This is a genomic window from Rhodococcus rhodochrous, from assembly GCF_014854695.1.
Taxonomy (GTDB): domain Bacteria; phylum Actinomycetota; class Actinomycetes; order Mycobacteriales; family Mycobacteriaceae; genus Rhodococcus.
Map to the genome: position 1 here is coordinate 2917905 of NZ_CP027557.1, position 57671 is coordinate 2975575.

Consider the following 57671-nt stretch of genomic DNA (forward strand, 5'->3'; position numbering starts at 1 on the left):
ACTGGCCGGTGCGCATGTAGGTCAGTGCGGTCGTGACGCCGCCCTGCGCGCTGGCCCGGGACTCCGTGTGGGTGTCCTCGGAGAGCGGGTTGTAGATGCCCCAGTGCTGATGGGCGTCGACGACACCGGGGAACACCAGCTTGTCGGTCGCGTCCACGATCTCGGCACCGTCGGCCTGGAGGTCGGGGCCGATGGCGGCGATCTTGCCGTCGACGACGAGGACGTCGGCGATGTCGCCTTCCGCGGCCGCGGTGTCCTCGGTGCGGACGACGGTGCCGTTCTTGATGAGGTAGCTGGTCATGTCATCTCCTGGGGAGTATCGGGACAGGTGGTGCGTTTTCAAACGGTTACGGTGCTGCTCACGTGCTCGGCGGCGAGATAGGCCAGACCGAGCGCGGTGATCAGACCATTGCCGGCGAGGTAGCCGCCGGCTCCGTGGCCGGAGATTCCGACGGCGGCGCCGCCGGATGCGTACAGGCCGGGAATGGGGGCTCCGTGGGCGAGTACGCGGGCGTGTTCGTCGACGACGAGTCCGCCCTGGGTGTGGAACAGTGCCGGTTTGACAGCGATCGCGATGTAGGGCGCGGTCAGGGGGTGTCGGGTATCGGTGCGTCCTTGTCGATCGGGCTCGAGTCCGGCCGCGGCGCTGTGGGCGGCAGTGAGCTCGTCCTCGAGTGCTGATGCGGGCACCCCGATGGCGTCGGCGAGGTCGGTGGACGTGACGGCCCGCACCAGCGACCCGCTCTCGGCGACGGTGCGGAAATCGTCGAACACCGAGCACAGTTCTTCGATGTGCTCGTCGATGATGATCCAGCCGGCAGATCCGGGTCGGGCGGCGAGCAGGGCGGCGAATTCCGAGTAACCGGTGGTCTCGGGGGCGAATCGCCGGCCGGTGCTGTCGACGACGATACCGCCGTGGACCACAGTCGCCCAGCCGACGAGCGTCTGACTGCGCGACGAAAGCGCAGCGTGGCCCTGGTAGGCGTCGAGGAAACCGGTGTCGGCTCCGAGTCGCCCGCCGATGCGGAGCGCGTCGCCACGGCTGAACTGACCACCGTGGTAGTGGGCGTCCGCGATCTCGGGCATGTGGGTCCGGACCAGGTCGCGGTCGGCACCGAAGCCGTTCGTCGCCAGAAGCACGGCCCCGGTCGTGAGCCGTTCGGTGTTTCCGTCGGGGGTGGCGATCTCTACTCCGGTCACGCGGCCGTCGACGGTGTAGACCTCGCGCAGACTCATCGGGGCGATCAGTTCGATCCGAGGATGTGCCTGGGCGCGGTGCACCAGGTGACGCAGCAGGTGGGAGCCGTGGCGGCCGGGAATGCTGTGGCAGCGGTCGGCGGTGTGTCCCGGATAGCGGAAGTCGGTGACGAGCTCGAGGTCGAGGCCCTGAATGTCGGCCAACCAGGTCACGAGTGCGCCGCTGACCTCGGTCAGTGCCCGAGCGACCCGCTGATCTGCCGTACCTGCGGTCTTGCGGGTGATGTCGTCGAGGAAACGGTGCGGATCGTCCTCGACGCCGGCCGCATCCTGCCAGCGTGTCCCCGCCGCGGGGATCATCGCCGTGCACATCGAGGTGTTGTTGCCGCGCTGGAAGTGTTCGTCGGCGTCGATGACCAGAACGTTCGCGCCCAGTTCCGCGGCACGCAGGGCCGCGACGAGTCCTCCGCCCGCGCCGGCGACGACGAGGTCGAATTCCGGACTTGTCACACTGCCTCCTAGATGGTGTTTCGCTCAGCGGAACACTGGAAAGTGATCTCCTGCACTATGCGCCTCCTCGAATCGATGCGCAAGTGGGAATTGGGCGAATTGCGCTGGGAAACTTCGATGTAACGCGAGTGGTCATGTCTGGACAATCGTTTCGCTAAGCGGTACAAAGTGTCCAAGGCCTTGAACGGTCGTGCCGCTCCCGCAGCATGTCCAGCAGACCTGACAAGGTGTTCACCATCCGAACCGACCGGCGAACGGAGCCACAATGGAGTCCTCAACTGGCGGCACCACCTCCGCCGCGCGAGCCGCGGAAGTGCTGCTCGAATTCGGTCGCCGGTCGAGCGCGCTCGGCGTCTCGGAGATCGCCCGCTCCACGGGGATCTCCAAGGCGGTCACTCACCGCATCCTCACGACCTTCGTCGAATGCGGTCTACTGCTCTATGAGCCCTCGACCCGCCGCTACCTGCTCGGTCCCGCCGCTGCCACGCTCGGGGCTCGTGCACTGGATGTGTCTCCGTTGCGTCGTGTCGCCCGCAGTGCCCTGGAAGACCTCCAACGTGCCACCGGTGAGACCGCGACGGTGACCGGCCGGCTGCCGGGCGGACGCGTCTACCTCGACCAGGTCGAGAGCACCCAGGAAATCAAGATGACGGTGGAGTTGGGGCGTCGCTTCGAGCTGTACAGCGGGTCCTCGGGACGCATCATCCTCGCGTACCTGTCGGAGTCCGAGCAGGAGGACGTGCTGTCCCGGCAATTGACGCGCCTGACCGGGAAGACCATCACCGATCCGGCCGCGCTGCGTGCAGTGCTGCAGGAGGCGCGTGAGCGCGGTGTGTGCCGATCGACCGGCGAACGCCAGGAAGGCGCGGCCTCGATCGCCGCGCCCGTTTTCGGTGCAGACGGCACAGTGGTCGGCTCGCTGTCGGTCTGCGGGCCGAGCTACCGCATGACCGACGAAGCATTCGACCGCTACGAGGACGCGCTCGTCGAAGCGGCACAAAGGGTTTCGCGCGCTCTCGGGTACCGTCAGGTTCACGCCCCGGTGGGAGAACCGGTATGACGCCCCGCAGTTGGTTGTACGTTCCGGGGCATCGCGCGGACCGCATCGACAAGGCGCTCGCCAGTGCCGCTGATGCCGTCGTCATCGACCTCGAGGACGCAGTACCCGTCGATGCGAAGAAACGTGCACTCGACAACGCCATCGCGGCCGTGCACAGCGCACCCTCCGACCGCGTGGTCTGGTTGCGGCTCAACGCCATCGGATCGCAGTGGCTCGACGACGAGATCGCCGCGTTGTCGGCCGCCGATCGAACCCCGGCCGGCGTTCGACTGCCGAAGGCCGACGATCCCGATACGGTTGCGGCGACCGCGGATCGGCTCGACTGTCCGGTCCACGCGATCATCGAATCCGCTGCGGGTCTGCTCGCCGCACCGCAGATCGCGCGATGTCACCACCGCGTCACCGGAATCGCGCTCGGTGAAGCCGACCTCGCCGCGGACCTGCGTACCGAACCCGACGGACTGACCTGGGCGCGCGGCTGGATCGTCACAGCCGCACGCGCGGCGGGACTGTCGTCGCCGATCCAGAGTGTCTGGACCGCAGTGAACGACCTGGACGGGCTCGCGGAATCGTCCCGAGCCGGCCGCATCCAAGGATTCTTCGGACGCTCCGTCGTCCACCCGAAGCAGATCGACATTGTCAACGAGGCCTACACGCCCTCGGCCGAAGAACGAGAGCGGGCGCAGCGAATAGTCGACGACGCGTCCGCGTCCTCGGCAGCGGGGGAGTCCGCAGTTCTCGACGAGAACGGCAGATTCATCGACCCGGCGGTCGTTGCGAACGCTCGCGTCGTTCTCGACCGAGCCCAGGCCATCACAGTACGAGGAGCCACATCATGACCGAACAAACCATCGCCGGTCCCGACGCACTGCTGAGTGCGGTCGTCGACACCGACGTCGACATCGTCGAGCTCGGACATCCCCACACGACCGGTATGCCCTGCTCACCGAACCATCCCGGCTTCCGGATGACGCTCATCCGCCGGCACGGCGACATGGTGCGACCCGACGGCGGATCGGCATCGAACGAGATCATCGTGACCGGCGGACACGTCGGCACTCACGTCGACGCGCTCTCCCACGTCAGCCACGAGGGGAAGCTGCACGGTGGTATCGACGCCGAGGAAGCCCAGCGCGGTGGAAAGTTCTCCCAGCTCGGCGCCGAGTCCATTCCCTTCATGCTTCGTCGCGGACTGCTCCTCGACGTCGCCCGGGTCCGCGGCGTCGACTCCCTCGATGCGGGGCAGGCGGTCACCGAGCAGGACCTGCGCGACGCGGCCGACGCCGCCGGTGTGACACCGCGCCGCGGTGATGTCGTGCTGATCCGTACCGGATGGGCCCGGTACTTCGACGATCCGCAGCGCTATCTCGGCCAGCAGGACGGTGTTCCGGGTGCCGATGTCGGTGCGGGCCGGTGGCTCGCGGCGAGCGGCATCGCAGCCGCCGGCGCAGACACGACGGCCTTCGAACACATCCCGGCGGGCAAGGGGCACAGCGTTCTTCCGGTTCACCGAGTACTGCTGGTGGAAAACGGAATCCATATCATCGAGCACCTCAACCTCGAGGATGCCAGTGCCCGCGGCCTGACCGAATTCACGTTCGTCATGGCACCGCTGCGCATCACCGGCGGTACCGGTTCGCCCGTGCGCCCCGTCGCGGTGGTGGCCTCGTGACCAGTACCGAGACTCGACACGACCTGACCGGAACGGTCGTCGGCCGGCTCGCCGCTCTCGCCGCGGACATCCGCACCACGGGACTGCCTGCAGAACTGCGCAAGGACGTCGCGCGCCGGGTACTCGACCTGCTCGGAAACTCCCTCGCGGCGCACGACCAGCCGTCCGCTCGCGCCGTCACCGAGGTGGCACGCAACTGGTCCGGCGCAACCGCGGCCACCGGCATCGGCACCGGAGAACGATTCCCGGCGGCCACTGCCGCGCTGGTCAACGGCACACTCGCCCACTCGATGGACTCCGATGACACCCACCTGCCGTCGGTGCTGCACCCTTCGGCCTCGGTGATCCCGGCGGCGCTCGCTGTGGGTGAAGCCGTGGGAGCCTCCGGTGCAGCCGTTCTCGACGCCGCGGGTGTGGGTATCGAGATCGTGGTTCGCCTCGGTATGGGCGGCTACGACGAGGAACTCGGCAACTCCGAGTTCTTCGAACGTGGCCAGCACGCGACCTCCATCTGCGGTGCCGTCGGTTCGGCTGCCGCCGCAGCGATGCTGTACGGACTCGACGCCGAAGGTATCGCGGATGCCATGGGCATCGCCGCGAGCTTCGGTGCCGGATTGCTCGAAGCGAACCGCACCGGCGGCACGGTCAAGCGGACGCACTGCGGATGGGCGGCGCATTCCGGTGTCACCTCGGCAGAATTCGCTCGGGCCGGACTGACGGGACCGCCGACCGTGATCGAAGGACGCTTCGGGTTCCTGCACGCCTTCTGCGGCGATCGGGCCGACACCGCGAAGGTCCTGGACGGACTGGGCGAGCACTGGGAACTGCCGGGCATCTTCTTCAAGCCCTATCCGTGCAATCACTTCACTCACGCCGGTATCGACGCCGCACGAGCGCTCGTCCGCGACGGCCTGGACCCGGCCGATATCGTGGAGATCCAGCTCGGCGTGCCGAAGCCGGTACTACGCACGATCGCCGAGCCCCCGGCATCGAAGGCTGCTCCCGAATCCGGTTACCACGCGGCCTTCTCGGGCCCGTTCACCGTCGCACGGGCACTGCTCGGTGGCTCGGGACTCGGTGTGGGACATGCCGATTTCACCGACGCTGCCGCGAAGGATCCGCGCACACTCGAACTCGCGCGGCTGGTCACGAGTTACAGCGACGACCGCTGCGACGAGATCTACCCCCACCAGTTCCCGGCGGTTCTCCGGGTACGTACCCGGGACGGTTCCTGGCACGAAGCTCGCGTCGACCACAACCGAGGTGGTCCGGCGAACCCGCTCTCCGACGACGAACTCACGATGAAGTTCGATCTCAACGTCGAAGGACGGTTGTCGCCGGAGAGTGCCGTAGAGGTCGCGGGAACCGCGCTCGCACTTCCTGCTGCCGAGTCACTCGATGCCCTGATGGCGACCGTGCGCGGTTGATCCGCGCAATGTGCGGGTCGTGATGGTGTGCCGTCCGGTCGCAAGCGAGAAGGCGGGTCTTCTCCGGTAGCTCTGTACCGAAGAAGACCCGCCTTCGTCGCAGCGCCTACGGAATGCGCATGCGGGCGAGGAACTCTGCGACCATCGTCAGGACGGTGTCGTCGTTCGTAGCTCGCGGCGCAGCAGTTTGCCCGTCGCCGTCTTGGGAATGTCGGAGATGATCTCGACGAAGCGTGGGCACTTGTAGGCCGCCAGTCGCTTCTTCGTGAATGCGATCAGCTCATCGGGCGTGACCGTGGCTCCGGGGCGGAGGCTGACGAAAGCTTTGACAGTCTCCCCGCGGTACTCGTCGGGTACACCCACCACCGCTGCTTCGCGAACGGCGTCGTGTTCGTAGAGCACGTCCTCGACCTCGCGAGGCCAGACCTTGTAGCCACTGGCGTTGATCTGGTCCTTCTTGCGGTCGATGATGTAGAACCAGCCGTCGCTGTCCATGTAGCCGACGTCGCCGGTGTGCAGCACGCCGTTCGGGATCGAGTTCGCCGTGGCCTCGGGCTTGTTCCAGTACCCGGCCACCACCTGCGGTCCGGCCGTCACGAGTTCCCCGACCTCGCCCGGGGGAAGGTCGTTGCCGTTGTCGTCGACGATCCGCACGATGGTGTCGTAGACCGGCACGCCCACGGAGGTCGCTCCGGTCAGCTCGTCGACCGGAGCCCGCCTGCCGAGTGGCACCCCGTGCGACGGGGAGGTCGTCTCGGTGAGGCCGTAGATGTTGTGGATGTAGTGGCCGAGTCCCTCCTCGAACGCCGCGATGGTGCTCGGTGGAATCGGTGCCCCACCCGAATAGATCTTGGTCAGGCTCGCCAGGGCCTCCTTGCTCGCGTTCGGGGCGTTCATCAACGCGATGAACACCGTGATCGACCCGACCGTGAACGTGGCGTGTTGCTTCTCGATCGTCTCGATGGTGTCGGCCGGATCCATGCGGTACATCAGCACCAGCGGTGCGCCGGTCAGCAGCGACAGGGCGATGTGGCCGACGAGTCCGGTGATATGGAACAGCGGTGCGACGCCGAGGATGACGTCGTCGGGACCGATGTCGATCCAGTCCCGGTAGGTCTGCGCATTGAACGCCACGTTGCGGTGGGTGGTCATCGCGCCCTTCGGCGGACCGGTGGTCCCGGAGGTGTACGTCAGGAAAGCGACCGTGCCGGGGCCGATCTCGGCAGGAGGGACGGTCCGGCCCCGGAAGGCCGCGAGCATCTCCGCCATGTCCGTGGTGCCCGCGCACGAGATGCGTTCGACGCCGGCGAGGGTGCCGCTGTTGGCACTCTGGTACTCCAGTTCCGACGTCGTGATCACGGTGCGCACGTCGGTCGACTCGACGACCTTCGCTGCCACCTCGGTGTAGAGGGATTGCAGCGCCACGAGGACCGTGGCCCCGGAGTCGCGCAGGATCTCCTCGAGTTCGCGTTCGCGGTACATCGGATTGGCGGACACGGCGATGCCGCCGGCCTTCCACGTTCCGAGTTGGGCGATGACGAACTGGGGCACGTTCTGTGCATAGATCGCGACCCGCTCACCCGGCCGGAACCCGGCGTCGAGGATTCCGGCGGCGAACGCGTCGCTCAGTTCGTCGAGTTCGCCTGCGGTGATCCGGCCGTCGAAGTAGCGGATGATGTCGGCGTCCGGATCGCGTTCGACGGTCGCCCGGAACATCGCCAGGGCGTCGTCGAATTCGATCGTGCGTGGTTGCCGCTGCGCAGCGTCGTACTGCGACAACCACACCTTGTCGTCGTAGATGGTCATGGTTCGCCTCAGCGGATGACGATGGGATTCACCGGGGCGCCGGTGCCGTTGACGATCTTCAGCGGGGCGGCGGTGTAGAGGAAACTCCAGCGGCCGTCCGCGGCGCAGGCGTCGGCGAGGTCGTCGAGCCAGGCGATCTCCGTCAGCGTGACACCGAGATTGCGCATCAGGGCGCAGTGCAGTGGCAGCGCGACGCCGCTCTGCGGGTCGTAGGTCACCTCGTTGGCGATCGTGTCGGTCACCAGGTTCGGAATCTCCTTGTCCTGGAACCACTCGACGAGCTCGGGCGAATAGGTGAGGCCGGGCTCGCAGAATCCGTCGTAGAACTGTTCGGGGTTGTTCAGCTCGTACCAGTACTTGAGCCACCCGGTGCGGATGATCAGGATGTCGTGCGGCTCGATGGTCACGCCTTGGGCGGTCGCAGCTTCCTCGAGATCGCGGTGGTCGAACGTTTCACCCTTGTCGAGATAGGGCTTCCCGCGATGGCGGGCCATGTCGATGAGGACGCCGCGGCCGACGATGCCCTTCTCTGCGATCGGGAGGACGGAGGCCTTGTCCATTCCTCCGACGGTGCTGCGGGCGTCGTATCCGTTCCAGAGTTTGCCGTCGTACCAGACGTGTCCGAGCGCGTCGTACTGGGTCGATCCCTGGAGAAAGACCAAGGCGGTGTCGTCGGCGTAGTGCAGGCCACCCGGGAAGGCCGGCGCCCCGTCGCCGTCCCAGGAACTCTCGTCGAGCACGTTCTGCCGCTTGATCCCCTCACGACCCGGCCACAGCGGGTCGCCGGGGCTCTCGGCGCGTCCCATGTGGATCTGGAGCGTGAAGGTCTCGCCCGACTTGACGTGCTGGACGCCGCGCAGAACCTCCCCTGCGTCGAGGTAGTTCAGTGCACCCAGCTCGTCGTCGGGTCCCCACTTGCCCCAATTGCTCGGCGCGTTCTCTCCGAGCAGTTCGCGCATTGCGGGAGCGTCGACCTCGGTCATGTTGTCCTCCATCGGGTAAACAGCGGGAGCGAGCACACGCTCGGTGCCGACTATGGTGCACGTCACACCTGTCGACGTCAACGATTCGATATTTTCGCGAAAATCCCTGCGAGACAGCCGTGCAAGTGGATACGCTGCCCGGAACGGTCGCGGGCCGGATGGTCAGTGTTCAGCTATTCTAAACACAGGAGTTGTCGGTGAGTGCGGTTTCGGTCGACAGGTCGGCGTCGGTCGGGGCCGGTTTGCGCCAGGTACGGATCGCGCGCGGCATGACGCTGCGGGGCCTGGCCCAGCGCATCGAGGTCAGCCCGGCCACGCTGAGTCAGATCGAGAACGACAAGACCGGACTGACCGTCGATCGCTTGAATCGCATCGCCGACGTACTCGGGGTGAGGCCGGCGGACATCCTCGAAGCCGGTCGGGGGGCACTCGCGGCACCAGTAGTGGAACCCGAAACCCTCGTTGCGGCCCGGCCAGACCCCCTCGGACAGACCGAGGCTCGCCGGCAGTGGCGTGAGTACGAGCCGTTGCCGCTCACGCCCGTGGTCCAGGCCGCGCTCGAGGAGATTCTCGCCGTGGGTTACCACGGCACGAGCATGCGCGAGATCTCCAAGCGCTGCGGCCTGTCGGTTCCCGGCATCTACAACTACTTCACCAGCAAGCAGGACATCCTGATGTCGATCTATCAGGTGACGATGGGCGATCTGGAGCAGCGCACGCGCGGCGCACTCGCCGAGGGCGCCGGCCGAGATCCCGTCACGGTCTTCACGTTGCTGGTCGAGAACCTGGCGCTGTACCACACGCACCGGCGCGAACTCGGCTTCATCGGTGCCAGTGAGATGCGTTCTCTCACAACGGAGAACCGACGGATCATCGCCAGCAAGAGGAACTGGCAGCAAGCGGTCGTCGACGAGAAGGTGTTGGCCGCTGTGCGCGCCGGATCGTTCCGGGTCCGGAACCCCGAGGACGCCGCTCGCGCCGTGGTTTCGATGTGTACCGCTCTCCCCACCTGGTGGCGACCGGGCGGGCGGATGAGTCCGGAGGAAGTCGCGAACCTCTACGTGGAGTACGCCCTCGATCTCATGCAGTACCGAGGCGCAGACCTCGACCGCGGTCCTTGACCGAACCTCGACCTCATTCCACGACGTCCCGACCGAACCTTCGAGGGAGAAACCGTATGACCGACGTAGCGAACAGCATGCTCACCGCGCAGACGAACACCGGATCACTGGATCTTCGACCGTCTCCCAGAGCGCTCGAACTCGAACAGGCGCTGGTGGAGTTCATGCACAACCACGTGTTCCCCGCCGAACACGAATACGAGGCCTACCGCCACAACGTCGGCCCCGACGACCACACCGTCCCGCCCGTCATCGAGACCCTCAAGCAGGAGGCCCGCAAGCGCGGTCTGTGGAATCTGTTCCTGCCCTCCGAATCCGGTATCGGGCAGCTCGACTACGCCGGGCTCGCCGAGATCACCGGTTGGAGCCTGCATCTCGCACCGGAAGCCACCAACGGGCAGGCTCCCGATACCGGCAACATGGAACTGCTCCACCTGTTCGGCACCGATGATCAGAAGAAGCGGTGGCTCGATCCTCTGCTGAACGGGGAGATCCGGTCCGCCTTCTCGATGACCGAGATCGCCGTGGCCAGCTCCGACGCCACCAACATCGAGACCAGGATCGAGCGCGACGGCGACAGCTACATCATCAACGGTCGCAAGTGGTGGACCAGCGGCGCCGCGGATCCTCGCTGCAAGTTGCTGATCGTCATGGGCAAGACCGACCCCGCCGCCGACACCCACCGTCAGCAGTCCATGATCCTGGTGCCGATCGACACTCCGGGTGTCACGATCGTCCGCGACCTGCCGGTGTTCGGACGACACGACCAGCACGGTCACTGCGAAGTCGTCTACGACGACGTCCGCGTGCCCGCCGAGAACCTCCTCGGGGAGGAAGGTGGTGGATTTGCCATGGCGCAGGCACGTCTCGGCCCCGGCCGCATCCACCACTGCATGCGCGCACTCGGTGCCGCCGAACGGGCCCTGGCGCTGATGACCACGCGCGCGCAAGGGCGTGTCGCCTTCGGCAAGACACTGGCCGAGCAGGGTGTCGTGCAGCATCAGATCGCCGAATCGCGCGTCGCGATCGAACAGGCCCGGCTGCTGTGTCGTCTTGCGGCCAAGACCATCGACGAACACGGGAACAAGGCCGCCGCCCCGTACGTGTCCGCCGCGAAGGTCGCAGTGCCGCGCATGACCCTCGAGGTGATCGACCGGGCGATCCAGGTGCACGGAGGTGCGGGTATGAGCGACGACGTACCCTTGGCTGCGATGTACGGCTGGCACCGAGCCATGCGCATCTACGACGGGCCCGACGAAGTACACCTGCGCACGATCGCCAAGAACGAACTACGCAAGTACCCGAAGTGACCGCGCTCCTCATGCGAGGGATGACTCGACCGAACGTAGGAAACGCCGCAGCTCGCGGGTGACGTCGTTCGGGGCCTCGACCGTGCTGACGTGACCGGGTCCGGTCAGAACGACAAGTTCCGACCCGGGCACTGCGCGGTGGATGTCCTCACCGAGGGAGACGGGAGCGCGTACATCGTGGCTGGAGTACAGCAGGAGCGTCGGAACATCGATCTCGGCCAGCACATGCCGCTGGTCGGCGTAGCTGGCGCGCGCCATCGCCCGGAAGCCGTCGGGATGGAACGCGCGGACGCTGTCGAGGAACGGCGCCACGAGTCGACTGTCTGCGGAGTCGGAGAACATCGACGGCGCCATCGTGGCAACGAACTCGTCGGGATGCAACCGTGATGCCTCCAGCGATCGGGTCAGCCTCTGCTCCGAGTCCTCGACGCCGAGCGATCCGAGCCATCCGGCATATCCGCTCACCAGGGTGAGCGACGAGATGAGCCTGCGGTGCCGGTGGAACACCGCGAGCGCCAGAGCCGCACCGAACGAGAGCCCGACGAGGTGTGCTCGCTCGATCCGCAATGCCCGGAGGAGTTCTGCCAGGCAATCGGCGTAGGCGTTCATGTCGAAGCCGGCCGGAGGTTCGGATGACCCACCTGCTCCGGGTGCGTCCCAGGCGATCACGGTGTACTCGCTCGAGAGGGCTTCGATCTGGTGACCCCACGTCGAGCGGGCATCACCGACGAAGCCGTGCGCCAGGACGACGGCAGGCCCGGTCCCGGTGCGTTCGAAAGCGATGTCGAGCCCACACACGTCGACGTGCACGGTCCGATCGTAGGCCTGGCACCGTAGGCCGATCACGACCGTGCGTCGGACTTTCTCTCCACTCACATACTGTCTGCCTATGGCCACCGGTTTCGATTTCTCCTGGGCTCAATTCCTGTGGATCGTGCTCATCCTCGTGGGCGTGCCGACCCTGATCGGCGTGAGCATGGTGTGGGTTGCCTGGCAGCGGGAGCGTGCCGGTGGCCGGAGTCCGTCGAGCGACTACGAGCAGACCGGTGATCGACCCGTGGGTCTCGGCCGGCGCGGCCTGTGGGCGACCGGTGCAACCGCATTCACACTCGGATTCTTGTCCTGCGCGGGATGGTTGAGTTGGTCGGCCGAGTACGACGGCGAGTTCCGAGGCCCCGGCCTGCCCGCACCGAACGAGTTCCCCACCTGGCAGGTGATCGCCTGCGGAGTGACCGTCGTGCTGGCATGCTTCCTTTCCGCTCGTCGATCCCGCTGGGTGGTGAGCGGCGGACTGGCCGCCGCAATCGGCACGGCGGCAGGGTTCACCACCGCATTCAGCGTGGTTGCCAGTACCGACGAAACCGGTCAGGCGGGAGTGGGTGTGATGCTGTCGGAGATCGGATGGGGCACCGGGCTGTGCCTGCTGATGCTTGTCAGGGCTGCTCGGATCAGAGGGGTGCGTCGCAGAGCGGTGGGCGCGTCGTAGCTCATCGATGCGGTGGTGGGGAACGATCCGGTGTCCCGGCGAGTCCGCGGAATGTCGAGATCCGAGCACCGGCTCCGTCCCAGAGGTAAACGGACGAGACGATATCGAAGGATGGATCCCATGGCACACGTACGGCGTTTCGATCATGTCGGCCTGACCGTCTCCGACCTCGACGTCGCGACGGCGTTCTTCGTCGGCCTCGGCTTCGAGGTCGAAGGCACCGGCTCTGTGCAGGGCGACTTTCCCGCGACCGTCTGCGGCCTTCCCGGCACGCACTGCGACATCGTGATGCTCCGCCCCCCGGACGGAGGAGCCCGGCTCGAACTCTCGAGGTTCATCACACCCGACCACTTTCCCGGCTCGCCGACGGCGATGCCCAACGAGCTCGGGATCCGCAATGTGTCCTTCGAGGTCGGCGACCTCCACGCTGCCGTCGATGCTGTCGCCGAGCAGGGATACGGCCTCGTCGGGGGCATCGGTGAGTACGAGAACAGTGTGCGAATGGCCTACGTACGGGGACCCGACGGGATTATCGTGTCGCTGTTCGAACAGCTCGGTTGACGCTGGTCCCCACCGCGGAGATCGGCACCGAAAGTCTGAGTACATGCGTGCGCAGACTGCTAGGGTGCCGGGGTGCAGATCGCCATCGTCGTCTTCCCGGGTCTGACCGCACTGGATGTCGTCGGACCGTACGAAGTGCTCCGATATCTCCCCGACGCGGACGTGCGCTTCGTCTGGCACGAGACCGGACCGGTCGTCACCGACAGCGAAATGCTCGCCCTCGGCGCGACACACACTTTGGACGAGACACCGTCCCCGGACATCGTGCTCGTACCCGGATCGGGGACAGCCATCGCCGTCGCCGCCGAGGACAAGCGTCTCCGCGAATGGCTGCGCAGCGCACACCGGACATCGACGTGGACCGTCTCCGTCTGCGGCGGGGCGCTGGTTCTCGCCGCGGCAGGACTTCTCGAGGGCCGGCGCGCGGCGTCGCACTGGCAGGCGCTGACGCCGCTGCGTGCGTTCGGTGCCGTGCCGTGCGGTGACGAACGGGTGGTCTTCGACGGCAAACTCGCCACCTGCGCCGGCGTCTCCGCCGGTATCGACCTGGCACTGTCGCTCGCGGCCCGGATCGCGGGGGGAGGAACGCGCGAAGGCGATCCAGCTGATGATCGAGTACGACCCCGACCCGCCGTTCGACAGCGGTCACACCAGTTCCGCGTCGCGGCATACGAAAGTGCTGGCCAACGCACTTATCACCCGCGACGCCGTTGGCGTTTCCCATATGACTGCGGCAAGTCGCTTGGCGTGGTCGACGGTGATCGACAGAGTGCGCGCTCGCCGATCGCGGACACGCGCTCGATGATCGGCCGACCTGTTCAGCTCGTCCCGGCCGTTCTCGCTGCATCCAGTTCGGCACGGAGAGAAGTCGCTTCGGCCTTCAGCGTCAGATTCTCCGTCTGAAATGTCTTCGTCTCGTCGCGCAGGGCAGTGATCTCGTCGCGCAGTGCCGACAGTTCGGTCCGCAGTTCGTCGCCACGCGCCCGTGCTGCGGTCTCGGCCGCCTGGGCCGTCGCGGCGGTGATGCGCGATTCCTCGAGTCGGCTCCGTAGCTCGGAGGTGCGGTCGCGCTCGGTGGTGAGCTCGGTATCGAGGCGCTCGCGGGTCGCGACTTCCCGGTCGAGCGCGGCCTGCACGCGCGCGATCTCGGCTCGCAGATCGGTGATCTCGACGGTCGCGCGCTCACGCTGCGCTGCCGCGTCGTCGAGTTCGCGTCGCTGTGAGGTGAGGGACTCGTCCTGCTGGACAATCGTCGCGCGCAGGTCGCCGACGGTCCGTGTGTGCTCGGCGGTTGCAGCCTCGAACTCGTCCTTCCATCGCTGCAGCGTTGCGGCGTGCTCGTCCTTCAGCCGAGTCAGCTCGGCGTGATGTGCCTCTTCGAGTCGGCGCACCTGTTCGGTGTGTGCGGTACGAGCGTCGGCGAGTTCGGCGTCGACGGCGGCCACTGCGGCGTCGGCGTTGTCGCGGTCCTCGAGTGCCTGGGCGAGTTGTTCGCGTAGCCGCACGATCTTCGCGTCGGCGTCGGCTTTGACTTTCGCGAGTTCCGCGGCGGACCGCGTCATCTGCGCCTCGAGAGCCTCGGCGTCGGTGAGCTTGTCGACCGCGGTGGTGATCCGCTCGGCGATCGCGGAGTACTGCTCGACGGTGTTGGTGGCCAGGGCGCGTAGTGCGGTGGTGGCGGCCGTGAGCGCGGAGACCGCATCGTCCGGGCTCTCGACGACCGATGGGGCCATGCCGGCTGCTTCCTTCTTGGCGCGCTCGCGTTCGCGATAGGCGCGCACACGGTCGGCTGCGGTGGCGTACTTCCGGGGGCGTCCCACCCGAGGCTTGCTCGAGTCGTCCTCGTCGGTGGTCGCTTCGGGGGTGGGGGAGTGTGCGTCGGTCATGGATGTCCTCGTCGTGGCGCGTCGAAACCGTAGGTGGGAGGTATCGTATCGCATTTAGTTACGTAATTAGAGAATGGGTATATAATGAAACGAAACGATATGAAACGCCTTGAACTGGGAAATCACCGTAGGGTTGTTGGTTTCGTAACGAAGAACGCGGTCGAAACCACTAGATTGTGTCCGCGATCGAGTGTGAGCACTGATCGTCATAATCCCCACTTATGACGATCAAACGCGCGCGAGGATCGGAAACTGTGCACCCTGGGATCGGGGGACCGGGAAGGCTGCCGAGAGAGAAGGGCTCCTCGACTGTGGCGCCGGTCACCAAGTGTGTGGAGTGGGAGTTGTCTACTGTCTGCCTCAGCCGGCGGATGCGATGAAACACAGTGCAGCGCTGGGCAGTCTGCGCTCGTCCGAGCGCACGTACCCGCACACCGAAGAGAATAGGTAATCGAATGGGCTCTGCAGCGACCTTCCTCGCGGATGTTCTCGTCGCCGTCATCACGCAGCTGATCGAGACCGGATCGTCGTCCGGATCCTGATCCGTCACCGCCGTGGTCGCTCTTCCGCTCATCACACGGAGAGCGACCACAGGCGCAGGACAGAGGGGGTGCAAGCATGAAACACGTCGGAATCCTGGGCCACAGCTGGGAAGGTGCCTCGCTGTGTTGGCGCGAGGTGTGTCAGCACAGCAACCGTCTCGGGCATCCGGCACATCCGGACGTCACCATGGACTGCATCTCCTTCGAGCGCTGCATGCCCGCGTGGGAGCGTGGCGACTACGAAGCGGTGCGCGCCGTGCTCGCGACCAGCGTCGATCGTCTGGCCCGGGCAGGCTGCGACTTCTTCGTGTGCCCGGACAACACCGCCCACCTTGCGCTCGAAGCCCCCGGCGAGCCACTCGCGATCCCCGGGCTGCACCTGATCGACATCGTGGCCGACGCAGCGCAGCGTGCCGGGCACCGACGCGTCGGCATCCTGGGAACGCGGTTCACCATGCAGGGCCCTCTGTATCCCCGCGAACTGGCGGCACGCGGGATCGAGGCCGTCATCCCGACCGACGACGATCAGGACCTGGTACACGCGGCGATCTTCGACGAACTGGTGCACGGCATCTTCCGGGATGAGACCCGAGCGTCCTTCGTGGACCTCGTCGGCAGACTCGCGGACTCCGGGTGCGACGCGGTCGCGCTGGTATGCACCGAAATCCCACTTCTGGTCTCCCCGGACGAATCGCCGTTGCCGGTACTGGACTCGACACGACTGTCCGGACAGGCGGCCCTCGAGGTGGCACTCGGAACGCGCGACCTGCCGACCTGGCACGGCGGACAGTTCCGGCGATAACAGGCAGGTAGCCACGGCGGGTCGTAGCATCGAGCATATGGTCCTCTTCTACGAGATCGCGCTCGTGATCGCGTCGGTCCTCATCGCGTGGTTCGCGGTGTACGTGCTGTACCGCCTCGTCACCGACGAATCCACCAGCCGGCACTGACAGGTCGCCCGACCGACCGGCCACATGTGGACATGTCGGCCACACTGCCCCGGCCCACGGAGCCCGGGGTACGTCGGACGTCGGTGCCCCAACCTTGCCGAACACGTTCCGAGTGCCGTACGCGACGGGCATGAGGGCAGACCATGACCGACAGTTCGTTCCGTCCCGAGCGCGCCTACCGACCGAGCCGGTGGCGACACCTCGAGAACGCCGTGATGAGCGCTTTCACTCGCGCGGGGCTGGTGCCGCACTCCTACCTGTTGACCACGCGCGGCCGGCGCACCGGGAAGATCCGCCGTAACCCCGTGCTGATCGTCGAGCTGTACGGAAAACGCTGGCTGGTCGCCCCGTACGGATCGGTGGGATGGGTGCACAACGCGCGTGCCGCCGGCGAGGTCGAGCTCAGCAGGCGTCGCGACACCCACCGCTACTCGATCCGTGAGGTATCCGCGGACGAGGCCGGACCGGTGTTGCAGCGGTACATCGAGGTGGCGTCCGCCACCCGGCGGTATTTCGAGGCACGCAGGAACGACCCGGTGGAACGATTCGTCGCAGAGGCCGGTCACCATCCGGTCTTCGAACTGCTGCCACCGACGTAGTCGACGGAACTTTCATACGAGATTCGGGTAGCGCGCTACGCGTGTGCCTGCCGCCGATGGTGAGCACCATGATCCTCGTCGATTCGATTCGAATCGCGGACGCTCTACAACCCCGAGGCACGGTCATGGTTACGAAATACGACGTGGTCGCAGGCGACACCCTCTCGAAGCTGGCGCAGAGGTTCTACGGTGACGCGACGCTGTTCCCCGTCATCGCTGTTCCGAACGGCATCACCGATCCGAACGAGATCACTGTCGGTCAGGAGCTGCTCATCCCGTACATCACCAGACGGCATACCGTCGCGTCCGGCGAGACACTGTCGGGATTGGCGCAACACTTCTACGGCGACGGGACCCTGTTCCCGGTGCTCGCGGCGGCCAACCACATCGCCGACCCGAATGTCGTTCAGGTCGGCCGCTCGCTGCTGATTCCCGAACTCGGGGACGTGGGGCACCACACTGTGGTCGCCGGCGAGACCCTTTCGGAGCTTGCACGCCGCTGGTACGGCGAGGCGCAGCTGTATCCGGTGATCTCGTTCCCGAACCACATCACCCACCCCGACCACGTCGAGGTCGGCCGCGTGCTGATTCGTCCGGGGCTCAACTACCGGCACACCGTCGTCCCCGGCGATACCCTGCGGGCTCTGGCGGAGGACCACTACGGGAACGCGGAGATGTTCGCGATGATCGCGGCTGCCAACCACATCGGCGATCCGAACAGGATCACCGTCGGGCAGGTGTTGTTCTTCCCGAACCTCACCGACTTCTGACAAGGGAGGCCGGTCGGCCGGTGCGGGTTACGGGGCGACGGGGTAGTGGCTCCGGACCGCGATGCGGTTCCACGCGTTCATGACGATCGCAAGCCATGTGACCGCAGAGACCTGCTCGTCGTTGAGTGAACCGTTGTCCCACTCGTGCCGACCGGCCTCCATGGGGTGAGTGACTTCTTCGGCCAGCGCGAGCGCGGCCCGCTCCTGGTCGGTGAAATACTGCGACTCCCACCAGGCCGCGAGGACGGCGAGGCGATCGGTGGTCTCACCCCTCTCCAGCGCGTCCCGCGTGTGCATGCGCAGGCAGAATGCGCACCCGTTGAGTTGCGACGTGCGGATCTTCACCAGTTCGGCAAGTTTCGGATCGAGGCCGGCCTGTGCGACGGCCTCCTCGACCTCCTTGTTCAATGCCAGCACGCTCTTGTAGGCGGCCGGGTGCTGCTTACCGAGATTGACGTGCGCCATCGTGGATGTCCTTCCGGCGGGCGACACCGGCCGGAGCGACCGGCCGCTTCATTCTGTCAGTCGCATCCGGGCCGGTGGGGGTGGTTCGCGCCGCCCGGATCAGTGGCTGCGGTCGTACTCGTCCTGCGCGGCGACGATCTCGGGCATCGACTCCTCCACGACGTCGATGAGCGTCAGCAGGGGCGCGGTGATGCGGCGTCCGAGGGCGGTGAGCGAGTACTCGACGTGCGGAGGGATCGTCCCCAGCACGGCGCGGTGGATCAGACCGTCGCGTTCGAGGGTCTGCAGGGTCTGCGACAGCATGCGTTCGCTCACGCCGTCGACCCGGCGGCGCAGTTCCGAGAACCGGCGCGTGTCGTCGACGAGCGCCGCCAGCACCAGCACGCCCCAGCGTCCGGTGATGCTCTGCAGCACCGGACGTGACGGGCACTCGCGCGCGAAGACGTCGGCTTCGGGGAGGCGATCGGTGCTCATGAACGCCGAGTATACGACGGCTATGAGAACGAATGGTACTGACTCGATCGGTTGCACTTACTAAAAGTAAGTGCTGGAATGGTGTCGTTCCCGATCCCACTCGACCACTTCGAGGAGTCCCATGACCATCGCTGTCACCGGAGCCGCCGGTCACCTCGGCCGCCTGACCATCACCGCTCTCCGCGCCCGCGGAGTCGCCGCCGGCGACATCGTCGCCGTCGTGCGCGACGCGGCGAAGGCCGCAGATCTGGCCGCCGACGGAGTGCAGGTCCGTGTTGCGGACTACGCCGATGCGGATGCCCTGCGCGACGCGCTGGCCGGTGTCGACAAGCTGCTCCTCGTCTCCGGCAGCGAAGTAGGGCAGCGACTGCCCCAGCACACCAACATCATCGACGCCGCCGAGGCCACCGGCGTCGCGTTCATCGCCTACACCTCGATCCTGCACGCAGCGACGAGTCCGCTGATCCTCGCCGGTGAACACAAGGCCACCGAGGAACTGCTCGCGGCTTCCGGCATCGACCACGCCCTGCTGCGCAACGGCTGGTACTGGGAGAACTACGACAGCTCGGTCGCCGCGGCTGCTGCCTCCGGTGCGCTGTTCGGTTCGGCCGGGGCCGGCCGCGTCGCCGGGGCGGCCCGCAAGGACTTCGCCGAAGCGGCCGCCGCGGTCCTCACGACCGAGGGACACGCCGGTGCCGTCTACGAACTCGGTGGCGAGCGACTGACCTACACCGAACTGGCGGAGGTCCTCTCCGGCATCGTCGGCGTGCCCGTCGCCTACAAGGATCTGCCGAAGGAGGAGTACGCGAAGATCCTCGAGAACGCCGGTGTGCCCGCACAGTTCGCCGCCGTGCTCGCCGACTCCGACGCGGGCATCGCCGTCGGCGCGCTCGACACCGACAGCGGAGATCTCGAACGCCTCATCGGACGCCCCGCCACGCCGGCAGCCGAAGCGATCGGTGCCTGACACCCGCTAATGCCGTCGAGTCCGGGCGCGTGATGGCAGGATCGGGACTCGTGAGCTCCGCGAATCTGACCCGTGCCGAAACCGCCGCGCGCGCCCGCGCACTCGACGTGCACTCCTACCGCGTCGAACTCGACCTGCGGGGTGCCGTCGATGCCCGCCGCACCGGATTCCCCACGGTCACGACGCTCGAATTCACCGCCTCCACCGACGAGGCCTGGCTCGACTTCATCGGCGACTCCGTCGAGTCGGTGACGATCAACGGCGAGCTCGTGCCTGTCGTCTACGACGGCGCGCGGATCACGATCGGCGGTCTGAAGGAGATCAACGTCGTCACCGTCGTCGCGACCGGCCGGTACAGCCGGTCGGGGGAGGGGCTGCACCGCTTCGTCGATCCCGTCGACGGCGAAACCTATCTCTACACCCAGTACGAACCGGCCGACGCGCGTCGCGTGTTCGCGTGCTTCGAACAGCCGGATCTCAAGGCGCCGTTCACCTTCGTGGTCACCGCGCCGCGCCGCTGGCAGGTACTGTCGAACGAGGCCGCCGAGCGCACGGTGCAGCGCGACGACACGCAGACCGTGACGTTCGCGCCGACCCAGCCGATCTCCACCTACATCACCGCGATCGTCGCCGGTCCGTACCACCGGGTGGACGCGTCGTGGAGCCGCGACGAGCTGACGGTGCCGCTGGGGGTGCTGTGCCGCGCCTCGCTCGCCGAGCACCTCGACGCCGACGAGATCGTCGAGGTCACCCGGCAGGGCATGGACTTCTACGCCGAGCACTTCGACTATCCGTATCCGTTCGGCAAGTACGACCAGGTGTTCGTGCCCGAATACAACCTCGGCGCGATGGAGAACCCCGGCTGCGTCACCTTCACCGAGGCCTACGTCTTCCGTGGTGCCGCCACCGCCGCCCAGCACCAGGGTCGAGCCAACACGATCCTCCACGAGATGGCCCACATGTGGTTCGGCGATCTCGTGACCATGAAGTGGTGGGACGACCTGTGGCTGAAGGAGTCGTTCGCCGACTTCATGGGCGCCTTCACCAGCGCCGAGGCCACCAAGTTCACCGACGCGTGGGTGGCCTTCGCGAACCGCCGCAAGGCCTGGGCGTATCTGCAGGACCAGCTGCCGACGACACATCCGATCGTCGCCGACATCGTCGACCTCGAGGCCGCGAAGCTGAACTTCGACGGCATCACCTACGCAAAGGGCGCGAGCGTGCTCAAGCAGCTCGTCGCCTATGTCGGCCGCGACGCCTTCTTCGAGGGGGCCCGCCGGTACTTCCGCAAGCACGCCTTCGGCAACACCACCCTCGACGATCTGCTCGTCGAACTGTCGAGCACCTCCGGCCGCGACCTGTCGTCCTGGGCGCAGGCGTGGTTGCAGACCACCGGGGTGTCGACCCTGCACCTCGAGGAGACCGGGACCGGGTACGAGATCGTCCAGAGCGATCCGCGCCCGCACCGCCTCGCCGTCGGTTGCTACGACTCCGACGACTCCGGCGACCTCGTCCGCACCCACCGCGTCGAGGTCGACCTCGCCGACGAACGCACCCCCGTCGACCTGCCCGAGGCGGCGCTGGTGCTGCTCAACGACGACGACCTCACCTACGCGAAGATCCGTCTCGACGCCCGGTCGCTCGACACCGTCGAGGCCACCCTGGACCGCGTCCGGGAACCGCTCGCGCGCGGCCTGCTGTGGTCGGCGCTGTGGAACGCGACCCGCGACGGGGAACTCGCCGTCGACCGCTATCTGTCCATGGCCGCGCGATTCGCCCCGCACGAGGCCGACATCGCGCTGCTCACCGCCGTGCTCGCCAACGCGGCCCAGGCCGTCGAACACTATGTGCCCGACTCGGTGCGCACCGACGCGCGGCGTGGCTGGCTCGACGCGGTCTGGGACGGGATGCACGGTGCCGCACCCGGCAGCGACGCCCAGCTGGCGTTCGCTCGCGCCGTCGGTGTCGCGGCGAGCGTCGACGACCGGCACGCCGCCGACCTGCGAGCGATCCTGTGCGGCAACGTCGCACCGCCGGAGGGCCTACGTCTCGACCCCGACCTGCGGTGGAGCTGGTGGGCGGCGCTGACCACCACCGGCGACGCCGACGAGGCCGACCTCGACGAGGAACTGCGCAACGACGACACCGCCTCGGGACGCACCGCGCACCTGCGCGCACTCGCCTCCCGCCCCCGCGCCGAGGTCAAGGCGCACGCGTGGGCGACGATCCTCGCCGACCACACCCTCACCAACGACCACCTCGACGCGACCATCGCCGGGTTCCGCGCCGGGGCGCGCCGCGACCTGATCTCCGCCTACGACACCGACTACTTCGCGGTGCTCCGCGAGACCTGGACGAGCCGCAGCATCGAGATCGCCCGCCGGATCGTCGTCGGGTTGTTTCCCGCGGCCGACAGTCTCGAACCCGTCGACACCTGGCTCGAGGCCCACACCGACGCTCCGGCCGCGCTGCGGCGCCTGGTGATCGAACAACGCGACCATCTCGCCCGCGACCTGCGTGTCCAGAGGATCAACACGCCGTGACCAGCCCGGATCTGCCCCGTCCCGAGGTGCCCGCGGTACCGGACACGGTCGCCACCGCGATGCGGCGACTGCGGGAGAAGGCGACCTCGGAGAACACCCGCGCCGCCCAGATCGGCGACTGGACGATCTTCACCCGCTGGTGCGAACGCACCGGGCACAGTCCGATGCCGGCCACCGCCGAGCAACTGAGCTGGTTCCTCACCGAGAAGGCCGCCGAAGTGCGCCCCGACGGACGCTGGGCGTACGCGCCGTCGACGCTGTCGCGGTGGGTGTCGACCATCAACAAGATGCACGCCCTGGCAGACCTGCCGAAACCCGGTGGGCACGAATCGGTTCGGGATCTGCTGCGTGGCATCCGACGCGACCGGGCCACCCCGCCGGCGCGGCGCACCCCGCTGCTCACCGACGACATCCGCACCATCCTCACCGCGATGCGCGCCGAGGCCGCCGACGGCGGGTGGGCCGAACGCGTCGCCGAACGTCGCGACGCCGCGCTGCTGCTCATGGGACTGGCCGGGGCGCTGCGCCGCTCCGAGCTCACCGGGCTCGTCGTCACCGACGTCGCCCCGCACCGCGCCGACGGGCTCTACGTGAGGGTCCGCCGGTCCAAGACCGACCGCAGCGCCCGCGGCCGCACCGTCACCCTGCCGTACGGGTCCGATCCGCACACCTGCCCGGTGTGCGCCTATCGACGCTGGCGGGAGGTGCTCGACGCCTGGGACGAGTCCGGACGCGAGGCCGTCGTCGACCTGCTCGGCAACGCCACCGCCGACCCGGCCGAGCACTGCTGCCGCGGTCTGGCGGCCGGGCGCACGCAGGACGGCGATCGGCCCCTGTTCCGGCCGGTGCACCACAGCGGCACGGTGGGGACGAGCGCGCTGTCGGGGCAGTCCGTGCACTCGATGATCCAGCGCCGCGCCCGCCGCGCCGGGTTCAGCGACGACCTCGTCGCCACCCTCGGCGGGCACAGCCTGCGGGCCGGGTTCGTCACCCAGGCGGTGCGCGGCGGCGCGACCACGCAGACGATCATGACGCAGACCGGGCACGCGGACGAACGGATGGTCGCGCTGTACAGCCGCCACCACGCCGGTCTCGTCGGCAACGCGGTCACCCAGCTCGGCCTGTGACCGGATTCGGGTGGATCCGACCCCGCTCAGCGGGGCCGAACCCACCCGAATCGACGACGGAACCGGCCCAGGCTGTCGCCCGGCGCTCGTAGGCTGAGGCGCGACCGACACGCACGGACAGGAGATCGCGGTGGCACAGACGACAACGGACGCTCCGACCGTCGACGAGCTGCTCACCGAACTCGCCGCGCTCGACGACCCGAAGATCCGCGCGGTGAACGAGAAACACGGCGACGACCACGGCGTGAACCTCAGCGCCCTGCGCGCTGTCGCCAAGCGGGTGAAGACCCAGCACGAGCTCGCGCAGCAACTCTGGGCCACCGGCGACACCGCCGCCCGGCTGCTCGCGCTGCTGATCTGCCGCCCCAAGGCGTTCACCGTCGACGAGCTCGATGCGATGGTCCGCGAGACCGGCACCCCGAAGGTGCACGACTGGTTCGTCAACTACGTCGTGAAGAAGAACCCGCACGCCGAGGAGCTGCGCGGCCGGTGGATGACCGATCCCGATCCGGTCGTCGCGAGCGCGGGATGGGCGCTCACCGCCGAGCGCGTCGTCAAGAACGCCGACGGACTCGACCTGTCCGGCCTGCTCGACACCATCGACGCCCAGATGCGCGACGCCCCCGAACGTCTGCAGTGGGCGATGAACACGTGCCTGGCGCAGATCGGCATCGAACACCCCGCCCACCGGGCCCGCGCGCTCGACATCGGCGAACGCCTCGAGGTGCTGAAGGACTATCCGACGTCCCCGGGCTGCACCTCGCCGTACGCGCCGACCTGGATCGGTGAGATGGTGCGCCGCCGGGGCGAGTGAGCCCCTCACCCGATGGGTACCGCTGCAACGAGCACCCCGGTCGCCGACGACGAGGAAACCGATGTCACTCCGCACACCGCAGACCAGTTCCGACGCCACCTCCGAGCCGGGGCCCGCGATCGATCCGGACTTCGCAGACCTCGACGCGTGGTGGCGGGCCGCGAACTATCTGTCCGTCGGGCAGATCTACCTCATGGACAACCCGCTGCTGCGCGAACCGCTGCGGCCCGAACACATCAAACCGCGGCTGCTCGGACACTGGGGCACCACACCGGGATTGAACTTCGTCTACGCACACCTCAACCGCGCCATCACCACCCGCGACCTGGACATGATATACGTCATGGGTCCCGGTCACGGCGGTCCCGGACCGGTCGCCGCAGCGTGGCTCGAAGGCACCTACAGCGAGGTCTATCCGGCCGTCTCCCGCGACGAGGACGGCATGCGGCGCCTGTTCCGCCAGTTCTCGTTCCCCGGCGGCATTCCCAGCCACGTCGCCCCCGAGACCCCCGGGTCGATCCACGAGGGCGGTGAACTGGGCTATTCCCTCGCACACGCCTACGGTGCTGCCTTCGACAATCCCGACCTGATCGTCGCCGCGGTCGTCGGTGACGGCGAAGCCGAAACGGGGCCGCTGGCCGCGAGCTGGCACTCGACGAAATTCGTCGACCCGCGCCGCGACGGCGCAGTGCTGCCGATCCTGCACCTCAACGGCTTCAAGATCGCCAACCCGACGGTGCTCGCCCGCATCGGCGAGGACGAACTGATCTCGCTGCTGCGCGGCTACGGGCACGAACCGATCGTCGTCGCCGGCGACGATCCCGCCGACATGCATCGGCGCTTCGCCGGCGCCCTCGACGCGGCGCTCGACCGGATCTCCGAGATCCAGCAGACCGCCCGCACCTCGGGAAACGCGACCCGCCCGGCCTGGCCGATGATCGTGCTGCGCTCCCCGAAGGGGTGGACCGGCCCGGTCGAGGTCGACGGCGCGCCGGTCGAGGGCACCTGGCGCGCGCACCAGGTGCCGATCGGCGATCCGCGCGGGAACGACGAGCACCTCCGCGCTCTCGAGGAGTGGCTGCAGAGCTATCGGCCGAAGGAGTTGTTCGACGACGACGGTGCCCCTGCTGCGGCACTGCGCGACCTCGCGCCACGTGGCACCCGGCGGATGAGCGCGAACCCCCACGCCAACGGGGGAGCGGTACTGCGCGATCTGATCCTGCCCGACTTCCGCGACTATGCCGTCGACGTTCCCGAACCGGCCACCGCCACCGGCGAAGCCACCCGCATCCTCGGCACCTTCCTGCGCGATGTCATGCGGAGCAACGCCACGAACTTCCGGGTGTTCGCGCCCGACGAGAACAACTCCAACCGCCTCGACGCGGTCCTCGACGCCACCGACCGCACCTGGAACGCGCGCATCGACCCGGGTGACGACCGGGTCGCCCCCGACGGACGAGTCATGGAGATCCTGTCCGAACACACCTGCCAGGGCTGGCTCGAGGGCTACCTGCTCACCGGCCGGCACGGATTGTTCTCCAGCTACGAGGCTTTCGCACACCTGGTCGACTCGATGGTCAACCAGCACGCCAAATGGCTGCTCACCACGAACCGGATCCGCTGGCGCCGCCCCGTCCCGTCGCTGAACTACCTGCTCACCTCACACGTGTGGCGGCAGGACCACAACGGGTTCTCGCACCAGGACCCCGGATTCATCGACCACGTCGTCAACAAGAAACCCGAGGTCGTGCGCGTCTACCTGCCGCCGGACGCCAACACCCTGCTCTCGGTGGCCGATCACTGCCTGCGCACCCGCCAGTACATCAACGTGATCGTCGCCGGGAAGCAACCCGCCGTGCAATTCCTCGACATCGACGACGCGATGACCCACTGCCGCAAGGGCATCGGCATCTGGCAGTGGGCCTCGACCGACCGCGACGCCGAACCGGATGTGGTGCTCGCCTGCGCCGGCGACATCCCCACGATGGAAACCCTCGCGGCCGTCGACATCCTGCACCGCCGCTTCCCCGACCTGCGGATCCGGGTGGTCAACGTTGTCGACCTCATGCGGCTGCAGGACGACCGGGCGCACCCGCACGGGTTGCCTGATGCGCACTTCGACGCGTTGTTCACCACCGACAAGCCGGTGGTCTTCGCCTACCACGGTTATCCGTGGCTGATCCACCGTCTCGTCTACCGGCGCACCAACCACGAGAACTTCCACGTGCACGGCTACATCGAGGAGGGCACGACCACCACACCCTTCGACATGTGCGTGCTCAACCGTATCGACCGCTACCACCTCGCGCTCGACGTCCTCGACCGCGTCGAGCGGATCCGGCCCATCGCCGGGCACGCCCGCGAGGAACTCGAGAACATCCTCGCCGAGCACACCCGCTACGTGCGCACCCACGGCGAGGACATGCCGGTGATCACCGACTGGCACTGGCAGGGCGTCGGAACCGACTGAGGATCATACCGATCCGCGGCGGACCAGTCGTCCGGCGGTGAAGGCGTCGACGTCGACCTCGTCGAGAGAGGTCACCACCAGATCGGCGCCCGCGTCCTCGAGATCGGCGGAGTCGTCGAAACGGGCGACACCGAGCGCCCGCATGCCGCCGGCCTTCGCCGCCCGGATCCCGCTGATCGCGTCCTCGACCACCACGCACGCCTGCGCGGGCACCCCGAGTTCGTCGGCGGCGGTGAGGAACAGTTCCGGGTCGGGTTTGCCGTGGGCGACCGGGCGCCCGGACAGATCGGCGTCGAAGCGGTCGAGCAGCGTCTCGCCGGGATGGTCGTGGGCGGGGATCGCCCGCAGGAACAGTCCGGCGTTCTTCGACGAAGACGCCGCGGCCACCGCGATCCCCGCCGCCTGCACGGCCGCGACGAAGCGCACTCCGTCGTCGTAGGCGCGGAACCTGCGCTCGTCGATCAACCGCAGCAACCGGGCCTGCTTGCGCTCGGCGTAGTCGACCGCGCGACGCTCGGCGTCGGGCACCGCGAAGTACTCGAGGGCGGCGCGGGCACCGTCCATCCGCGGCCGGCCCGACAGCACCTGCCGGTACACCTCCGCGGTGAACGCGTCCTCCTGCCAGGAGGTCTCGGGCTGCAGGTCGCACCAGTCGCCGGCCATCAACTCCGCCAGCGCTTCCCGCCACGCCGTCTCGTGCGGTGAATCGACGAGCACCCCGTCGACGTCGAAGATCACCGCGCGGAACCGCGACTGCGCCTCGGCCACGATATCCTCCTTGCGGTCAGGCCGGGACGGCGGCGAGCCGGAACTCGTGCGACTCGCCGGCGCCGAGCTCGACGAGTTCGCCGTCCACCGCGACCCGCACCGGCACCCGGAAACCCTCGGTCTCGGCGCGCACCGACAGCTTGTCGCCGTCGATCCGCACCCGTAGGGGAGTGCCGCGGTACCGCATGGAGAACGACACCCCGTCGAGGTGCGAGACCAGCTTGGGCCGGAAGACGAGCACGTCGCCGTACGCACGGGCACCGACGTAGTAGCGCTGCACCAGATCGAGGGTGCCGCCCATGACCCCCATGTGGATGCCCTCCTTGGTGGTGCCGCCCTGCAGGTCGCTGACGTCGCTCTCGAGCGCGAGCTTGAACCGCAACCACGACGACTGCGGATCGAAGGTGGCGAGCACACCGGCGAACGTCACGTGACTGAGCGTCGACCCGTGCGACGTGCGCTGGTCGTAGTAGTCGACGGTGCGGCGCACGAGGTCGCGACCGAACGGATAACCGAGCTGCTCGAACACCTGCCGCAACTCGGCATCGTCGAACAGGAAGAACAACATCACCGTGTCGGCCTGCTTGGCGACCTTGTAGGCATCCGGATCGCGGCCCTCGGCGCGCAGGATGCGGTCCATCCTGCCGATGTTGCCGTACTCCGTGCGGTAGTGCTCCCAGTCGAGCTCCTCGAGATCCTCGTAGCCTTCGAACTGGCTGATCACCCCGTCGTGGTAGGGCACGAACATCTTCCGGCTCATCTCCGACCAGGTGCGCAGTTCCTCGTCGGTGACCCGCAACCGGGCCCGCAGGGCCGTGCGCCGGCTCTTCGACAGCACCTCGAAGACATCGAGGGCGCGCGCCGCGATCCACGCGACCATCACGTTGGTGTACGCGTTGTTGCGCACACCGCCCTCGGTGGCTCCCGGATACCGTTCGTGGAACTCGTCCGGGCCCATCACCCCGTGGATCTCGTAGCGGTCCCGATCCGGGCTGTAGTGCGCGATCGACGCCCAGAACCGCGCGATCTCGAGCATCATCTCGGCGCCGTAGTCGGCGAGGAAGTCGACGTCGTCGGTGGCCTGGTAGTAGTGCCACACGTTGTAGAAGATCGCGGCGCTGACGTGCCGCTGGTTCCGGCTCAGGTCCGGATCCCATTGACCCGACATCGGGTTCAGATGCACCGTCTGGGTCTCCTCGGTGCCGTCGCTGCCGCTCTGCCAGGGGAACATCGCGCCGCGGTAACCGGCCTCGCTCGCCGCGGCCTGCGCCTCACCCAACCGGCGGTAGCGGTAGAGGATCAGGCCTTTGGTGATCTCCGGGACCCGCAGGTTCAGGAAGGGATAGACGAACATCTCGTCCCAGAACACGTGCCCGCGATAGGCCTCGCCGTTGAGTCCGCGCGCCGGCACTCCCGCGTCGAGGCGCGCGGTGTGCCGTGAGCAGACCTGCAGTACGTGCGAGACGTGCAGGCGCAGCAGCAACTGCGCGCGCGACTCCCGCGGCAACCGGATGTCGCAGATGTCCCACAGCTCGTCCCACGCCGCGACGTGCTCGTCGTACGCCTCGGCGAAATCCGGATAACGCAGCACGTGCCGGCCCGCCGACGCGAGGGGCTCGGTGATCGCGTCGTCGCGGGAAGTGAACATCGCCACCATCTTCTCGATCCGCACCGTCGAACCCTCGGCGATGTCGAAGGAGAGGACCTGCTGGATGTAGTCCTCCATCTGGTACAGATCCCGGTCGACGAGCATCGCTCCTCCCGAACCCTCCCGGAACACCCGGGTGCGTGCGGCCTGGGCGATGTAGGTGTCGGACTGGCGGATCTGCACCTTCAGCGCGATCGTCTCGGGACCGTAGGTGCGCGGCGAGACCGGATCGAGGTGCCGCGCCTCGAGATCGCGGTAGCGGGCGACCGCGCGATTGGAAACCCGGCCGTCGAGGGCGGTGACGATCTCGACCCGCCCCGACCAGTTCTCCGGGGTCAGCGACCATTCGAGCGCCCCCTGGTTCGGATGCTCCATGCTCACGAACCGTCTGCTGCGCAGCGACGTCTCGCGGCCGTGCCGATCCCGGAACCGCAGTTCGCGGACCACGGTGGCGGTGCGGATGTCGTAGACGTGCCGGTAGGCGAGGATCTCCACCTGCGCCAGGCGAATCGCTTCGCCGCCGTCGATGCGCAGCTTCAGCACGAGCCAGTTCGGGAGGTTGACCAGATCCTCGTTCAGGACCGGGCTGCCACCCATGATGGTGGTCTCGCGGTTGTAGCAACGATGCGCGTAGGTCCCCGGATAATGGACCTCGCCCATGTCCTCCCACTCGGCGGTGCCGCGTGAACAGAAGTAGCCGTTGCCCGTCGAGGTCAGGGCTTCGCGCAGGGGTTCGTCGTCTGGATCGAAACCGTCGTAGTCGAGGGTGAACTCCGGGTCGTACACGCGAACCTCCTGGCGGGTCGTAGTCGACACGAACTGTCCGGCGGTGCTGTCACCCGGCGGCGCTGTCATCTACCCAGGGCCGACAGGAAACGTTCGACGTCGTCGACCGACGCGAGGACGAACTCGGCGTCGGTGCGGCGTCCGGCCATCTCCGGGTCGTCGGGGCTGCCGACGAGGATCCCGATGCCGCGACCCCGCAACGCCCGGAAGGCGTCCTCGTCGGTGATGTCGTCGCCGAGATAGAGCGGCACGACCTCGTCGGAGGCGAGACCGAGGACCTCGATCAGGTGCAGGACCGCTTTGCCCTTGTTCCAGTCCACGGCCGGTTTGAGTTCGTAGACCATCTTTCCCGGCACCACGGCGAGCCGTTCGGGGTTCTCCTGTAACAGCGTCTCGACGATCGCACCCACCCGGTCGTGCACCTCGGGGGAGGCCTGCCGGTAGTGCACGGCCACCGAGGCGCGCTTCGGTTCGATGCCGACGCCGTCGATACCGTCCAGGCGGGTGCGCAGGGTCTCGGTGGTCTCGGTGATCAGATCGGTGAAGTCGTCGAGGACGTCGTGGGCGATCTGCCCGTCGGTGGGGCTCCAGATATCGAAGCCGTGGCTTCCGGCGACGACGAGATCGTCGACCCCCATGAGCTGCTGGACGACGTCGCGGTCACGGCCGGTGACGATGCACACCGACACGCGGTCGGCGAGCTCGCGGACGGTGCGGCGCATGGCATCCGACCACACCGCGTCCTCGGGACGGGCGACGATCGGCGTGAGCACGCCGTCGTAGTCGAGGAAGACCGCGGGCCGGCGGCCCGCGAGACGATCGGACAGGGCGGCGCCGTCGAGTGCCGACGGCAGGTCCTCCACGGTGCGCGGCGCGGTCATCTGATCGGTACTCCTGTCGTCGCGGCGACCCGTCATGGTTCGCACCGTACACAAAGATCGAAATGCTCGGCCGGGGATCCGGGGAGGCGGATCGGCCGGATACAGCGGTCAGCGCACCGGACGCCGCCAGTGCTCGTCCGCGGTGAGCCGGGAGCGGACGTGTTCGGCGGCATCGTCGTTGCGGAACGGGCCCGCCAGCAGGTCGGCGTACACATGCGAGATCGCGGCGTGGCGCAGTCCGCCGCGACGGTCCATCCGTTCGAAGACCACCGGCGACCAGGGAATCGCCACCACCACGTCGCCACCGTGCTCGACCGCGCGCAGACCGAGACTGTCGGCGAAGTCGTCCGGGTCGTCGGCGTAGACCTCGAGCAACGCCGGGGCCGCATAATCGGTGGCGCCGACGCCCGTGAGCGCGTAGGGGATGTCGATGCGTTCGGCCAGTCGCGCGCGGGTCGCGGTGACGCCCTCGGGGGCGGTGAACCGCCGGACCGCGCACACCTTCCGTTCGGCGGCCCAGGCCCGCAGCATCGGTTCCCAGCGCACCTCCACGATCGGGCCGCGCGGGACCCGGCGCACGAGCTCGCGTTCGACGAGCACCTCGACGACGCGGTAGGTCGCGCCGGTGGACGCGCCGGACAGCTTGATCAGTTCCGGGACGGAGATCTCCCCGACGTGATCGGCGAGCGCGCGCACCACGCGGTCGGACGGCTCGCCGGTGAGCACCCCGGACGGGCGGCCCGGGCCGCGCCACGGGTCGGCGTCGGCTCCGCGGTCGCGGACCCACACCGCCGGACGGTTGGCGACGAGCGAGAGGTTGCCGGTCGCGTCGGCGTAGGAGATGCCGTGCCGGTCGAGCTGGCGGCGCACCGGATCGGACAGATAGTGGGCGCACACGAAGCCGCGGTCGGACTCGGACAGGTCGGCGGCGATGCGGGCGACGTCGCCGGAGAGCACACCGCGGGAGGCGACCACGGAGAAGGACACGGTGTCGCCGTCGGGGGCGGAGACGAGCATCCGGGTGGGTGCCTCGGGGGAGCGGGGACGGTCGCTCGACAGCGACCAGCCGAGCGGCAGGCACGCCTCGAGTCGGGCGGTGGCGCGGCGGTAGATGTCGATGTACCGCTCGGGGCGGGGACCGACGGTGTTCTCGGGAGCCGACTGTGTCACATCCACCACTGTAGTCACTCTGTGCATGACGGAAAAGAGAAATAAACGAAATCTCATAAGACGGAACAGCGCCCCTCCCGCACAACAAACTATGACGCGACATGCGCTAGTTTCGTGACCATGACCGACATCACCGGGCGCATCGCGTTCGTTCAGGCGACCTGGCACCGCAACATCGTCGACCAGGCACGCACAGGCTTCACCGACGAGATCACCCGCCTCGGCGTCTCACAGGACGCCCTGGACTTCTTCGAGGTCCCCGGCGCCTTCGAGATCCCGCTACACGCCAAGCGACTCGCGAAGACCGGGCGCTACGACGCGATCGTCGCGGCCGGGCTGGTCGTCGACGGCGGCATCTACCGGCACGACTTCGTCGCCACCGCGGTGATCGACGGCCTGATGCGGGTCCAGCTCGACACCGATGTGCCGGTCTTCTCCGTGGTGCTCACCCCGCACAACTTCCACGAGCACGACGAGCACGTCGAGTACTTCACGCGGCACTTCGTCAAGAAGGGCGCCGAGGCGGCTCGCGCCGTCGACGCCACGGTGCGCTCGCTGCGCGCGCTGCCGACCGGAGACTGAGCCCGACCGGCAGCGCGCGTCGGATCAGCGCGCGCTGCCGGAGGAATCCTTCGCCACCGAGCCCTCGCCGGCCCCCGCCGGAATCGGAGCCTCGGTGCGCCGACGGTAGGCCGCCCGCGCGGTCTCGTCGGTGTTCAATGCCAGCGACTGCAGACCGAACGCCGCGGAGATGCGGTGACGGGTCGCCTCCGGCACCGCCTTCAGCGCTCCGAGGATCGCGCCCGCCGTGCGGGGCACGTACCGCAGGCCGGGGCGAGCCGCCGCGATCACCTGCACGATCGCGGCGGCGACCTCGTCCGGGCCGACCATGGCGAGCTTCTCGATGAGCGCGTTGGGCTTCATGCCCGCGATCAGCTCGGTGCGCACGAAGCCCGGCGCGATCGTGGAAACCACGATGTTCGAGCCGGCAAGTTCCTGGCGCAGCACCGACCCGAGGCCGATCACCGCGTGCTTGGTCGCGGAGTACACCGCGAGTCCGGGGGCGCCTTCGATGCCGACGACGGAGCCGAGATTGACGATGTGTCCATAGCCCTGTTCGGTGAACCGGGCGGCGGCCAGCTTCGAACCGAGGATCACACCGCGGACGTTGACGTCGATCTGCCGGTCGGTGACGGTGTCGGTCTCCTCGAGGAACGCGCCGGTGGGCATGATGCCGGCGTTGTTGACAAGCACGTCGATCCCGCCGAACTCCATGTGGGCCAGGCTGAGGAATTCGTCGAAGGATTCTCGGTCGGTGACGTCGAGGGGCAACCCGAGCACCGTGGTGCCGAAGCGCGCACCGATCCGGGCGGCGGTGTCCTGCACGAGATCCTTGTCGATGTCGCCGATGGCCACTCGCGCGCCGGCCGCGACGAGGGCTTCGGCCGTCGCCTGTCCGATGCCGCGCGCTCCGCCGGTGATGACAACCCTCTTGCCGTGCACGTTCGGGCTCATGCCGTGTCGTCCTTTCCTCGCTGTGCTGGTGAAGTCGACGCTACGAATCGAGCCCTCCGTGATCCATGCCACTATCGGCAAGTTCTTGTGAATTTCGGCCACGCTGCCGAGGATGGAGCCTCGTGAACCCCTGGACCTCCCGCCGCGCGGCGACGAGCGCGGCCCTGATGGTGTCGTTCGGACGCGAGCGCGGTCTCGATGCCGGCACGTTGCTGGCAGGTACCGGGTTGGGGGAGGAGGAGATCACCGATCCGGGTGGGGAGATCACCGACGACCAGGAGTTGGCCGTGATCGGGAATCTCGTGACCGCGCTGGACGATCGGCCCGGGGAAGGGTTCGCTCTCGGTCTGCGCTACCAGGCGGCGGTGCACGGGATCTTCGGTTACGCCCTGATGAGCTGTGCGACGGTGCGCGACGGCATCGAGGTGGGCACCCGCTTCTTCGATCTCACCTTCGCCTTCTCGCGCGCCGCCCTGGAGTATGCGGGCGACGAGGTCCGCTTCTGCCTCGACGACCGGCACGTGCCGGCGCAGCTGCGGGGCTTCCTGCTGGAGCGCGACGTCTCGGGGATCCTCGCCCATTGGGGTGCGCTGTGGGGGCAACCGTCGGAGGTGCGTCGCATCGAGGTGGCCGAATCGCTCGGTGAGCGGGTCGCGCCGGTCCTCCGCGACCGGGGTTTCCGGGTGGAGACGACGGCGTCGCCGCATGCGGTGGTGGTGGACGCGCGGGCGTTGGACCGGCCCATGCCGACCGCGAGCCCGGAGGTCGCCGCCGTACTGCTACGGGAATGCGCGGAACTGCTGCAGCGCAGACAGAATCACGGCGAGCTCGGTGCCCGCGTGCGGGAAGTGCTGCTGCGTCGCGCTGCCGAGAGCCCCACCCAGGACCAGGTGGCTGCGGAGCTGGGGTCGAGCGTGCGTACCCTTCGGCGGCAGCTGGGGGAGGAGGGGACCTCGTACCGGGCGATCGTGGCCGAGACACTGAGGACGATGGCGGGGGAGCTGCTGGATGCGGGCCTGCCGGTGGAGAGGGTGGCGCACCGTCTGGGCTACGCCGATGCGTCGAGCTTCTCGGTGGCGTTCAAGCAGTGGACCGGCCGGACGCCGGGTGGGCGACGACGGGAGAGACGCTCGGTCTGAGGCCACTGAAGAACCGGTTAGAGAGCCCTGGAGATATTCTGAACAATACGGAAACCATAAAAAACCAGAATCCATCTTCCTTTACAAGCTACTCACCACACACCGCAGCACCAACTACCAACCACCAACCCAGCCAAGAGGACCGGGGTGTCAGCGGCTCGACGCCTCCGGGCGTCGAGTCATTGCCAGGGGGACCAGCACACCGAGCAGCGCGGCGGGCAGCAGGAACGCGACGACGGGATCCGCGCCGTACACCGGTGTCAGCAGGAGAGGGGAGAAGGCCGCACCGCCGAAGCGGAAGGCCTGCACGACGGACACCGCACCACCGCGGTTGCCGCCCGGCCCACCGAGTACCGCGGCGTTGACTCCGACGAGGATGAACTGCGAAGCGACGCCCGCCAGGAACCACGCGACGCCGAGAACGACGAGCCACGGGACGGTACCGACGACCACGACCAGCGCTGCGCCGCTCACCGCGCCGATGAGCACGATCGCGCGAGCACCGACGCGGTCGATGAGCATCCCGACCGGCCTGGAACTGAGGATGCCGGCGAGTCCGAACACGGTGAGTACCACGCCGCGTTCGGACGGGGACAACCCGAAGTCGTCCTCGACCCGGAAGGCGAGGAGGAACCCGAGCCCGCCGAGGGCACCCCAGCCGAGCAACGCGACCAGCCCGATACGCAGGACGCGCGGGGTGAGCGCGTCACGCAGACGGACCCGGGTGGTACCGGACGGGTCGTCGCGCACCGATTCGGGCAGGCCGGCGAGCGCCAGAACCAGCGCGGCGCCGGCGAGCACGACGAACGCCCATCGCCAGCTCACCTCGGCGGCGAGACCGCCGATCATCGGGGCGACGGTCTGGCCGGCGGCCTGCATCGCCCCGAACAAGCCGAGCGCACGGCCGAGCCTGTCCTTCGGGGTGATGACGGCCAGCGCCGCGAGCAGCAGTGGAGTGGTGAACGCGTTGGCCGCGCCCTGCAGCATGCGGGTGCCGATGAGCACCGAGAAGGTCGGCGCCAGAGCCGCGGCGATGGAGACCGCCGCGTAGACGAGATAGGCGGTGCGGACGGTGCGGACGCGTCCCCACCGTGCGCCGAGCGTGCCGGAGAACAGCATCGCGGCGGCGAACACACCGAGATAGGCGGTGACGGTTGTCGCGGCCGTCCCTGTGGACACACCGGTGTCGGCGCCGATCTCCGGCAGCATCGATACGACGACACTGCCGCCGAAGGGACCGAGGAAGCCCCCCGCGTACAGCGCCGTGCGCTGCAGCGGTTCGCGCAGATCCCTCACCTGTTGAAGCCGCCGGGACCCCGTCGCCGCAGATAGCGTTCGAACTCGGCGGCGAGGGCGTCGCCGTCGATCTTGGCGATGACCTCGGAGATGTCCTCCTCCGCTTCGGCGTCGCCGCGCTCCTCGAGGGTGCGCACGTACTCGGCGATCTCCTCGTCGTCCTCGATCATGTCGGTGACGGTCTGTTCCCATTCCTCGGCGAGGAGGGGGAGTTCGCCGAGTGGCACTTCGAGGTCGAGGACGTCCTCGACGCGGCGCAGCAGCGCGACGGTGGCCTTGGGGTTCGGCGGGTTGGACACGTAGTGGGGGATCGCCGCCCAGAACGACACGGCGGGGATGCCCGCGCGCACGAAGGCGTCCTGCAGCACGCCGGTGATGCCGGTGGGTCCTTCGTAGCGGGAGGTCTGCAGCTTGAAGCGTTCGGCGGCCTCGGAGCTGTAGGCGGTGCCGGTCACCGGGACCGGGCGGGTGTGCGGGGTGTCGGCGAGCAGTGCGCCGAGCAGGACGACGGTGTGGACCTCGAACTCGTCGACGAGTTCGATGATGGCGTCGCAGAAGCTGCGCCAGCGCATGCTCGGCTCGATGCCGTGCAGCAGGACGACGTCGCGGTCGCTGCCGGGCGGGGAGCACAGCGATAGTCGGGTGGTGGGCCAGTCGATCTCGCGGGTGACGCCGTCGACGAGACGGACCTGTGGCCGGTTGACCTGGTAGTCGTAGTACTCCTCGGAGTCCAGCTCGGCGAAGGGCTCGGCGTCCCAGATCAGCTCGAGGTGTTCGACGGCGCCGCTGGCGGCGTCGCCGGCGTCGTTCCACCCCTCGAAGGCGGCGACGAGCACCGGATCGCGCAGGACGGGGACGTCCTGGTCCGGGGTCTCGGGATACTCGGGTGTACTCACTCGTCCAGCCTACGACCCGGCCCGATCCGGGCGCCCACTAGTCTGAAGGGCATGTCCACCCCACTTCATTCTGTCCTGCTCGATGCGCTGACCCAGCGCGTTGTCATCGGAGACGGGGCGATGGGCACCATGTTGCAGGCCGCGGATCTCTCGCTCGACGACTTCCGCGGTTTGGAGGGGTGCAACGAGATCCTCAACGAATCTCGTCCCGATGTGATCCGGGGGATCCACCGGGCGTACTTCGAGGCCGGCGCCGACGTCGTCTCGACGAACACCTTCGGCTGCAACCTGCCCAACCTCGCCGACTACGACATCGCCGACCGCATCCGTGAGCTGTCCGAGCTCGGTACCCGCCTCGCCCGCGAGGTCGCCGACGAGATGGGCCCCGGTGCCGACGGCGTGGCCCGCATGGTGATCGGGTCGATGGGTCCGGGTACGAAGCTGCCCACCCTCGGCCACGCACCGTTCGCTGTGCTGCGCGACGCCTACGGTGAGGCGGCACTGGGCATGCTCGACGGTGGTGCCGACGCGATCCTCGTGGAGACCTGCCAGGACCTGTTGCAGGCGAAGGCCGCGATCATCGGCAGCAAGCGGGCGATGGAGCAGGCCGGTCGCCGGATCCCGATCGTCACCCACGTGACGGTGGAGACCACCGGCACGATGCTGCTCGGTTCCGAGATCGGTGCCGCGCTGACCGCCCTCGAGCCGCTCGGCATCGACCTGATCGGGTTGAACTGCGCGACCGGTCCGGCGGAGATGAGCGAGCACCTGCGGTATCTGTCGCAGCACGCGACGATCCCGGTGTCGGTGATGCCGAATGCGGGTCTGCCGGTGCTGGGCGCGAACGGCGCCGAGTACCCGCTGCAGCCGGAGGAGCTCGCCGAGGCCCTGGCCGGTTTCGTCTCCGAGTACGGGCTGACCTTCGTCGGTGGCTGCTGCGGCACGACCCCCGAGCACATCCGGCAGGTCGCCGAGGCGGTGCGCGGGGTGCAGCCGGCGCCGCGCGCCGCGCAGCCGGAGCCGGGTGTGTCGTCGCTGTACACCTCGGTGCCGTTCGAGCAGGACGCGTCGATCCTGATGATCGGTGAGCGCACCAACACGAACGGGTCGAAGGCGTTCCGTGAGGCGATGCTCGCCGCGGATTGGCAGAAGTGCCTGGACATCGCGAAGGACCAGATCCGCGACGGTGCGCACATGCTGGATTTGAACGTCGACTACGTCGGGCGCGACGGGGCGGCGGACATGGCGGTGCTGGCGTCGCGGTTCGCGACGTCGTCGACGTTGCCGATCATGATCGACTCGACGGAGCCGGACGTGATCAAGGCGGGCCTCGAGCATCTCGGTGGTCGCTGCGCGGTGAACTCGGTGAACTACGAGGACGGTGACGGTCCGGGTTCGCGGTTCGAGCGGATCATGGAGCATGTCGTCGAGCACGGCGCGGCAGTGGTCGCGTTGACGATCGACGAGGAGGGCCAGGCCCGTACTGCCGAGCACAAGGTGCGCATCGCCGAGCGGCTGATCGCGGATCTGACCGGTAAGTGGGGGTTGTCGCCGCAGGACATCATCGTCGATGCGTTGACCTTCCCGATCTCGACGGGTCAGGAGGAGGTGCGGCGCGATGCGATCGAGACGATCGAGGCGATCCGCCGCATCCACGAGGCGCATCCGGAGGTGCACTTCACCCTGGGTATCTCGAATGTGTCGTTCGGTCTGAATCCGGCGGCGCGGCAGGTGCTGAACTCGGTGTTTCTGAACGAGTGCACCGAGGCGGGGCTGGACACGGCGATCGTGCACGCGTCGAAGATCCTGCCGATGGCGCGGATCCCGGAGGAGCAGCGGCAGGTGGCGCTGGATCTGGTGTACGACCGGCGCAGGGAGGGTTACGACCCGCTGCAGAAGCTGATGGAGCTGTTCGAGGGGGTGTCGGCGGCGTCGGCACGCGAGTCGCGGGCGCAGGAGCTGGCGGCGTTGCCGTTGTTCGAGCGGCTCGAGCGGCGCATCGTCGACGGGGAGCGCAACGGTCTCGAGGACGATCTGACCGAGGCGATGAAGACCACTCCGCCGCTGGCGATCATCAACGACACGCTGCTGTCGGGCATGAAGACCGTCGGTGACCTGTTCGGGTCGGGTCAGATGCAGTTGCCGTTCGTGCTGCAGTCCGCCGAGGTGATGAAGACCGCGGTGGCTTTCTTGGAGCCGCACATGGAGTCGACCGGCGACGAGGGCAAGGGCCGGATCGTGCTGGCGACGGTCAAGGGCGATGTGCACGACATCGGCAAGAATCTCGTGGACATCATCCTGTCGAACAACGGCTACGAGGTGGTCAACCTCGGCATCAAGCAGCCGATCGCGACGATCCTCGACGCGGCGGTGGACAAGCGCGCCGATGTGATCGGCATGTCGGGTCTGCTCGTGAAGTCGACGGTGGTGATGAAGGAGAATCTCGAGGAGCTCAACGCTCGTGGGGTCGCCGAGCAGTTCCCGGTGTTGCTCGGTGGTGCGGCGCTGACCCGCAGCTACGTCGAGAACGATCTGGCGGAGGTCTACGAGGGCAAGGTGTCGTACGCTCGCGATGCGTTCGAGGGTCTGTCGTTGATGGACCGGGTCATGGCCGAGAAGCGTGGTGAGGGTCCGGCGCCGGACAGCCCGGAGGCGATCGAGGCCGCGCGTAAGGCCGCCGAGCGCAAGGAGCGTCACGAGCGCAGCAAGCGGATCGCGGAGAAGCGCAAGGCCGCGGAGACGCCGGCGGAGATCCCCGAGCGCAGTGATGTCGCGAAGGATCTGCCGGTGCCGACGCCGCCGTTCTGGGGCACCCGGGTGATCAAGGGCATCCCGCTGGCGGATTATGCGGCGCTGGTCGACGAGCGTGCGCTGTTCCTGGGGCAGTGGGGGCTGCGCGGGCAGCGCGGTGGCGACGGCCCGAGCTACGAGGAGCTCGTGGAGACCGAGGGCCGGCCGCGGTTGCGGTACTGGCTGGACCGGTTGGCGACCGAGGGCATCCTGCAGCACGCGGCGGTGGTGTACGGCTACTTCCCGGCGGTGTCCGAGGGTGACGACGTGGTGGTGCTGACCGAGCCGCGTCCGGATGCTCCCGAGCGTTACCGGTTCACCTTCCCGCGGCAGCAGCGTTCGCGGTTCCTGTGCATCGCCGATTTCGTGCGGTCGCGGGAGGATGCGCTCGCGTCGGGTCAGGTGGATGTGTGGCCGTTCCAGTTGGTGACGATGGGGCAGCCGATCGCGGACTTCGCGAACGAGCTGTTCGCGTCGAATTCGTACCGCGACTATCTCGAGGTGCACGGTATCGGTGTGCAGCTGACCGAGGCGCTGGCCGAGTACTGGCATCGGCGGGTGCGGCAGGAGCTGGCGTTCGCCGAGGGCGGCACGGCGGCGGACGAGGATCCGGAGGAGGTCGCGGAGTACTTCAAGCTCGCCTACCGCGGCGCCCGGTTCGCGTTCGGTTACGGCGCGTGCCCGAATCTCGAGGACCGCATCAAGCTGGTCGAGCTGCTCGAACCCGAGCGGATCGGGGTGGAGTTGTCGGAGGAGTTGCAGTTGCATCCCGAGCAGTCCACCGATGCGTTCGTGCTGCACCACCCGGAGGCGAAGTACTTCAATGTCTGATCGGGTGGAGGCGCCGCTCGCGGTGCAGACCGGTGCGCTGCGGGCGGTGCTGTGGGACATGGACGGCACCCTGCTCGAATCGGAACGCTTGTGGGACATCGGGATGCACGAGTTGTCGTTGCATCTCGGTGGGCCGATGAGCGACGAGACCCGCATCTCCACGATCGGTGGGCCGATGGATCTGGCGGTGCTGCGCACCTTCGCCGGGTTGGGTCTGGAACCGACCCCGGACGAGGCGGCGGCTGCGGCGGCGTGGCTGACGGACTACATGGGCCGGTTGTTCGCCGATGGGTTGTCGTGGCGGCCCGGCGCGCAGGCGGCGCTGCGCACCGTCCGTGAGGCCGGGTTGGGGTCGGTGCTGGTGACCAACACCGAGCGGGCGTTGTGCGAGGTGGCTCTCGAAACGTTGGGCCGTGAGCATTTCGATCATTCGGTGTGCGGTGACGAGGTGCCGGCCGGCAAACCCGATCCGGCGCCCTACCTGCGGGCTGCGGAGCTGCTCGGTCTGGATCCGGCGCAGTGCCTGGCGGTGGAGGATTCCCCGACCGGGGCGGCCGCGGCGGATGCGGCCGGGTGCACGGTGCTGGTGGTGCCGTCGCTGGTGGATGTGCCCGGCTCGGAGCGGCGGGTGTTCCGGTCCACGCTCGAGGGGTTGAGCGCCGAGGACCTGCACGAGCTGCACGGTGCGGGGGTGCCCTGAGGTGGCGGTCCCGAAGATCGTGCTGTTCTACAAGTTCACCCCGCTGCCCGACCCGGAGGCGATCCGGTTGTGGCAGCACACCCTCGCGTCGTCGCTGGGGTTGGCCGGGCGGATCCTCATCTCGGAGCACGGCATCAACGGCACCGTCGGCGGTGACATCGCCGATGTGAAGAAGTACGTCCGTGGGTTGCGCGGCTATGCGGCGTTCAAGGACATCGACATCAAGTGGTCCGACGGCACCGGCGCCGACTTTCCGCGCCTGTCGGTGAAGGTGCGCCCGGAGATCGTGACCTTCGGGGTGCCCGACGAGGTGAAGGTCGACGAGAACGGCATCGTCGACGGCGGCACCCATCTGTCGCCGCACGGCGTGCACGAGCTGGTCGCCGAGCGCGGCGACGAGGTGGTGTTCTTCGACGGCCGCAACCGCTTCGAGGCGCAGATCGGCCGGTTCCGGGACGCGATCGTGCCGGACGTCGCCACGACCCGCGATTTCGTCGCCGAGCTCGACAGCGGACGCTACGACCATCTCAAGGGCCGCCCGGTGGTGACCTACTGCACCGGTGGGGTGCGCTGTGAGGTGCTGTCGGCGTTGATGCGCAACCGCGGGTTCGAGGAGGTCTACCAGCTCGACGGCGGCATCGTCCGTTACGGCGAGACCTTCGGCGACGAGGGCCTGTGGGAGGGTTCGCTGTACGTCTTCGACGGGCGGATGAACGTCGAGTTCAGCGCCGAGGCGACGGTGATCGGCCGCTGCGCCCTGTGCGGGACGCCGACCTCGCGGTACCGGAATCATCCGGACCTCCGTGGCCGGGAGTTGACCCTGGTGTGCGAGGGCTGCGTCCCGGGCCCCGTGGAGGCGTAGACCGGTGCGTGCTGCACCGCTGCCGGTGCGTGACGGGCTCGGCCCCGACCGCATCCGGATGCCCGCCGACGTCGACGCGGCCACGATCGTCGAGTTCCTGCAGGCCGGCCATCCCGAGGAGGACTGGGCGGCGCACATGGCGGCGGGGGAGCTGGTCGACGAGCACGGCCGCCGCATCGATGCGCGCACGCCGTATCAGCCGACGCGGTTCGTGTACTTCTACCGTGATCCGGCGCCGGAGGTGCCGGTGCCGTTCCCGGTGCACGTGCTGCATCGGGAGGACGGTCTCGTCGTCGTCGACAAGCCGCATTTTCTGGCGACGATCCCGCGCGGCGCGCACATTCGCGAGTCGGTGGTGGTGCGGTTGCGGCGCGAGCTGGAGTTGCCGCATCTGGTGCCGGTGCACCGGCTCGACCGGATGACCGCCGGGGTGCTGCTGTGCACGACGGACCCGGCGTGGCGGCGGCCCTATCAGGAGCTGTTCGAACGGCAGCGGGTGCGCAAGGTATATGAGGCGGTCGCCGGTTATCGGCCCGACCTGTCGTTCCCGCAGGTGGTGCGCACCCGGATCGTCAAGCGGCACGGGGAGTTGACGGCCGAGCAGTTCGCCGACGAGCCGAATTCGGAGACGCGCATCGAGCTGGTCGAGCGGCGGGGGGAGCTGGCCCGTTACCGGTTGTTCCCGCGCACCGGTCGCACCCACCAGTTGCGGCTGCATCTGGCGTCGTTGGGGGTGCCGATCGTGGGGGACAACTTCTATCCGCGGTTCCGGCGGCGCCGCGCGGACGATTTCACCGATCCGCTGCGGTTGCTGGCGCGGTCGCTGGAGTTCACCGATCCGATCAGCGGGGTGGCGCGGCGGTTCGTCAGCGGGCGCGAACTCGAGTTCTGAGCGGGTGTCGGTGTCCTGGCTGCGGGGCCGGTGGCGGGGCATGAAACAATCGACCCCTGTGAAGACCTTCGATTCCCTGTTCGCCGAGCTGTCCGAACGCGCCGCGACCCGCCCCGAGGGCTCCGGCACCGTCGCCGCCCTGGACGCCGGCGTGCATTTCCAGGGCAAGAAGGTACTCGAAGAGGCCGGTGAGGTGTGGATCGCCGCCGAGTACCAGTCCGACGAGGAACTGTCCGAGGAGATTTCGCAGCTGCTGTACTGGGTGCAGGTGCTGATGGTGGGGCGGGGTCTGAAGCTCGAGGACGTCTACAAGCATCTGTGACGGCCGGTGGCCCGCTGTGTCGGTGCCGCCGTCCGTGCCCTGTAGATCCCTTCCTCGCTTCTGCTCGTCGTTCGAAAGGACCCCATCCGTCATGCTGCGCGTCGCAGTCCCCAACAAAGGTTCGCTGTCCGAGTCCGCCGCCGAGATCCTGCAGGAGGCCGGCTACCGTCGGCGCACCGATTCGCGGGATCTGACGGTCATCGACCCGGTCAACGACGTCGAGTTCTTCTTCCTGCGGCCGAAGGACATCGCGATCTACGTCGGTTCCGGCGAGCTGGATCTGGGGATCACCGGCCGCGATCTGTCGATGGATTCGGGGGCTCCGGTCACCGAGCGGCTGTCGCTGGGCTTCGGGTCCTCGCGTTTCCGGTACGCCGCGCCGAAGGGCCGCGACTGGTCGGTCGAGGATCTGCAGGGTCTGCGCATCGCCACCTCGTACGCGAATCTGGTGCGTCGTGATCTCGCCGCCCGCGGCATCGAGGCCGAGGTGATCCGGCTCGACGGTGCGGTGGAGATCTCCATCCAGCTCGGCGTCGCCGACGCGATCGCCGATGTGGTCGGCTCGGGCCGGACGTTGCGGCAGCACGATCTCGTCGCCTTCGGCGAGTCGCTGTGTGATTCGGAGGGTGTGCTGATCGAGCGGGAGGGTTCGGATCGCTCGGATCGGGCCCGCAACCAGTTGATCGCCCGCCTCGAGGGTGTGGTCTTCGCGCAGCAGTACGTGATGATCGACTACGACTGCCCCAAGCACCTGCTCGACCAGGCCGTGCAGGTCACGCCCGGTCTCGAGTCGCCGACGATCTCGCCGCTGGCGAACGAGAACTCGGTGGCGGTGCGGGCGATGGTGCCGCGCAAGGGCCACAACGCGGTGATGGACCAGCTCGCCGAGATCGGTGCCCGCGCGATCCTCGCGTCGAACATCCGCTCGTGCCGGGCGATGCGCGCCCCCGAATAGACGCGCACCGTTCCCGACATCTTCCGGTGCGGCCCCGCTGATCAGCGGGGCCGCACCTGCACGTTCTGGGTGATGCGGCCGAGCGCGCCGGTCTCGTCGTAGAGCAGACCGGCGGTCATGCCGATCCCGTCGGGTCCGACGGACATCTCCGCGGCGATCCCCACCCAGTCCTGTTCGCGGAACTCGGGGGCGCGGAACAGGTGCACGGTCAGTTCGGTGTTGAGGAAGGTGTACTCGCGGGCGTCGAGTTTGGAGCCGACACCGTTGGCGACGTCGGCGACGCTCATCAACCGGTCGAGTCCGCTGGGGGTTTCGCCTTCGACGAGGGCGATCTCGCTGCGCATCCACGCCGACGACAGGCCGGGAGCGCCGAAGGGGACGATGATGCGCCAGTCGACGGTGCCGATGTAGCCGCCCTTCCAGGCAGGGTGCGGGGCACTGGCTTCGAGGTGACCGGGGGCGGGCAGCGGGGTCTCCGAGGTATGCGCGACCTGCGGCAGGTCGACGGTTTCGAGGCGCCAGCCGGTGCCGCGCGCGACCGCGCGGTCGGTGCCGTCGGGGGTGGTGGCCCACAATTCGGCGACGACCAGTTCGATGCGGCGACCGGGTCGTTCGATGTGGGTGCGCACCTCGAGGTCGGTGAGCGGGACGGGGCCGAGCAGTTCGACGGTGAGCCGGCTCAGGCGGGTGTCGGGGCGGGGCCGGTGCCGTTCGATGGCGCGGGCGAGCAGCGCCGAGGGTGGGGCGCCGTGCTGCAGGTGTGGTCCCCAGGTGCTGACGGTGTGTTCGGTGGGGCGGAACACCGCGATCTCGACGTCGTCGACCGGACCGGTGGGGGTGGTCGGCCGGGGGACCGGCACGTAGTAGGCGGCGTCGCTCACTCGGGATTCTCCTGCTGCTCGATGCGGTGGGGCGCGCCCGGTGTCGACTGGAGCGATGGTGTCGATCGGGTCGACTGGATCGACTGCGTCGCAACGCCGTCGACGGGATACGGCGGTGGGGTACCGCCGAACGCCGGGCACACTGCCCGATGATCGCACCACCGGCAGCCGGGACCGGGGTCGGGGCGGAAGTCGCCGCTGGCGCGCAACTGCCGGATCGTCACCCACATCGCGCGCACGATCCGTTCGAAGCGGCACAGTTCCTCGGGGTCGGGCCGGTAGTTCAGCACTTGACCGTCGCCGAGGTACAGCAGCCGCAGCGAGGCCGGGACGACGCCGCGCTGCCGCCACAGGATCAGCGCGTAGAACTTCAACTGGAACAGCGCCGCCCGCTCGCCGCGCGGGGACGGGGCGCGGCCGGTCTTGTAGTCGACGACGTGCACCGCCCCGGTGGCGTCGACGTCGAGGCGGTCGATGATGCCGCGCAGTGGAACGTCGCCGTCGAGGGTCGTCTCCACTCGCAGTTCGCAGCCGCCGGTGGTGACGGTGGTGGGGTCCTCGACGGTGAAGTAGGTGCTCAGCAGCGCGGCGGCCTCGGCGAGGAAACCCGCGTCGTCGGGGTCCACGCCGAGATCGGGGGTGGCGGCGAGGACCCGGGCCAGGGCGTCGGGCAGCAGGGTCTGCGCGGCAGCGGGGGTGCGGGCCGGGCCGTCGAGGCCGAACAGCGCTTCGAGGGCGGCGTGGACGACGGTGCCGCGCGCCTGGGCGCGGGTCGGGGGTGTGGTGAGCCGGTCGACGGCCTTGAAGCGGTAGAGCAGCGGGCAGCGGGTGAAGTCGGCGGCCCGGGAGGGGGACAGGGCGACCGGCCGCACTGTGTCGGTGGGGGGTGTGGGCGCAGCTGTGGTCACACCTGGCAGGCTAGGACGCGGGTCCGACACGGTGCCGGACCCGCGTGCCCGATCCCGGGTGCGGGGCTGGAACGAAGGTGGACACGGCGATGGCAGTAGGCGGACTCGGGCGCAGCGGACCCTTCCAGGTGGGGGACCGGGTGCAGTTGACCGACGCCAAGGGCCGCAAGTACACCGTGGTGCTCGAACCGGGCAAGGAGTTCCACACCCATCGCGGCGGGATCCTGCACGACGACCTGATCGGCACCGACGAGGGGGTGGTGGTCACCTCCACCAACGGCACCCCCTATCTGGCGTTGCGTCCGCTGCTCGTCGACTATGTGATGTCGATGCCGCGCGGTGCGCAGGTGATCTACCCGAAGGACGCCGCGCAGATCGTGCAGGAGGGCGATATCTTCCCCGGTGCGACGGTGCTCGAGGCCGGCGCCGGCTCCGGTGCGCTGACGTGTTCGTTGCTGCGCGCGGTCGGGGAGAGCGGCCGGGTGATCTCCTACGAGGTGCGTGAGGACCATCTCGAATACGCCGAGCGCAATGTCGACACCTTCTTCGGGGAGCGCCCGGCGAACTGGACGACGGTGCTCGGGGATCTGGCGGACTACGACGTCGAGAAGTACGGCCGTGTGGACCGGGTGGTGCTGGACATGCTCGCCCCCTGGGATGTGCTCGAGACGGTGAAGAAGGCGCTGGTACCCGGCGGGGTGCTCATCGTCTACGTGGCGACGACGACGCAGCTGTCGCGGGTGGTCGAGGCGATGCGGGAGCAGACCTGCTGGACCGAGCCGCGCTCGTGGGAGTCGATGGTGCGCGGGTGGCACGTGGTGGGGCTGGCGGTACGTCCCGAGCATCGGATGCAGGGGCACACGGCGTTCCTGGTCAGTGCCCGGCGTCTGCAGGACGGGGTGGAGACCCCGAGGCCGCAGCGTCGGCCCAGCAAGGGCTGAGCCGACGCCGACCGGCGGGGGTTATTCGCAGCTGAGCGTGCCCATGGCCAGGATCGAGCAGGCGCTCTCGTCGGCGATGACCCAGGTGCCGTCGATCTGCTCGAAGGTCAGCGGCATCGGGGCGCCGCCGTGCGGGCCGGCGACCTCGGTGGTCGCGGTGACGGTGTCGGCGTCGACCGTGGTGATCTCGCCGACGGTGCCGGTGAGCGGGTAGCCGGCGAGCACTCCGGTGAACTGGTCGAGCACGGCGGTGCGCGCGGTGCCGTTCTCCACGACCGCGGCGCGGTCCTCGGTGGTGGCGGCCGGGTCGAAGAACACGTCGATCTGTTCCTGCAGCTGCTCGACGGTGACCGCGGCGGTCACGGTGGTGCTGGTGGTCGTCGTCGCGCTGGTCGCGGTGGCGGTGTCGTCGCCGGCGTCGTCGGAGCTGCAGCCGGTCAGGGCGGTGAGGGCGGCGATCGCGGTGGCGGCGCAGAGTGTGCGAACTGGACGTGGGGTCACGGAGGAGTACCTTTCGAGAGAAACGGTCGACGCACGATATTTAGGGCAGCCTAACAGCGTGTCGGGTGTGCGGTGCCATGGCGCGTCCCACACGCGACACATGTTCGGAACACGACTGTTTCGTGTCCTCCCCCATGTGGGGCGATGTCCCGGTAGCGTGGAATGACCGACAGTGGAGGGAGTCGCTATGAGCTCGTCAGAGAAGCCGGATGCGGTTGCGGCGGCACGCGAAATCGAAGAGTTGCGCGCAGAGGTGGCGACCTTGCGTCGTCGGCTCGGCGAACCGTCCGATCAGGTACGCGACCTCGAAGCCCGGCTCGAGTCCCTCACGGTCCGCAACGGCAAACTGCTCGAGACCCTCAAGGATGCGCGCCAGCAGCTGATCACGCTGCGCGAGGAGGTCGACCGGCTGGCCCAGCCGCCGAGCGGCTACGGGGTGCTGCTCGAGACGTTCGACGATCAGACCGTCGACGTGTTCACCTCGGGCCGCAAGATGCGGGTCGCGGTGTCCCCGAATCTCGAACTCGACACCTTCCGGCCCGGTCAGACGGTGCGGCTGAACGAGGCGTTGACCGTCGTGGAGGTCGGTGGGTTCGAGCGCGTCGGCGAGATCACCACCCTTCGGGAGGTGCTCGACGACGGCACCCGCGCGCTGGTGGTCGGGCACGCCGACGAGGAACGCATCGTGTGGCTGGCGGCCCCGCTCGCCGCGGCCGCCGCCGACGACAGGACCGATGTGCTCGTCGACGACGAGAACTCGTTCACGCTGCGCCCGGGTGATTCGCTGCTGGTCGACAGCAAGGCCGGCTACGCCTTCGAACGGATCCCCAAGGCCGAGGTCGAGGATCTCGTGCTCGAGGAGGTCCCGGACGTCGGCTACAGCGACATCGGTGGCCTGGGCCGGCAGATCGAGCAGATCCGCGACGCGGTGGAGCTGCCGTTCCTGCACAAGGATCTGTTCCGCGAGTACTCGCTGCGCCCGCCGAAGGGTGTGCTGCTGTACGGCCCGCCCGGTTGCGGTAAGACCCTGATCGCGAAGGCGGTCGCGAACTCGCTGGCGAAGAAGATCGCCGAGGCCCGCGGCGACGATTCGAAGGAAGCGAAGTCGTTCTTCCTCAACATCAAGGGCCCGGAGCTGCTGAACAAGTTCGTCGGTGAGACCGAGCGGCACATCCGGTTGATCTTCCAGCGGGCCCGGGAGAAGGCGTCCGAGGGCACCCCGGTGATCGTGTTCTTCGACGAGATGGACTCGATCTTCCGCACCCGCGGTTCCGGTGTGTCCTCCGATGTGGAGACCACGGTGGTGCCGCAGCTGCTCGCCGAGATCGACGGTGTCGAAGGGCTCGAGAACGTCATCGTCATCGGTGCCTCGAACCGTGAGGACATGATCGACCCGGCGATCCTGCGGCCCGGCCGCCTCGACGTGAAGATCAAGATCGAGCGTCCGGACGCGGAGGCCGCGCAGGACATCTTCTCGAAGTACCTGACCGAGAGCCTGCCGGTGCACGCCGACGATCTCGCCGAGTTCGGCGGCGATCGGGTCGCGTGCGTGCGGGCGATGATCGAGCGGGTCGTCGAGCGGATGTACGCCGAGTCCGAGGACAATCGGTTCCTCGAGGTCACCTACGCCAACGGCGACAAGGAGGTCCTGTACTTCAAGGACTTCAACTCCGGCGCGATGATCCAGAACATCGTCGACCGGGCGAAGAAGTACGCGATCAAGTCGGTGCTCGAGACCGGGGCGCCCGGTCTGCGGGTGCAGCACCTGCTCGACTCGATCGTCGACGAGTTCGCCGAGAACGAGGACCTGCCCAACACCACGAATCCGGACGACTGGGCCCGGATCTCGGGGAAGAAGGGCGAGCGGATCGTGTACATCCGCACCCTGGTCACCGGCAAGAACGCCAGCGCGAGCCGTGCGATCGACACCGAGTCGAACACCGGCCAGTACCTGTAGGAATCGACCCACGACAATCGATCCGCGACGGCCGGGCCTTCCCTCCTCCGGAAGGTCCGGCCGTCGCGGCCTCTCGGGGGGAGGACCGTCCATGCCGTTGCCGCACACCATGGCCCGGTTCAACAAGATCGTCACCAACCGGGTCACCACCCCGTTCGCTCAGCTGTTGCCGGGCACCGCGGTGGTCGAACATCGCGGGCGCCGCTCGGGCCGGGTGTTCCGCACCCCGGTTCTGCTGTTCACCGTCGGTGACGACCTGCGGATCGCGTTGACCTACGGCGCCGACACCGACTGGGTGCGCAACGTGTGTGCCGCCGGCGAGGCGGTGGTGCACACCCGGGGCAGGGCGATCCCGGTGCGCGACCCGCGGCTCGGAACCGACCCGCAGGCGAGGTGGGCGCCGCCGCCGGTGCGGGTGGCGCTGCAGGCGATCGGGGCGCACGGCTATCTGGACTGCACCCCGCAGCCGCACCGCTGACCGGTGGCGGGGCTGTTCACGACCGTGAGCGTCCGGATCGCCTAGGCTCGAGGGCATGCAGCGGATCATCGGTATCGAGGTCGAGTACGGGATCTCCTCACCCAACGAGCCATCGGCGAACCCGATCCTGACCTCCACGCAGGCGGTGCTGGCCTACGCGGCCGCCGAAGGGGTGCCGCGCGCGAGGCGCACCCGCTGGGACTACGAGGTCGAATCGCCCCTGCGCGACGCGCGGGGCTTCGATCTGGGCCGGTTCAACGGCCCGGCCCCGGTCATCGACGCCGACGAGGTCGGTGCCGCGAACATGATCCTCACCAACGGTGCGCGCCTGTACGTCGACCACGCCCACCCCGAATACTCCGCCCCGGAGGTCGCCGACCCTCTCGACGCGGTGATCTGGGACAAGGCCGGGGAACGGGTGATGGAGGCCGCCGCCCGGCACGCGTCGAGTGTGCCCGGCGCACCGCGACTGCAGCTGTACAAGAACAACGTCGACGGCAAGGGCGCCTCCTACGGCACCCACGAGAACTACCTGATGGACCGCGAGACGCCGTTCTCGGCGGTGGTCGCGGGCCTGACCCCGTTCTTCGTCTCCCGGCAGGTCATCACCGGCTCCGGCCGGGTCGGGATCGGCCAGTCCGGTGACGAGCCCGGTTTCCAGCTCTCGCAGCGCGCCGACTACATCGAGGTCGAGGTGGGTCTCGAGACCACCCTCAAGCGCGGCATCATCAACACCCGCGACGAACCGCACGCCGACGCCGACAAGTACCGGCGGCTGCACGTGATCATCGGCGACGCGAATCTGGCGGAGATGTCCACCTACCTCAAGGTCGGCACCACCGCGCTGGTGCTCGACCTGATCGAGGCCGGCATCGACCTGTCGGATCTGCAGCTCGCCCGCCCGGTCACCGCGGTGCACCACATCAGCCACGACCCGTCGCTGCGCAAGACCGTCGCGCTCGCCGACGGCCGGGAGCTGACCGGTCTGGCTCTGCAGCGGATCTATCACGAGCGGGTCGCGAAGTTCCACGACGGCACCGAGGACAAGCGGATCCTCGACATCCTCGACAAGTGGGCGATGGTGCTCGACCTGCTCGAACGCGACCCGATGGAATGCGCCGACCTGCTGGACTGGCCCGCGAAGCTGCGGCTGCTCGAGGGCTTCCGCAACCGCGAGGGACTGTCCTGGTCGGCGCCGCGCCTGCACATGGTCGACCTGCAGTACTCGGATGTGCGCCTGGACAAGGGCCTGTACAACCGGCTCGTCGCCCGCGGGTCGATGCAGCGGCTAGTCTCCGAGCAGCAGGTCCTCGATGCGGTGCACACCCCGCCGTCGGACACCCGCGCCTACTTCCGCGGTGAGTGCCTGCGCCGCTTCGGTGCCGATATCGCGGCGGCGAGCTGGGATTCGGTGATCTTCGATCTCGGTCGCGAGTCGCTGGTGCGCATCCCGACCCTCGAGCCGCTACGCGGCAGCCGCGCGCATGTCGGGGAGCTGCTCGAGACGGCGCAGTCGGCGGCGGAGTTGGTCGATCAGCTCACCCACTGACCACCCCATTGCAGTGGGCGGTGGCCGGATCACGGGTCGCGAGTACGCGTGTCGCCACCGGTGGACCGTTTCGCTGGGTAGGGTAGGAGTTCGAAGCAGCGGTGACCACACCGATCGTCGACCGGTGACGGTTCCGCGCCGAGTACAGGAGGAGGTCGGCGGCTATGGCACAGGAGCAGACCACACGCGGTGGCGGCGGAGACGACGACGAGGTCGTCGGTGACGGCGGTGCCGGTCAGGAGCGTCGCGAGAAGCTCGCCTCGGACACCGACGATCTTCTCGACGAGATCGACGACGTGCTCGAGGAGAACGCAGAGGACTTCGTGCGGGCATATGTGCAGAAAGGTGGCCAGTGACAGCCGAACGATCCTCTCTTCCCTACCGCGAGGTGCAGCCGAAGCTGCACCTCGCGTCGCCCTTGTCGTCGTTCTCCGACCACCTGCGGATGCACGCCCCGGAGATGCTGCCGGAGAACCGGTTCCGGTTCGAACGAGGTGACCACGTGGACCTCGCCCCGCACGGCACCACCATCGTGGCGCTGACCTTCGACGGGGGTGTGCTCATCGCCGGCGACCGGCGCGCGACCATGGGCAACCTGATCGCCTCCCGCGACGTCGACAAGGTGTTCGTCACCGACAACTATTCGGCGGCCGGCATCGCCGGCACCGCGGGCCTGGCGATCGAGCTCGTGCGACTGTTCGCGGTCGAACTCGAGCACTACGAGAAGATCGAAGGGGTGCCGCTGACCTTCGACGGCAAGGCCAATCGGCTCTCGTCGATGGTGCGCGGCAATCTCGGTGCGGCCATGCAGGGCCTGGCCGTGGTGCCGTTGCTGGTCGGTTTCGACCTCGACGCCGCCGACGCGCACCGCGCCGGGCGGATCGTGTCCTACGACGTGGTCGGGGGCCGCTACGAGGAACGCGCCGGTTACCATGCGGTCGGCTCCGGATCGTTGTTCGCCCGTTCGTCGCTCAAGAAGCTCTACCGCACCGACGCCGACGAGCAGAGCGCGCTGCGCACCGCCGTCGAGGCGCTGTACGACGCGGCCGACGACGACACCGCCACCGGTGGTCCCGACACCACCCGCGGGATCTACCCGACCGCGGTGGTGATCACCGCGGCCGGCGCCGTGGCCGTCGCGGAGGAAACCCTGTCCGAGCTGGCCCGCACCATCGTGGCCGACCGCACCGCAGGAGATGCCCGGTGACACTTCCGTACTATGCGTCCGCCGAGCAGATCATGCGCGATCGCTCGGAGCTGGCCCGTAAGGGCATCGCCCGGGGCCGGTCTGTGATCGCGTTGACCTACGCCGGTGGTGTGCTGCTGGTGGCGGAGAATCCGTCGAAGGCACTGCACAAGATCAGCGAACTGTACGACCGGGTCGGTTTCGCCGCCGTCGGCAAGTACAACGAGTTCGAGAATCTGCGGCGCGCCGGGATCATGCACGCCGACATGCGTGGCTACTCCTACGACCGGCGGGACGTGACCGGGCGGGCGCTGGCGAACGCCTACGCGCAGACCCTCGGCACCATCTTCACCGAGCAGCCCAAGCCGTACGAGGTGGAGATCTGTGTCGCCGAGGTCGGGCGCGCCGACACCGACGACGGCCCGCAGCTGTACCGCATCACCTACGACGGGTCGATCGTCGACGAGTCGCAGTTCGTGGTGATGGGCGGCAACACCGAACCGATCGTCACCGCGCTGCGCTCGTCGTACAAGCCGGGTCTGCCGCTCGACGAGGCGGTCGCCGTGGCGGTGACCGCGCTGCAGCAGCCCGCCACCGCCGATGCGGCGCCGCGGGTGCTCGGTCGCGGCGAACTCGAGGTCGCAGTGCTCGAGAAGCAGCGGCCGCGCCGCGCCTTCCGCCGTATCTCGGGGGCGGCGCTCGACGCGCTGCTGCCCAGCACCGGGTCCGCTCAGGCGGCGCCGTCGGCCGCGCCCGCCGATCCGGCCCCCGAATCGGGGTCCGACACCACGACCGGCTCGGAGACCGGGTCCGGTCCCGACGCGGGCTGATCCACCGCGAGCCGATAGACCGTCAACGCCGACGGCACCACCTCGAAGTCGAAACCGGTGCCGTCGGCGAGGACTTCCCCGTCGGTGGCCAACGCCACCGGATCCCCGATGACCTCCACCGACAGGCCCGGGCTGTGCCGTTGCCGGTACATCGGTGAGGCGCCGAGGGTTCCGGTCGCCGCAGCGACGAGCAGCCGGAACCGCGAGAACCGGCTCTCGGCCGGCAGATACCGCACGTCGAGGGTGCCCGGATCCAGATGCGCGCGGGACATCGGCACCTGATCTGCCGGGGTGTAGCGGCCGTTGCCGACGAACAGCAACCACACCGCCCGTCCCGCCCCGTCGATCCGTACGGGCATCGGGCTCGCCGTGCGCAGCACCGCGAGCATCGCCAGCCCCGCCGCCGGCCACTTGCCGATCCGCGGTTCCCAGTGCTCCCGCAACCGCACCGCATCCGGATAGCCGCCCAGGCTGGCGGTGTTGACGAACCGCCGCACCGTGCGTCCCTCCGGCCCGGTCACCGTCACCTGTCCGAGCCCGACGGCCACCGCCTGCCCGGCGGTGACCGCCCGCACCGTCTCCTCCAGATCCACCACGCCGAGGTCGAGCGCGAAATGGTTGAGGGTGCCCCCGGGGAACACCGCCACCGGCAGCCGCGCGTCGACGGCGACGTCGAGCACCGCCGCGACCGTGCCGTCCCCACCGCACACCCCCACCGCCTGCGGCCGATACTCGGTCAGCAAATGTTCCAGTTGCTCCGCCGGATCGCGCTCGGGGTCCAGGTCAACGCGCCGCAGCCCCGGGAGCGCGGCGGTGACCGCCGCGGCGATCTCCTCGGCGGTCCCGGCGTCTCGGTTGACGACCAGCAGCATCCCCTCACCGCCGGGCAGGGCGGGCGCAGCCGCCACGACCTGCACGGTCGCCGGTTCGCGGCTGCGCACCGCCCACCAGCGGCGCGTCGACCACGCCACCGTCGCCCCGACCGCCCCGCCGACGAGCACGTCACCGGGCCAGTGCACGCCGGTGTGCACCCGCGAATAGGCCACCGCCGCGGCCAGCGGCGCCAGAACGACCCCGGTCGCAGGGGATTCGAGCGCCACCCCGGTCACGAACGCCGCCGCCGACGCGGCGTGCCCGGACGGGAACGACGACGAGCGGGGGATCGGCACACTGCGGCGCCGGAACTTCGGGTCGGTGCGCGCCGGGGGTCGGCGGCGCGGCAACAGCGGCTTGAGCAGCCCGTTGGTCAGGGCACTGGCCCCGGCCACCGACAGCAGGCCCCGCACCGCCCCGCGGCGGGCGTGACCGCCGGCGGCGGCGCACACCGCGGCGCACGCGACCCACAGCACACTGTGATTGGCGGCCCGCCCGAGATCGCGCAGCAACGGGTCGGCGGGGGACGGGCGCAGCGCCCCGGTGCGCTCGAACAGGGCCCGGTCGGCGGTGCGGTAACGCTCGCGAACGATCACACCACGACCGTAGATGTCGTTGCGACCCATGGGGGTCGGGTTCGCGCGGTACTGTCGAGGTGTGCAGCGACGAATCATGGGTATCGAGACGGAGTTCGGCGTCACGTGTACCTTCCACGGGCATCGTCGGTTGAGCCCCGACGAGGTGGCCCGCTATCTGTTCCGCCGGGTGGTGTCCTGGGGGCGCAGCTCGAACGTCTTCCTGCGGAACGGGGCGCGACTGTATCTCGATGTCGGCTCGCACCCCGAGTACGCCACCGCCGAGTGCGACGACCTGCTCCAGCTCGTCGAGCACGACCATGCCGGCGAGCGGGTCCTCGAGGAACTGCTCATCGATGCCGAGCAGCGTCTCGCCGAGGAAGGCATCGGCGGCGATATCTTCCTGTTCAAGAACAACACCGACTCGGCGGGCAACTCCTACGGCTGCCACGAGAACTATCTCGTCGCCCGCGTCGGCGAGTTCTCCCGCATCTCCGATGTGCTGCTGCCCTTCCTGGTGACCCGGCAGCTGATCTGCGGCGCCGGGAAGGTGCTGCAGACCCCCAAGGCCGCCACCTTCTGCCTGTCGCAACGCGCCGAGCACATCTGGGAGGGCGTCTCGTCGGCGACCACCCGGTCGCGGCCGATCATCAACACCCGCGACGAACCGCACGCCGACGCCGAGAAATATCGGCGCCTGCACGTGATCGTCGGGGACTCGAACATGTCCGAGACCACCACCATGCTCAAGGTGGGATCGGCGGCGTTGGTGCTCGAGATGATCGAGGCCGGGGTGCCGTTCCGGGACTTCGCGCTCGACAACCCGATTCGCGCCATCCGCGAGGTCTCCCACGACCTGACGGGCCGGCGCCCGGTGCGCCTGGCCGGCGGCCGGCAGGCCAGTGCCCTGGACATCCAGCGCGAATACCACGCGCGGGCCGTGGAGTATCTGCACCAGCGCGAACCCGACCCGCACGTCGCGCAGGTGGTGGACCTGTGGGGCCGCGTCCTCGACGCCGTCGAATCGCAGGACTTTGCGAAGGTCGACACCGAGATCGACTGGGTGATCAAGCGCAAGCTGTTCCAGCGCTACCAGGACCGCTACGACATGGAGCTGTCGGATCCGAAGATCGCCCAGCTCGACCTGGCCTATCACGACATCAAGCGCGGCCGCGGCGTGTTCGACCTGCTGCAACGCAAGGGGCTGGCGGCGCGGGCCACCGACGACGAGTCCGTCGACGCCGCGGTGAACACCCCGCCGCAGACCACCCGGGCGAAGCTGCGCGGTGATTTCATCGCCGCCGCACAGGCCGCAGGCCGTGATTTCACCGTCGACTGGGTGCATCTGAAGCTCAACGATCAGGCGCAGCGCACGGTGTTGTGCAAGGACCCGTTCCGGTCGGTGGACGAACGCGTCGAACGGCTCATCGCCTCCATGTGAGCACCGCCGCCCGTCGGAGCGGACCATCCGGTCCGATCCGATGGACGGTGATGCGGTGCCGGCGGCGCGCGGGCACTAGGGTTGGCGCGTGGCGATCTCGAAAGTCGAACGGCTGGTGAACCTGGTCATCGCGCTGCTGTCCACCCGACAGTTCGTGACCGCGGAGAAGATCCGTGCCTCGGTGGCCGGTTACTCCGAATGCGCGAGCGACGAGGCGTTCAGCCGCATGTTCGAGCGGGACAAGAACGAACTGCGCGATCTCGGGGTGCCCCTGGAGACGGGCCGGCCGTCGCGGTCGTCGACGGTGGAGGGCTACCGCATCAACCGCGACGCCTACGAACTGCCCGAGATCGACCTCACCCGCGAGGAGACCGCCGCCGTGGCCGTCGCCGCCGCACTGTGGGAATCGCCGGAGCTGACCGCCGCCGCGCAGGGCGCGGTGCTCAAGCTGCGTGCCGCCGGGATCCGCGTCGACACCGACGGCGGGGAGGTGGTCGCGCCGCTGCCGCCGCGCGCCCGTGGCTCCGAACCCGCGTTGACGGCATTGCTCGCCGCGATCGACGCGCGCCGCGCGGTGCGGTTCACCCACCGCAGTTCCCCCACCGAGCCGTGGTCGACGCGCACCGTCGAACCGTGGGGTGTGGTCACCGTGCACGGCCGCTGGTATCTCGTCGGCCACGACCGCGACCGCACTGCGGTGCGCACCTTCCGGCTCTCGCGCATCGGCGACGAGATCACCGCGATCGGCCCCGAAGGGGCGGTGCAGATCCCGGAGGGCGTGGATCTGCGGGGGCGGGTGCTCGCCGCGACCTCCCCCGCGGAGGTGAGCGGATCGGCGCGGCTGTGGGTGGCGGACGGGCGCGCCTGGGAGCTGCGCCGGCTCGGACAGGCCGGCGCGGCCCGGCGGATCGGCGACCGCGACGGGGTGGAACTCGAGGTGCCGGTGCGCTCGTGGGAGTGGATCGCCCGGATCGTCGCCGGGCAGGGCGCGGACGCGTTGGTGCTCGACCCACCGGAATTGCGGGCCGAGGTGCAGCGCATCCTCGAACAGGCAACCACGACTGCGGGGGAAGAGGGTCGATGAGCACACGACTGTCGGCGCGACTGGGACGACTGCTCAATCTCGTGCCCTATTTCCTGGCGCACCCGGGGACCAGCGCGGCCGAAGCCGCCCGCGACCTGGGGGTCACCCCGAAGCAGGTGATGGACGATCTGAACCAGCTGTGGGTGTGCGGGCTGCCCGGCTACGGGCCCGGCGATCTGATCGACCTGTCGTTCTCCGAGGACAGCATCGTGGTGACCTTCACCGCCGGCATCGAACGCCCTCTGCGGTTGACCTCCACCGAGGCCACCGCGCTGC

The 57671-nt window shown here is 68.5% G+C and carries 53 protein-coding genes and 1 pseudogene (2 of these 54 cut by a window edge); 35 read left to right on the forward strand and 19 right to left on the reverse strand.

The genetic code is table 11. The features are described 5' to 3' along the window. Both C6Y44_RS13655 and C6Y44_RS13660 read right to left on the reverse strand, forming a co-directional pair. Positions 1–301 carry the 5' portion of a dihydroorotase gene (locus C6Y44_RS13655; protein WP_016690776.1) on the reverse strand. The gene continues 1160 nt to the left of window position 1, outside the view, so the window shows 301 of its 1461 coding nt (coding positions 1–301); the start codon lies at positions 299–301; its stop codon lies beyond the left edge, outside the window. Between the two features lie 38 nt (positions 302–339). Beyond that, positions 340–1707, reverse strand: a complete 1368-nt coding sequence (locus C6Y44_RS13660; RefSeq protein WP_159418228.1) for an FAD-dependent oxidoreductase — start codon at positions 1705–1707, stop codon at positions 340–342. Between the two features lie 265 nt (positions 1708–1972). Here C6Y44_RS13660 and C6Y44_RS13665 point away from each other — a divergent pair, with 265 nt between their 5' ends. Genes C6Y44_RS13665 through C6Y44_RS13680 form a run of 4 tightly spaced genes read left to right on the forward strand, consistent with a single transcriptional unit; the run spans position 1973 to position 5866 of the window. Next, positions 1973–2767 (forward strand): IclR family transcriptional regulator, encoded by a 795-nt coding sequence (locus C6Y44_RS13665; RefSeq protein WP_016690778.1) that lies wholly within the window; start codon positions 1973–1975, stop codon positions 2765–2767. Further along, positions 2764–3606: an HpcH/HpaI aldolase/citrate lyase family protein gene (locus tag C6Y44_RS13670; RefSeq protein ID WP_016690779.1), complete on the forward strand. Its 843-nt coding sequence runs from the start codon at positions 2764–2766 to the stop codon at positions 3604–3606. Before C6Y44_RS13665 ends, C6Y44_RS13670 begins: the two co-directional genes overlap by 4 nt. Further along, complete coding sequence (locus C6Y44_RS13675) at positions 3603–4439, forward strand: cyclase family protein (RefSeq protein WP_016690780.1); 837 nt, start codon at positions 3603–3605, stop codon at positions 4437–4439. Before C6Y44_RS13670 ends, C6Y44_RS13675 begins: the two co-directional genes overlap by 4 nt. Further along, on the forward strand, positions 4436–5866 hold the full coding sequence (locus C6Y44_RS13680) for an MmgE/PrpD family protein (protein ID WP_159418227.1): 1431 nt from the start codon (positions 4436–4438) through the stop codon (positions 5864–5866). The genes C6Y44_RS13675 and C6Y44_RS13680 overlap by 4 nt, the downstream gene beginning before the upstream one ends. 147 nt (positions 5867–6013) lie before the next feature. Here C6Y44_RS13680 and C6Y44_RS13685 read toward each other — a convergent pair whose 3' ends face one another. Continuing rightward, on the reverse strand, positions 6014–7672 hold the full coding sequence (locus C6Y44_RS13685) for a class I adenylate-forming enzyme family protein (protein ID WP_159418226.1): 1659 nt from the start codon (positions 7670–7672) through the stop codon (positions 6014–6016). A gap of 8 nt (positions 7673–7680) precedes the next feature. Continuing rightward, positions 7681–8655, reverse strand: coding sequence for a cyclase family protein (locus C6Y44_RS13690; RefSeq protein ID WP_159418225.1), 975 nt, complete (start codon positions 8653–8655; stop codon positions 7681–7683). Positions 8656–8852: 197 nt separating this feature from the next. On the opposite strand from C6Y44_RS13690, the gene C6Y44_RS13695 reads away from it, so the two are divergent. Both C6Y44_RS13695 and C6Y44_RS13700 read left to right on the forward strand, forming a co-directional pair. Next, on the forward strand, positions 8853–9776 hold the full coding sequence (locus tag C6Y44_RS13695) for a helix-turn-helix domain-containing protein (protein ID WP_308257004.1): 924 nt from the start codon (positions 8853–8855) through the stop codon (positions 9774–9776). 56 nt (positions 9777–9832) lie between these two features. Next, positions 9833–11086 (forward strand): acyl-CoA dehydrogenase family protein, encoded by a 1254-nt coding sequence (locus C6Y44_RS13700; RefSeq protein WP_159418224.1) that lies wholly within the window; start codon positions 9833–9835, stop codon positions 11084–11086. Between the two features lie 9 nt (positions 11087–11095). On the opposite strand, the gene C6Y44_RS13705 is transcribed toward C6Y44_RS13700, so the two are convergent. Continuing rightward, on the reverse strand, positions 11096–11896 hold the full coding sequence (locus tag C6Y44_RS13705) for an alpha/beta fold hydrolase (RefSeq protein WP_159418223.1): 801 nt from the start codon (positions 11894–11896) through the stop codon (positions 11096–11098). A gap of 79 nt (positions 11897–11975) precedes the next feature. Here C6Y44_RS13705 and C6Y44_RS13710 point away from each other — a divergent pair, with 79 nt between their 5' ends. From C6Y44_RS13710 to C6Y44_RS13720, 3 genes and pseudogenes are all read left to right on the forward strand, one after another. Beyond that, positions 11976–12572, forward strand: a complete 597-nt coding sequence (locus tag C6Y44_RS13710) for a hypothetical protein (protein WP_159418222.1) — start codon at positions 11976–11978, stop codon at positions 12570–12572. A 120-nt stretch (positions 12573–12692) separates the two neighbouring features. After that, complete coding sequence (locus C6Y44_RS13715) at positions 12693–13133, forward strand: VOC family protein (RefSeq protein WP_159418221.1); 441 nt, start codon at positions 12693–12695, stop codon at positions 13131–13133. Positions 13134–13205: 72 nt separating this feature from the next. Beyond that, positions 13206–13938: pseudogene (locus C6Y44_RS13720) on the forward strand (DJ-1/PfpI family protein). Between the two features lie 13 nt (positions 13939–13951). Here C6Y44_RS13720 and C6Y44_RS13725 read toward each other — a convergent pair. Then, entirely contained in the window at positions 13952–15019 is a 1068-nt protein-coding gene (locus C6Y44_RS13725; RefSeq protein ID WP_192378462.1) for a coiled-coil domain-containing protein, read from the reverse strand. Positions 15020–15637: 618 nt separating this feature from the next. Here C6Y44_RS13725 and C6Y44_RS13730 point away from each other — a divergent pair. The 3 genes from C6Y44_RS13730 to C6Y44_RS13740 all read left to right on the forward strand — a co-directional run bounded on the left by C6Y44_RS13730 (position 15638) and on the right by C6Y44_RS13740 (position 17880). Beyond that, positions 15638–16363, forward strand: coding sequence for an aspartate/glutamate racemase family protein (locus tag C6Y44_RS13730; protein ID WP_159418219.1), 726 nt, complete (start codon positions 15638–15640; stop codon positions 16361–16363). Between the two features lie 291 nt (positions 16364–16654). After that, complete coding sequence (locus tag C6Y44_RS13735; RefSeq protein WP_159418218.1) at positions 16655–17110, forward strand: nitroreductase family deazaflavin-dependent oxidoreductase; 456 nt, start codon at positions 16655–16657, stop codon at positions 17108–17110. Positions 17111–17235: 125 nt separating this feature from the next. After that, on the forward strand, positions 17236–17880 hold the full coding sequence (locus C6Y44_RS13740) for a LysM peptidoglycan-binding domain-containing protein (protein WP_159418217.1): 645 nt from the start codon (positions 17236–17238) through the stop codon (positions 17878–17880). 27 nt (positions 17881–17907) lie between these two features. Here C6Y44_RS13740 and C6Y44_RS13745 read toward each other — a convergent pair whose 3' ends face one another. Both C6Y44_RS13745 and C6Y44_RS13750 read right to left on the reverse strand, forming a co-directional pair. Further along, on the reverse strand, positions 17908–18345 hold the full coding sequence (locus C6Y44_RS13745; protein WP_159418216.1) for a carboxymuconolactone decarboxylase family protein: 438 nt from the start codon (positions 18343–18345) through the stop codon (positions 17908–17910). A gap of 99 nt (positions 18346–18444) precedes the next feature. Beyond that, positions 18445–18819, reverse strand: coding sequence for a winged helix-turn-helix transcriptional regulator (locus C6Y44_RS13750; RefSeq protein ID WP_159418215.1), 375 nt, complete (start codon positions 18817–18819; stop codon positions 18445–18447). 121 nt (positions 18820–18940) lie between these two features. Here C6Y44_RS13750 and C6Y44_RS13755 point away from each other — a divergent pair, with 121 nt between their 5' ends. The 5 genes from C6Y44_RS13755 (at position 18941) to C6Y44_RS13775 (ending at position 26740) form a co-directional block, all read left to right on the forward strand. Then, positions 18941–19786, forward strand: coding sequence for an NmrA family NAD(P)-binding protein (locus C6Y44_RS13755; RefSeq protein WP_159418214.1), 846 nt, complete (start codon positions 18941–18943; stop codon positions 19784–19786). Positions 19787–19836: 50 nt separating this feature from the next. Then, positions 19837–22329, forward strand: a complete 2493-nt coding sequence (gene pepN, locus C6Y44_RS13760) for an aminopeptidase N (protein ID WP_192378463.1) — start codon at positions 19837–19839, stop codon at positions 22327–22329. After that, the gene (locus C6Y44_RS13765) at positions 22326–23456 is read left to right on the forward strand and encodes a tyrosine-type recombinase/integrase (RefSeq protein WP_159418212.1); all 1131 of its coding nucleotides are present in this window, start codon (positions 22326–22328) and stop codon (positions 23454–23456) included. Before pepN ends, C6Y44_RS13765 begins: the two co-directional genes overlap by 4 nt. A 130-nt stretch (positions 23457–23586) precedes the next feature. After that, positions 23587–24270: a DNA alkylation repair protein gene (locus C6Y44_RS13770; protein WP_159418211.1), complete on the forward strand. Its 684-nt coding sequence runs from the start codon at positions 23587–23589 to the stop codon at positions 24268–24270. A gap of 61 nt (positions 24271–24331) precedes the next feature. Further along, positions 24332–26740 carry a phosphoketolase family protein gene (locus C6Y44_RS13775; RefSeq protein WP_192378464.1) on the forward strand — a complete coding sequence of 803 codons (2409 nt, stop codon included), beginning with the start codon at positions 24332–24334 and terminating at the stop codon, positions 26738–26740. A 3-nt stretch (positions 26741–26743) separates the two neighbouring features. Here the strand turns inward: C6Y44_RS13775 and C6Y44_RS13780 are convergent, their stop codons facing one another. From C6Y44_RS13780 to C6Y44_RS13795, 4 genes are all read right to left on the reverse strand, one after another. Further along, positions 26744–27508, reverse strand: a complete 765-nt coding sequence (locus C6Y44_RS13780; RefSeq protein ID WP_192378465.1) for an HAD family hydrolase — start codon at positions 27506–27508, stop codon at positions 26744–26746. A 16-nt stretch (positions 27509–27524) separates the two neighbouring features. Further along, positions 27525–29942 (reverse strand): glycoside hydrolase family 65 protein, encoded by a 2418-nt coding sequence (locus tag C6Y44_RS13785; RefSeq protein WP_192378880.1) that lies wholly within the window; start codon positions 29940–29942, stop codon positions 27525–27527. A 65-nt stretch (positions 29943–30007) separates the two neighbouring features. Continuing rightward, positions 30008–30859 (reverse strand): trehalose-phosphatase, encoded by an 852-nt coding sequence (gene otsB, locus C6Y44_RS13790; protein ID WP_225623565.1) that lies wholly within the window; start codon positions 30857–30859, stop codon positions 30008–30010. 72 nt (positions 30860–30931) lie between these two features. Then, complete coding sequence (locus tag C6Y44_RS13795; protein ID WP_192378466.1) at positions 30932–32020, reverse strand: helix-turn-helix domain-containing protein; 1089 nt, start codon at positions 32018–32020, stop codon at positions 30932–30934. Between the two features lie 93 nt (positions 32021–32113). Between C6Y44_RS13795 and C6Y44_RS13800 the strand changes: the two genes are divergently transcribed. Beyond that, positions 32114–32575 carry a 6,7-dimethyl-8-ribityllumazine synthase gene (locus tag C6Y44_RS13800; RefSeq protein ID WP_059384465.1) on the forward strand — a complete coding sequence of 154 codons (462 nt, stop codon included), beginning with the start codon at positions 32114–32116 and terminating at the stop codon, positions 32573–32575. 24 nt (positions 32576–32599) lie between these two features. Here the strand turns inward: C6Y44_RS13800 and C6Y44_RS13805 are convergent, their stop codons facing one another. Beyond that, positions 32600–33508, reverse strand: coding sequence for an SDR family NAD(P)-dependent oxidoreductase (locus tag C6Y44_RS13805; RefSeq protein WP_192378467.1), 909 nt, complete (start codon positions 33506–33508; stop codon positions 32600–32602). A 122-nt stretch (positions 33509–33630) separates the two neighbouring features. On the opposite strand from C6Y44_RS13805, the gene C6Y44_RS13810 reads away from it, so the two are divergent. Beyond that, a complete protein-coding gene (locus C6Y44_RS13810; RefSeq protein ID WP_192378468.1) occupies positions 33631–34647 on the forward strand; it encodes an AraC family transcriptional regulator in 1017 nt (338 codons plus the stop codon). A 150-nt stretch (positions 34648–34797) separates the two neighbouring features. Here C6Y44_RS13810 and C6Y44_RS13815 read toward each other — a convergent pair whose 3' ends face one another. Both C6Y44_RS13815 and C6Y44_RS13820 read right to left on the reverse strand, forming a co-directional pair. Then, positions 34798–35943 (reverse strand): MFS transporter, encoded by a 1146-nt coding sequence (locus tag C6Y44_RS13815; protein ID WP_192378469.1) that lies wholly within the window; start codon positions 35941–35943, stop codon positions 34798–34800. Continuing rightward, positions 35940–36839, reverse strand: a complete 900-nt coding sequence (locus C6Y44_RS13820; protein ID WP_016690813.1) for a PAC2 family protein — start codon at positions 36837–36839, stop codon at positions 35940–35942. The genes C6Y44_RS13815 and C6Y44_RS13820 overlap by 4 nt, the downstream gene beginning before the upstream one ends. A gap of 51 nt (positions 36840–36890) precedes the next feature. Between C6Y44_RS13820 and metH the strand changes: the two genes are divergently transcribed. From metH to hisG, 6 genes are all read left to right on the forward strand, one after another. Next, entirely contained in the window at positions 36891–40460 is a 3570-nt protein-coding gene (gene metH / locus C6Y44_RS13825; RefSeq protein WP_192378470.1) for a methionine synthase, read from the forward strand. Beyond that, on the forward strand, positions 40453–41160 hold the full coding sequence (locus C6Y44_RS13830; RefSeq protein WP_174247032.1) for an HAD family hydrolase: 708 nt from the start codon (positions 40453–40455) through the stop codon (positions 41158–41160). The genes metH and C6Y44_RS13830 overlap by 8 nt, the downstream gene beginning before the upstream one ends. A 1-nt stretch (position 41161) precedes the next feature. Continuing rightward, positions 41162–42022 (forward strand): oxygen-dependent tRNA uridine(34) hydroxylase TrhO, encoded by an 861-nt coding sequence (gene trhO / locus C6Y44_RS13835; protein WP_159418201.1) that lies wholly within the window; start codon positions 41162–41164, stop codon positions 42020–42022. A 4-nt stretch (positions 42023–42026) separates the two neighbouring features. After that, a complete protein-coding gene (locus tag C6Y44_RS13840; protein WP_159418200.1) occupies positions 42027–42914 on the forward strand; it encodes a pseudouridine synthase in 888 nt (295 codons plus the stop codon). A 40-nt stretch (positions 42915–42954) separates the two neighbouring features. Next, positions 42955–43236, forward strand: coding sequence for a phosphoribosyl-ATP diphosphatase (locus C6Y44_RS13845; protein ID WP_170318512.1), 282 nt, complete (start codon positions 42955–42957; stop codon positions 43234–43236). A 91-nt stretch (positions 43237–43327) separates the two neighbouring features. Next, a complete protein-coding gene (hisG, locus tag C6Y44_RS13850; RefSeq protein ID WP_159418199.1) occupies positions 43328–44191 on the forward strand; it encodes an ATP phosphoribosyltransferase in 864 nt (287 codons plus the stop codon). A gap of 41 nt (positions 44192–44232) precedes the next feature. Here hisG and C6Y44_RS13855 read toward each other — a convergent pair whose 3' ends face one another. Both C6Y44_RS13855 and C6Y44_RS13860 read right to left on the reverse strand, forming a co-directional pair. Further along, on the reverse strand, positions 44233–45072 hold the full coding sequence (locus tag C6Y44_RS13855; protein ID WP_120282823.1) for a thioesterase family protein: 840 nt from the start codon (positions 45070–45072) through the stop codon (positions 44233–44235). After that, positions 45069–45980 carry a RecB family exonuclease gene (locus C6Y44_RS13860; RefSeq protein WP_159418198.1) on the reverse strand — a complete coding sequence of 304 codons (912 nt, stop codon included), beginning with the start codon at positions 45978–45980 and terminating at the stop codon, positions 45069–45071. The genes C6Y44_RS13855 and C6Y44_RS13860 overlap by 4 nt, the downstream gene beginning before the upstream one ends. 89 nt (positions 45981–46069) lie before the next feature. Here C6Y44_RS13860 and C6Y44_RS13865 point away from each other — a divergent pair, with 89 nt between their 5' ends. Beyond that, entirely contained in the window at positions 46070–46921 is an 852-nt protein-coding gene (locus tag C6Y44_RS13865; RefSeq protein WP_159418197.1) for a tRNA (adenine-N1)-methyltransferase, read from the forward strand. A 21-nt stretch (positions 46922–46942) separates the two neighbouring features. Here the strand turns inward: C6Y44_RS13865 and C6Y44_RS13870 are convergent, their stop codons facing one another. Continuing rightward, positions 46943–47422, reverse strand: a complete 480-nt coding sequence (locus C6Y44_RS13870; RefSeq protein ID WP_159418196.1) for a nuclear transport factor 2 family protein — start codon at positions 47420–47422, stop codon at positions 46943–46945. A 187-nt stretch (positions 47423–47609) separates the two neighbouring features. Between C6Y44_RS13870 and arc the strand changes: the two genes are divergently transcribed. From arc to prcA, 6 genes are all read left to right on the forward strand, one after another. After that, positions 47610–49379, forward strand: a complete 1770-nt coding sequence (gene arc / locus C6Y44_RS13875; protein WP_120282828.1) for a proteasome ATPase — start codon at positions 47610–47612, stop codon at positions 49377–49379. Positions 49380–49470: 91 nt separating this feature from the next. Beyond that, positions 49471–49857 (forward strand): nitroreductase family deazaflavin-dependent oxidoreductase, encoded by a 387-nt coding sequence (locus tag C6Y44_RS13880; RefSeq protein WP_159418195.1) that lies wholly within the window; start codon positions 49471–49473, stop codon positions 49855–49857. Between the two features lie 55 nt (positions 49858–49912). Then, entirely contained in the window at positions 49913–51406 is a 1494-nt protein-coding gene (gene dop, locus C6Y44_RS13885) for a depupylase/deamidase Dop (protein ID WP_006552172.1), read from the forward strand. Positions 51407–51570: 164 nt separating this feature from the next. Further along, a complete protein-coding gene (locus C6Y44_RS13890) occupies positions 51571–51762 on the forward strand; it encodes a ubiquitin-like protein Pup (RefSeq protein ID WP_006552173.1) in 192 nt (63 codons plus the stop codon). A gap of 89 nt (positions 51763–51851) precedes the next feature. Beyond that, positions 51852–52613: a proteasome subunit beta gene (prcB, locus tag C6Y44_RS13895; RefSeq protein WP_225623829.1), complete on the forward strand. Its 762-nt coding sequence runs from the start codon at positions 51852–51854 to the stop codon at positions 52611–52613. Beyond that, a complete protein-coding gene (prcA, locus tag C6Y44_RS13900; RefSeq protein WP_159418194.1) occupies positions 52610–53422 on the forward strand; it encodes a proteasome subunit alpha in 813 nt (270 codons plus the stop codon). Before prcB ends, prcA begins: the two co-directional genes overlap by 4 nt. Here prcA and C6Y44_RS13905 read toward each other — a convergent pair. Further along, positions 53323–54921, reverse strand: coding sequence for a bifunctional phosphatase PAP2/diacylglycerol kinase family protein (locus C6Y44_RS13905; RefSeq protein ID WP_159418193.1), 1599 nt, complete (start codon positions 54919–54921; stop codon positions 53323–53325). The two genes, prcA and C6Y44_RS13905, sit on opposite strands and share 100 nt — an antisense overlap. Before the next feature lie 31 nt (positions 54922–54952). On the opposite strand from C6Y44_RS13905, the gene pafA reads away from it, so the two are divergent. From pafA to C6Y44_RS13920, 3 genes are all read left to right on the forward strand, one after another. Continuing rightward, positions 54953–56311, forward strand: a complete 1359-nt coding sequence (gene pafA, locus C6Y44_RS13910; protein WP_159418192.1) for a Pup--protein ligase — start codon at positions 54953–54955, stop codon at positions 56309–56311. An 88-nt stretch (positions 56312–56399) separates the two neighbouring features. Next, a complete protein-coding gene (locus tag C6Y44_RS13915; RefSeq protein ID WP_120282837.1) occupies positions 56400–57395 on the forward strand; it encodes a helix-turn-helix transcriptional regulator in 996 nt (331 codons plus the stop codon). Then, a protein-coding gene (locus C6Y44_RS13920) for a helix-turn-helix transcriptional regulator (protein WP_159418191.1) crosses the window boundary here: on the forward strand, positions 57392–57671 show its 5' portion. Its footprint extends 770 nt past the window's final position; only the first 280 of its 1050 coding nucleotides appear in the window; it begins with the start codon at positions 57392–57394; its stop codon lies off the right edge, out of view. Before C6Y44_RS13915 ends, C6Y44_RS13920 begins: the two co-directional genes overlap by 4 nt.

Bases quoted from the DNA above. Each gene is read 5' to 3' on its own strand.
- C6Y44_RS13665 (WP_016690778.1), top strand. From the start codon at position 1,973: ATGGAGTCCTCAACTGGCGGCACCACCTCCGCCGCGCGAGCCGCGGAA.
- C6Y44_RS13670 (WP_016690779.1), top strand. From the start codon at position 2,764: ATGACGCCCCGCAGTTGGTTGTACGTTCCGGGGCATCGCGCGGACCGC.
- C6Y44_RS13675 (WP_016690780.1), top strand. From the start codon at position 3,603: ATGACCGAACAAACCATCGCCGGTCCCGACGCACTGCTGAGTGCGGTC.
- C6Y44_RS13685 (WP_159418226.1), bottom strand. From the start codon at position 7,672: ATGACCATCTACGACGACAAGGTGTGGTTGTCGCAGTACGACGCTGCG.
- C6Y44_RS13690 (WP_159418225.1), bottom strand. From the start codon at position 8,655: ATGACCGAGGTCGACGCTCCCGCAATGCGCGAACTGCTCGGAGAGAAC.
- C6Y44_RS13700 (WP_159418224.1), top strand. From the start codon at position 9,833: ATGACCGACGTAGCGAACAGCATGCTCACCGCGCAGACGAACACCGGA.
- C6Y44_RS13710 (WP_159418222.1), top strand. From the start codon at position 11,976: ATGGCCACCGGTTTCGATTTCTCCTGGGCTCAATTCCTGTGGATCGTG.
- C6Y44_RS13715 (WP_159418221.1), top strand. From the start codon at position 12,693: ATGGCACACGTACGGCGTTTCGATCATGTCGGCCTGACCGTCTCCGAC.
- C6Y44_RS13725 (WP_192378462.1), bottom strand. From the start codon at position 15,019: ATGACCGACGCACACTCCCCCACCCCCGAAGCGACCACCGACGAGGAC.
- C6Y44_RS13730 (WP_159418219.1), top strand. From the start codon at position 15,638: ATGAAACACGTCGGAATCCTGGGCCACAGCTGGGAAGGTGCCTCGCTG.
- C6Y44_RS13735 (WP_159418218.1), top strand. From the start codon at position 16,655: ATGACCGACAGTTCGTTCCGTCCCGAGCGCGCCTACCGACCGAGCCGG.
- C6Y44_RS13740 (WP_159418217.1), top strand. From the start codon at position 17,236: ATGGTTACGAAATACGACGTGGTCGCAGGCGACACCCTCTCGAAGCTG.
- C6Y44_RS13745 (WP_159418216.1), bottom strand. From the start codon at position 18,345: ATGGCGCACGTCAATCTCGGTAAGCAGCACCCGGCCGCCTACAAGAGC.
- C6Y44_RS13750 (WP_159418215.1), bottom strand. From the start codon at position 18,819: ATGAGCACCGATCGCCTCCCCGAAGCCGACGTCTTCGCGCGCGAGTGC.
- C6Y44_RS13755 (WP_159418214.1), top strand. From the start codon at position 18,941: ATGACCATCGCTGTCACCGGAGCCGCCGGTCACCTCGGCCGCCTGACC.
- C6Y44_RS13775 (WP_192378464.1), top strand. From the start codon at position 24,332: ATGTCACTCCGCACACCGCAGACCAGTTCCGACGCCACCTCCGAGCCG.
- otsB (WP_225623565.1), bottom strand. From the start codon at position 30,859: ATGACGGGTCGCCGCGACGACAGGAGTACCGATCAGATGACCGCGCCG.
- C6Y44_RS13795 (WP_192378466.1), bottom strand. From the start codon at position 32,020: ATGCACAGAGTGACTACAGTGGTGGATGTGACACAGTCGGCTCCCGAG.
- C6Y44_RS13800 (WP_059384465.1), top strand. From the start codon at position 32,114: ATGACCGACATCACCGGGCGCATCGCGTTCGTTCAGGCGACCTGGCAC.
- C6Y44_RS13805 (WP_192378467.1), bottom strand. From the start codon at position 33,508: ATGAGCCCGAACGTGCACGGCAAGAGGGTTGTCATCACCGGCGGAGCG.
- metH (WP_192378470.1), top strand. From the start codon at position 36,891: ATGTCCACCCCACTTCATTCTGTCCTGCTCGATGCGCTGACCCAGCGC.
- C6Y44_RS13830 (WP_174247032.1), top strand. From the start codon at position 40,453: ATGTCTGATCGGGTGGAGGCGCCGCTCGCGGTGCAGACCGGTGCGCTG.
- C6Y44_RS13845 (WP_170318512.1), top strand. From the start codon at position 42,955: ATGAAACAATCGACCCCTGTGAAGACCTTCGATTCCCTGTTCGCCGAG.
- hisG (WP_159418199.1), top strand. From the start codon at position 43,328: ATGCTGCGCGTCGCAGTCCCCAACAAAGGTTCGCTGTCCGAGTCCGCC.
- C6Y44_RS13865 (WP_159418197.1), top strand. From the start codon at position 46,070: ATGGCAGTAGGCGGACTCGGGCGCAGCGGACCCTTCCAGGTGGGGGAC.
- arc (WP_120282828.1), top strand. From the start codon at position 47,610: ATGAGCTCGTCAGAGAAGCCGGATGCGGTTGCGGCGGCACGCGAAATC.
- C6Y44_RS13880 (WP_159418195.1), top strand. From the start codon at position 49,471: ATGCCGTTGCCGCACACCATGGCCCGGTTCAACAAGATCGTCACCAAC.
- dop (WP_006552172.1), top strand. From the start codon at position 49,913: ATGCAGCGGATCATCGGTATCGAGGTCGAGTACGGGATCTCCTCACCC.
- C6Y44_RS13890 (WP_006552173.1), top strand. From the start codon at position 51,571: ATGGCACAGGAGCAGACCACACGCGGTGGCGGCGGAGACGACGACGAG.
- prcB (WP_225623829.1), top strand. From the start codon at position 51,852: ATGCACGCCCCGGAGATGCTGCCGGAGAACCGGTTCCGGTTCGAACGA.
- C6Y44_RS13905 (WP_159418193.1), bottom strand. From the start codon at position 54,921: ATGGGTCGCAACGACATCTACGGTCGTGGTGTGATCGTTCGCGAGCGT.